54 protein-coding genes and 1 tRNA gene (2 of these 55 only partly in view) are annotated in these 55,505 nt (G+C 59.5%); 34 read left to right on the top strand and 21 right to left on the bottom strand.

Annotated elements, in window-relative coordinates; genetic code table 11:
* The 4 genes from HDF09_RS09915 to HDF09_RS09905 all read left to right on the top strand — a co-directional run.
* A protein-coding gene (locus tag HDF09_RS09915; RefSeq protein WP_183765352.1) for a TonB-dependent receptor crosses the window boundary here: on the top strand, positions 1-1,168 show its end. It extends 2,330 nt beyond the left edge of the window; 1,168 of the gene's 3,498 nt are visible here — the last part of the coding sequence; the start codon falls outside the window, past its left edge; the stop codon is at positions 1,166-1,168.
* A gap of 96 nt (positions 1,169-1,264) precedes the next feature.
* The gene (locus HDF09_RS09910) at positions 1,265-3,082 is read left to right on the top strand and encodes an alpha-amylase family glycosyl hydrolase (protein WP_183765349.1); all 1,818 of its coding nucleotides are present in this window, start codon (positions 1,265-1,267) and stop codon (positions 3,080-3,082) included.
* Positions 3,083-4,957: 1,875 nt separating this feature from the next.
* Complete coding sequence (locus HDF09_RS20505) at positions 4,958-5,116, top strand: hypothetical protein (protein ID WP_221270087.1); 159 nt, start codon at positions 4,958-4,960, stop codon at positions 5,114-5,116.
* A 764-nt stretch (positions 5,117-5,880) separates the two neighbouring features.
* On the top strand, positions 5,881-6,450 hold the full coding sequence (locus HDF09_RS09905) for a site-specific integrase (RefSeq protein WP_183765346.1): 570 nt from the start codon (positions 5,881-5,883) through the stop codon (positions 6,448-6,450).
* A 21-nt stretch (positions 6,451-6,471) separates the two neighbouring features.
* On the opposite strand, the gene HDF09_RS09900 is transcribed toward HDF09_RS09905, so the two are convergent.
* Positions 6,472-6,548: transfer RNA gene (locus HDF09_RS09900), tRNA-Val, on the bottom strand.
* An 81-nt stretch (positions 6,549-6,629) separates the two neighbouring features.
* On the opposite strand from HDF09_RS09900, the gene HDF09_RS09895 reads away from it, so the two are divergent.
* From HDF09_RS09895 to hscB, 6 genes are all read left to right on the top strand, one after another.
* Positions 6,630-7,205 carry a CDP-alcohol phosphatidyltransferase family protein gene (locus HDF09_RS09895; RefSeq protein ID WP_183765343.1) on the top strand — a complete coding sequence of 192 codons (576 nt, stop codon included), beginning with the start codon at positions 6,630-6,632 and terminating at the stop codon, positions 7,203-7,205.
* A 379-nt stretch (positions 7,206-7,584) separates the two neighbouring features.
* Positions 7,585-8,052: an RrF2 family transcriptional regulator gene (locus HDF09_RS09890; protein WP_179640027.1), complete on the top strand. Its 468-nt coding sequence runs from the start codon at positions 7,585-7,587 to the stop codon at positions 8,050-8,052.
* Positions 8,053-8,120: 68 nt separating this feature from the next.
* A complete protein-coding gene (locus HDF09_RS09885) occupies positions 8,121-9,401 on the top strand; it encodes an IscS subfamily cysteine desulfurase (protein WP_311719178.1) in 1,281 nt (426 codons plus the stop codon).
* 63 nt (positions 9,402-9,464) lie between these two features.
* The gene (gene iscU / locus HDF09_RS09880) at positions 9,465-9,881 is read left to right on the top strand and encodes a Fe-S cluster assembly scaffold IscU (RefSeq protein ID WP_183765340.1); all 417 of its coding nucleotides are present in this window, start codon (positions 9,465-9,467) and stop codon (positions 9,879-9,881) included.
* Positions 9,882-9,984: 103 nt separating this feature from the next.
* On the top strand, positions 9,985-10,485 hold the full coding sequence (locus HDF09_RS09875) for a HesB/IscA family protein (RefSeq protein ID WP_183765337.1): 501 nt from the start codon (positions 9,985-9,987) through the stop codon (positions 10,483-10,485).
* Positions 10,486-11,097, top strand: coding sequence for a Fe-S protein assembly co-chaperone HscB (hscB, locus tag HDF09_RS09870; protein ID WP_183765335.1), 612 nt, complete (start codon positions 10,486-10,488; stop codon positions 11,095-11,097). It abuts the gene before it with no gap.
* A 489-nt stretch (positions 11,098-11,586) separates the two neighbouring features.
* On the opposite strand, the gene HDF09_RS09865 is transcribed toward hscB, so the two are convergent.
* The 4 genes from HDF09_RS09865 to HDF09_RS09850 form a co-directional block, all read right to left on the bottom strand.
* Positions 11,587-12,174, bottom strand: coding sequence for a HEAT repeat domain-containing protein (locus tag HDF09_RS09865; protein WP_183765332.1), 588 nt, complete (start codon positions 12,172-12,174; stop codon positions 11,587-11,589).
* 64 nt (positions 12,175-12,238) lie between these two features.
* Positions 12,239-12,739 (bottom strand): DinB family protein, encoded by a 501-nt coding sequence (locus tag HDF09_RS09860; RefSeq protein WP_183765329.1) that lies wholly within the window; start codon positions 12,737-12,739, stop codon positions 12,239-12,241.
* Between the two features lie 261 nt (positions 12,740-13,000).
* On the bottom strand, positions 13,001-13,507 hold the full coding sequence (locus HDF09_RS09855) for a VOC family protein (protein ID WP_183765326.1): 507 nt from the start codon (positions 13,505-13,507) through the stop codon (positions 13,001-13,003).
* A 64-nt stretch (positions 13,508-13,571) separates the two neighbouring features.
* Entirely contained in the window at positions 13,572-14,393 is an 822-nt protein-coding gene (locus HDF09_RS09850) for a helix-turn-helix domain-containing protein (protein WP_183765323.1), read from the bottom strand.
* 107 nt (positions 14,394-14,500) lie between these two features.
* On the opposite strand from HDF09_RS09850, the gene hscA reads away from it, so the two are divergent.
* Positions 14,501-16,525, top strand: a complete 2,025-nt coding sequence (gene hscA / locus HDF09_RS09845; protein WP_260181054.1) for a Fe-S protein assembly chaperone HscA — start codon at positions 14,501-14,503, stop codon at positions 16,523-16,525.
* 3 nt (positions 16,526-16,528) lie between these two features.
* Positions 16,529-16,963, top strand: coding sequence for a 2Fe-2S iron-sulfur cluster-binding protein (locus HDF09_RS09840; protein ID WP_183765320.1), 435 nt, complete (start codon positions 16,529-16,531; stop codon positions 16,961-16,963).
* A gap of 81 nt (positions 16,964-17,044) precedes the next feature.
* Here HDF09_RS09840 and HDF09_RS09835 read toward each other — a convergent pair whose 3' ends face one another.
* Positions 17,045-18,130, bottom strand: a complete 1,086-nt coding sequence (locus HDF09_RS09835) for a PGN_0703 family putative restriction endonuclease (protein WP_183765318.1) — start codon at positions 18,128-18,130, stop codon at positions 17,045-17,047.
* A gap of 80 nt (positions 18,131-18,210) precedes the next feature.
* Between HDF09_RS09835 and iscX the strand changes: the two genes are divergently transcribed.
* Positions 18,211-18,426, top strand: a complete 216-nt coding sequence (iscX, locus tag HDF09_RS09830; protein WP_183765315.1) for a Fe-S cluster assembly protein IscX — start codon at positions 18,211-18,213, stop codon at positions 18,424-18,426.
* A 170-nt stretch (positions 18,427-18,596) separates the two neighbouring features.
* On the opposite strand, the gene murJ is transcribed toward iscX, so the two are convergent.
* Entirely contained in the window at positions 18,597-20,249 is a 1,653-nt protein-coding gene (murJ, locus tag HDF09_RS09825) for a murein biosynthesis integral membrane protein MurJ (RefSeq protein WP_311719172.1), read from the bottom strand.
* A gap of 71 nt (positions 20,250-20,320) precedes the next feature.
* Here murJ and HDF09_RS09820 point away from each other — a divergent pair, with 71 nt between their 5' ends.
* Together HDF09_RS09820 and HDF09_RS09815 are read left to right on the top strand one after the other, a co-directional pair.
* Positions 20,321-21,244 (top strand): LysR substrate-binding domain-containing protein, encoded by a 924-nt coding sequence (locus HDF09_RS09820; protein WP_183765312.1) that lies wholly within the window; start codon positions 20,321-20,323, stop codon positions 21,242-21,244.
* Between the two features lie 78 nt (positions 21,245-21,322).
* Positions 21,323-22,258: a YeiH family protein gene (locus HDF09_RS09815; protein WP_183765309.1), complete on the top strand. Its 936-nt coding sequence runs from the start codon at positions 21,323-21,325 to the stop codon at positions 22,256-22,258.
* Between the two features lie 128 nt (positions 22,259-22,386).
* Here the strand turns inward: HDF09_RS09815 and HDF09_RS09810 are convergent, their stop codons facing one another.
* The 3 genes from HDF09_RS09810 to HDF09_RS09800 form a co-directional block, all read right to left on the bottom strand.
* Positions 22,387-22,764, bottom strand: a complete 378-nt coding sequence (locus HDF09_RS09810) for a hypothetical protein (RefSeq protein WP_183765306.1) — start codon at positions 22,762-22,764, stop codon at positions 22,387-22,389.
* Positions 22,765-22,766: 2 nt separating this feature from the next.
* Positions 22,767-23,285 (bottom strand): MerR family transcriptional regulator, encoded by a 519-nt coding sequence (locus tag HDF09_RS09805; protein ID WP_183765303.1) that lies wholly within the window; start codon positions 23,283-23,285, stop codon positions 22,767-22,769.
* Positions 23,286-23,399: 114 nt separating this feature from the next.
* Positions 23,400-24,530, bottom strand: a complete 1,131-nt coding sequence (locus tag HDF09_RS09800) for an NADH:flavin oxidoreductase/NADH oxidase (RefSeq protein WP_183765300.1) — start codon at positions 24,528-24,530, stop codon at positions 23,400-23,402.
* Between the two features lie 337 nt (positions 24,531-24,867).
* Between HDF09_RS09800 and HDF09_RS09795 the strand changes: the two genes are divergently transcribed.
* The 6 genes from HDF09_RS09795 to HDF09_RS09770 all read left to right on the top strand — a co-directional run bounded on the left by HDF09_RS09795 (position 24,868) and on the right by HDF09_RS09770 (position 32,855).
* Complete coding sequence (locus HDF09_RS09795; RefSeq protein WP_183765297.1) at positions 24,868-25,494, top strand: hypothetical protein; 627 nt, start codon at positions 24,868-24,870, stop codon at positions 25,492-25,494.
* A gap of 78 nt (positions 25,495-25,572) precedes the next feature.
* Complete coding sequence (locus HDF09_RS09790) at positions 25,573-26,259, top strand: TFIIB-type zinc ribbon-containing protein (protein ID WP_183765294.1); 687 nt, start codon at positions 25,573-25,575, stop codon at positions 26,257-26,259.
* Positions 26,260-26,385: 126 nt separating this feature from the next.
* Positions 26,386-29,676 carry a DUF3857 domain-containing protein gene (locus HDF09_RS09785; RefSeq protein WP_183765291.1) on the top strand — a complete coding sequence of 1,097 codons (3,291 nt, stop codon included), beginning with the start codon at positions 26,386-26,388 and terminating at the stop codon, positions 29,674-29,676.
* Positions 29,677-29,753: 77 nt separating this feature from the next.
* Complete coding sequence (pyrR, locus tag HDF09_RS09780; RefSeq protein ID WP_260181053.1) at positions 29,754-30,329, top strand: bifunctional pyr operon transcriptional regulator/uracil phosphoribosyltransferase PyrR; 576 nt, start codon at positions 29,754-29,756, stop codon at positions 30,327-30,329.
* Between the two features lie 223 nt (positions 30,330-30,552).
* Positions 30,553-31,554: an aspartate carbamoyltransferase catalytic subunit gene (locus HDF09_RS09775; RefSeq protein ID WP_183765288.1), complete on the top strand. Its 1,002-nt coding sequence runs from the start codon at positions 30,553-30,555 to the stop codon at positions 31,552-31,554.
* A complete protein-coding gene (locus HDF09_RS09770) occupies positions 31,551-32,855 on the top strand; it encodes a dihydroorotase (RefSeq protein WP_183765285.1) in 1,305 nt (434 codons plus the stop codon). The genes HDF09_RS09775 and HDF09_RS09770 overlap by 4 nt, the downstream gene beginning before the upstream one ends.
* Before the next feature lie 21 nt (positions 32,856-32,876).
* On the opposite strand, the gene HDF09_RS09765 is transcribed toward HDF09_RS09770, so the two are convergent.
* The gene (locus tag HDF09_RS09765; RefSeq protein ID WP_183765282.1) at positions 32,877-33,218 is read right to left on the bottom strand and encodes a VOC family protein; all 342 of its coding nucleotides are present in this window, start codon (positions 33,216-33,218) and stop codon (positions 32,877-32,879) included.
* Between the two features lie 231 nt (positions 33,219-33,449).
* Between HDF09_RS09765 and HDF09_RS09760 the strand changes: the two genes are divergently transcribed.
* A complete protein-coding gene (locus HDF09_RS09760) occupies positions 33,450-34,553 on the top strand; it encodes an alpha/beta hydrolase family protein (protein ID WP_183765279.1) in 1,104 nt (367 codons plus the stop codon).
* Positions 34,554-34,688: 135 nt separating this feature from the next.
* On the opposite strand, the gene HDF09_RS09755 is transcribed toward HDF09_RS09760, so the two are convergent.
* On the bottom strand, positions 34,689-35,582 hold the full coding sequence (locus HDF09_RS09755; protein ID WP_260181052.1) for a hypothetical protein: 894 nt from the start codon (positions 35,580-35,582) through the stop codon (positions 34,689-34,691).
* A gap of 98 nt (positions 35,583-35,680) precedes the next feature.
* A complete protein-coding gene (locus HDF09_RS09750; RefSeq protein ID WP_183765276.1) occupies positions 35,681-36,901 on the bottom strand; it encodes a glycine C-acetyltransferase in 1,221 nt (406 codons plus the stop codon).
* Between the two features lie 132 nt (positions 36,902-37,033).
* Between HDF09_RS09750 and HDF09_RS09745 the strand changes: the two genes are divergently transcribed.
* Positions 37,034-37,948 carry a hypothetical protein gene (locus HDF09_RS09745; protein WP_183765273.1) on the top strand — a complete coding sequence of 305 codons (915 nt, stop codon included), beginning with the start codon at positions 37,034-37,036 and terminating at the stop codon, positions 37,946-37,948.
* A gap of 84 nt (positions 37,949-38,032) precedes the next feature.
* Here the strand turns inward: HDF09_RS09745 and miaA are convergent, their stop codons facing one another.
* Positions 38,033-39,007: a tRNA (adenosine(37)-N6)-dimethylallyltransferase MiaA gene (gene miaA / locus HDF09_RS09740; protein WP_406704428.1), complete on the bottom strand. Its 975-nt coding sequence runs from the start codon at positions 39,005-39,007 to the stop codon at positions 38,033-38,035.
* A gap of 258 nt (positions 39,008-39,265) precedes the next feature.
* Between miaA and HDF09_RS09735 the strand changes: the two genes are divergently transcribed.
* Entirely contained in the window at positions 39,266-39,727 is a 462-nt protein-coding gene (locus tag HDF09_RS09735) for a hypothetical protein (protein WP_260181051.1), read from the top strand.
* Between the two features lie 326 nt (positions 39,728-40,053).
* Here HDF09_RS09735 and HDF09_RS09730 read toward each other — a convergent pair whose 3' ends face one another.
* Positions 40,054-41,088, bottom strand: a complete 1,035-nt coding sequence (locus HDF09_RS09730; RefSeq protein ID WP_183765268.1) for a TonB C-terminal domain-containing protein — start codon at positions 41,086-41,088, stop codon at positions 40,054-40,056.
* A 181-nt stretch (positions 41,089-41,269) separates the two neighbouring features.
* Here HDF09_RS09730 and HDF09_RS09725 point away from each other — a divergent pair, with 181 nt between their 5' ends.
* Positions 41,270-41,809, top strand: a complete 540-nt coding sequence (locus tag HDF09_RS09725; RefSeq protein WP_183765266.1) for a MogA/MoaB family molybdenum cofactor biosynthesis protein — start codon at positions 41,270-41,272, stop codon at positions 41,807-41,809.
* Positions 41,810-41,828: 19 nt separating this feature from the next.
* On the top strand, positions 41,829-42,476 hold the full coding sequence (locus tag HDF09_RS09720; RefSeq protein ID WP_183765264.1) for a YqaA family protein: 648 nt from the start codon (positions 41,829-41,831) through the stop codon (positions 42,474-42,476).
* A gap of 16 nt (positions 42,477-42,492) precedes the next feature.
* On the opposite strand, the gene HDF09_RS09715 is transcribed toward HDF09_RS09720, so the two are convergent.
* Positions 42,493-43,590, bottom strand: coding sequence for a metal-dependent hydrolase (locus tag HDF09_RS09715; protein WP_183765262.1), 1,098 nt, complete (start codon positions 43,588-43,590; stop codon positions 42,493-42,495).
* A gap of 251 nt (positions 43,591-43,841) precedes the next feature.
* Here HDF09_RS09715 and gatB point away from each other — a divergent pair, with 251 nt between their 5' ends.
* The 5 genes from gatB to HDF09_RS09690 all read left to right on the top strand — a co-directional run bounded on the left by gatB (position 43,842) and on the right by HDF09_RS09690 (position 48,538).
* A complete protein-coding gene (gene gatB, locus HDF09_RS09710) occupies positions 43,842-45,362 on the top strand; it encodes an Asp-tRNA(Asn)/Glu-tRNA(Gln) amidotransferase subunit GatB (protein ID WP_183765260.1) in 1,521 nt (506 codons plus the stop codon).
* A 325-nt stretch (positions 45,363-45,687) separates the two neighbouring features.
* Complete coding sequence (locus HDF09_RS09705) at positions 45,688-47,118, top strand: hypothetical protein (protein ID WP_183765256.1); 1,431 nt, start codon at positions 45,688-45,690, stop codon at positions 47,116-47,118.
* 90 nt (positions 47,119-47,208) lie between these two features.
* Positions 47,209-47,502 (top strand): DUF6496 domain-containing protein, encoded by a 294-nt coding sequence (locus tag HDF09_RS09700; RefSeq protein WP_183765254.1) that lies wholly within the window; start codon positions 47,209-47,211, stop codon positions 47,500-47,502.
* Between the two features lie 2 nt (positions 47,503-47,504).
* Entirely contained in the window at positions 47,505-47,960 is a 456-nt protein-coding gene (locus tag HDF09_RS09695) for a nucleoside deaminase (RefSeq protein ID WP_183765252.1), read from the top strand.
* Between the two features lie 62 nt (positions 47,961-48,022).
* A complete protein-coding gene (locus HDF09_RS09690) occupies positions 48,023-48,538 on the top strand; it encodes a DUF2199 domain-containing protein (protein WP_183765250.1) in 516 nt (171 codons plus the stop codon).
* A 125-nt stretch (positions 48,539-48,663) separates the two neighbouring features.
* Here the strand turns inward: HDF09_RS09690 and HDF09_RS09685 are convergent, their stop codons facing one another.
* Positions 48,664-50,049 (bottom strand): APC family permease, encoded by a 1,386-nt coding sequence (locus tag HDF09_RS09685; RefSeq protein ID WP_183765248.1) that lies wholly within the window; start codon positions 50,047-50,049, stop codon positions 48,664-48,666.
* Positions 50,050-50,090: 41 nt separating this feature from the next.
* Here HDF09_RS09685 and HDF09_RS09680 point away from each other — a divergent pair, with 41 nt between their 5' ends.
* Both HDF09_RS09680 and HDF09_RS09675 read left to right on the top strand, forming a co-directional pair.
* Entirely contained in the window at positions 50,091-50,267 is a 177-nt protein-coding gene (locus HDF09_RS09680) for a hypothetical protein (RefSeq protein WP_183765246.1), read from the top strand.
* Positions 50,268-50,380: 113 nt separating this feature from the next.
* The gene (locus HDF09_RS09675; protein ID WP_183765244.1) at positions 50,381-50,824 is read left to right on the top strand and encodes a hypothetical protein; all 444 of its coding nucleotides are present in this window, start codon (positions 50,381-50,383) and stop codon (positions 50,822-50,824) included.
* A gap of 26 nt (positions 50,825-50,850) precedes the next feature.
* On the opposite strand, the gene HDF09_RS09670 is transcribed toward HDF09_RS09675, so the two are convergent.
* The 4 genes from HDF09_RS09670 to HDF09_RS09655 form a co-directional block, all read right to left on the bottom strand.
* Positions 50,851-51,243, bottom strand: coding sequence for an FmdB family zinc ribbon protein (locus HDF09_RS09670; protein WP_183765242.1), 393 nt, complete (start codon positions 51,241-51,243; stop codon positions 50,851-50,853).
* Between the two features lie 83 nt (positions 51,244-51,326).
* The gene (serA, locus tag HDF09_RS09665) at positions 51,327-52,949 is read right to left on the bottom strand and encodes a phosphoglycerate dehydrogenase (RefSeq protein ID WP_183765240.1); all 1,623 of its coding nucleotides are present in this window, start codon (positions 52,947-52,949) and stop codon (positions 51,327-51,329) included.
* A gap of 708 nt (positions 52,950-53,657) precedes the next feature.
* Entirely contained in the window at positions 53,658-54,824 is a 1,167-nt protein-coding gene (locus tag HDF09_RS09660; protein WP_183765239.1) for a glutathionylspermidine synthase family protein, read from the bottom strand.
* A 26-nt stretch (positions 54,825-54,850) separates the two neighbouring features.
* The gene (locus tag HDF09_RS09655; protein ID WP_183765238.1) at positions 54,851-55,255 is read right to left on the bottom strand and encodes a hypothetical protein; all 405 of its coding nucleotides are present in this window, start codon (positions 55,253-55,255) and stop codon (positions 54,851-54,853) included.
* A 149-nt stretch (positions 55,256-55,404) separates the two neighbouring features.
* Between HDF09_RS09655 and HDF09_RS09650 the strand changes: the two genes are divergently transcribed.
* On the top strand, positions 55,405-55,505 hold the 5' portion of the coding sequence (locus tag HDF09_RS09650; RefSeq protein ID WP_183765237.1) for a serine hydrolase domain-containing protein. The gene runs 1,108 nt beyond the window's last position; the window shows 101 of its 1,209 coding nt (coding positions 1-101); its start codon is at positions 55,405-55,407; the stop codon falls past the right edge of the window.

Here is a 55,505-nt window from a genome sequence, read left to right as displayed (position 1 = left end):
TCAAAGCCCAACCACTCCTAACGACGCATCCACCGCAACCGCGGCCCTTCCAATACCTGCCTTCGGACCAGGTGCGATCAACTCCATCAACCTGTCGAACGCTACTGTCATTGCCGTACCGAAGAACAATCAGAACGGTGCGGTGACTCAATACAACCTGCAAGTCCAGCAGCAGCTCGATCACGCGACCTCACTCAACATTGCGTACGTCGGCAATAAATCCGATCACCTCATGACTTGGTACAACGCCAACTCGCCTGTCCTCGACGGCACCTCAAAGGGACTCTTCCCCAACCGCGGCACAATCACCGAAGGCCTGGCCGGCGGTTCCTCAAAGTACGATGGCCTGCAAATCTACCTTGACCGCCACGTTGGCTCGAGCTTCCTTGCAACGGTCGCTTACACTTGGTCTCACACGCGCGACAACTCGAGTGGAGCCTTCAGTTCAGGCGCAGGCGCAAGTTCCAGCGGACGCATCTTCATCACCCAGCAGGGAGTCGATCTCCCTGCCAACTACGGCAACTCCGACCAGGATCAGCGTAACGTCTTCGTCGCCAGCGCCGTCTACTCGCTGCCCGTCGGCCGAGACAAGATGTTCGGTTCAAACATGAGCCATGCGCTCGACGAGGTCGTCGGCGGCTGGCAACTCAACACGATCGTCACCCTCGACAGCGGCACGCCGATTGACCTCAACACCACCGGCAGCCCAGGAACCATCGACAACCGGCCAGACCTCATCAGCTTCAGCAAGGTATCCCGCCAGTTAGTCGGTGGCTCGAACAACTCCAACAACCGCACCTTCTTCACTGGTGTCTTCGCGACTCCGCCCATCAACTCTTCCGGCATCTTCACTCGTCCGGGAACCCTCCAGCGCAACGCCTTCGCCGGCCCCGGCTACAAGACCGTGGACCTCGGTCTCTTCAAAGGTTTCCACATCACCGAACGAGTCAACGCAGAATTTCGCGCTCAGGCTTATAACCTCTTCAACACACCGCAGTTCGGCAATCCCGACACCAACATCCGCGACGGCGTCAACGTCCCAGGATCGACAACCATCTTCACCACCGGTGCAAACTCCACCGGCGCAAATAACGGCTTCGGCAGCATCAACAGCATTCGCCTCAACACCGAACGCCAGGTTGAGCTCGCCGCTCACATCAACTTCTAACCCCCAGCGCCTAAGGCGGCATCATTGAGCTAGTCTCATGATGCCGCTGTTCTTCGGCACAATCCGCCATCACTCTCGCCTCTTGGGACTCCGACCATGCGATGCCTTCTTGTAGCTCTTGTACTCACCGTGTCGGCGTTCGCCCAATCTCCTCGCATCGAGAAGATCGACCCCCCCAACTGGTGGGCCACAATGCCCGCGCCCATGCTCCTCATCAAAGGCGAAAATCTCACCGCCGCGCAGTTCACCCTGAGCGACGCAGCGCTGCACATCAACAAAGTAGTCATCTCAGCCAATGGTCACTACGCGCAACTCTGGCTCTCTGCCTCACCCGCGCACTCTCAAACAATTCAGATCAACGTCCGCACACCGAACGGTCGAACCTCCAGCCGCTACTCTTTCTCCCCTCGTCGCAACCCCTCCGACAGCTTTGCCGGTTTCTCCTCCAAAGACGTCATGTACCTCATCATGATCGACCGCTTTGCCGACGGAGATCCCACCAACGACGGACCCGATCACGCCGCCGAACTCGCCAAACCCCGCGGCTGGCATGGCGGAGATCTTCCCGGCATCACCCAGCATCTCGACTATCTTCAGCAACTCGGCATCACTACAGTCTGGATCACCCCTGTCTACCAGAATCAAGATAGCCAGAGCTATCACGGCTACGGCGCCACCGATATGTACGCCGTCGACGACCACTTCGGCACCCTCGCCGATCTCAAAGATCTCGCCTCCGCTCTCCATGCACGCCACATGAAGCTCGTCTTCGACACCGTTCCCAACCACATCGGCCCCAACCATCCCTGGGTTCGCGACAGCCCCGACCCCACTTGGCTTCACGGCACCCTCGAGCACCACACCATCGCCCAGGGCGACTTCGCTCCCCTCACCGACCCCCACGCTCCCTGGCGCGACCAGCACAACGTCACCGAAGGCTGGTTCGCCAACACGCTTCCCGATCTCAATCAGGAAGATCCCGCCGTTGCCCGCTACCTCACTCAGAACTCCATCTGGTGGATCGAGCAGGCCGGCCTCGACGGTCTGCGCATCGACACCTTCCCTTACGTCGCGCGTCCCTTCTGGCAGAGCTTCCACGCCCAGCTTCATTCACTCTACCCGCAGCTCACCACCGTCGGCGAAGTCTTCAACGGCGATCCCACAATCACCTCTTTCTTCGCCGGCGGAGTCACTCGCGCCGGCCTCGACACAGGCCTCGACACCCCCTTCGACTTCCCCTCATACTTCGCTCTACGCGATGTCTTTCTCAAAGACGCGTCCATGACGAAGCTGGCCGACGTCCTTCGTCTCGATAATCTCTATCCTCACCCCGAGCGCCTCGTTCCTTTCATCGGCAATCACGATACCGCTCGCTTCCTCAAAGACCCCGCGACAACCCCGCATACTCTCGAGCTCGCCTTCACCATCCTCACCACCATGCGCGGCATGCCCGAGATCTACTCCGGCGACGAGATCGCCATGCGCGGCGGTGAAGATCCCGATAACCGCCGCGACTTCCCCGGCGGCTTTGGCCCAACTCAGAACGATGCCTTCACCACATCCTCCCGCACTCCCGAGCAGCAACAATCCTTCGCCACACTTCAGACTCTCCTTGCTCTCCGCCGCTCTCATCCGGCCCTCCAGACCGGAGACGAGCAACTCCTTCACGCCGACCAGAACGTTCTCATCTACGTCCGCACCCTTCACACCCCAACCCAGCCCAACCAGCGCATTCTCGTCGCCGTAAACAAAGCCGCCCAACCCTCCGACACCATAGTCAACATCGACGACACCGCACTCGAAGGCGCTCAACAGGCCAACAACCTCTACGGATCCTCCGAAGCAACATTAACGACGAACACCCTCACCCTTCACCTCGCTCCCCAGACCGCTGCCATCTTCGACCTCAAGTAGCAACGCCCAGGAAGTGTAGGAGCTTTTATAGTCAGCAAGCGAGATATGGCAGGCCCAGTCGCTCGGTGATCCGCGGTGCTGTCCTCCTTTTAGACAGGGTTGGGGGGACTAAAACTGCGACGGCTGGCCTTTTCAGGGCATCCTTCCAATTACGCCAAGCGGTTTGGAATCAATGTATGTGGCTGATGGAATGAAGCTTAGATCGTGGTCAATCTCGGATGGATTAGGACCATTTGGGATGTGAGTTGCTGTCGTAGTAATCGACTTCGGTCTCGTAGCTGGAGCAACGTGTGATTGCCGTGAGACTGTGCTTTATCGTGTTCCCGAGTGGGTCAGTCGTTAACTCTGACGTAGCAGGCGCGGCATTGTTGTTTCCCCAAGTATAGGCATACGTCCAGGTTTTAGGACCACTCCCGTCAGCTGCGTCCAGGGATCTAGATAAAAGCCCACTGCGATAGCCTAGTGTAGGTCCTGCGCAGGTATTGAAACCTTCATTCCAGTTATAGCTGAGGGCACCCCTGTAGCTATTCCAATGCTTGTCAAATTGCCGTAGTTGACATTGGTGCCATTGACGGAAGCATAAGCGAAGTTCCACACCATGCCGTCCGGCATGACCACCGTGCTCAAGTAGTTCTTATTGTAGACAGCCTCGTACCTCCAATTGGGTTTGGTCGGGAGTGTCGGCACATCCGGCGCTCCCGCGCCATGGAAGAAGTCGGTCCGGATATGAATAGGCGAGTAACAAAAACTTCATCGCGGTAGAACTTCCAGGTGGAGTCCAGATGATTGCCGAGGTAGCAGTAGCTGCGCACTTGGTTAAATCTGTCGTGCTTTGACCGCCGACATCGTTTACGAAACTAATGGAAGACAAGCTGATAGGCGGAGCTGCGATGGTTTGGCCCATAGTGTCGGTATAAGAGCTCAACACGTCTGGTCCCGAATAGTTTATGGATCTTGTTGCCGTTCGTATCTTGCACATACGATAGATAGTTGATGCCAGGGATAGGGTATGGTCTGGCTTGGCGGCGTGCAGTTATAGCTATATTCGGATGCCTTCTTCGTTCGTTCAGAAGACAAGACGTCGCATCGAAAATCCATCCTGTGCCATCGATGCTTCGGTAGGTTTTGGTCGCTCCTATCTGAGTAAGCTTGTGGGTCTCGGAATCCGGCGTGATGACTTCCCAATACCAGCCTCCCAAAACTGGCCGGGTTTCCGACGACGTCTGTCACGATCTGCACCCAGACATCCTGATTCGAGGTCAAGTAGACCCCGTTTAGAGTTAATGTTGCGTCCCAAAGCTCCTGGCACTGAGTAATGCCAGGTAGACAATCTTGGCTCTCTTGATAGCTCGGGGGGCTATATCGCAGCGTGAAACTCAACGACAACTAGCCACGCTGTCGAATTTAATCGACCAGATCGGGATCGATACAAGTAGGCCGTCGTTTGCAACCGTAAACGAATCTATCGCCGATTCCTCTACAGTAGCGAAGGGCCGCAAGGCGGGTGCCATGGGAGACGGCTGAGCAATCGATTTTGATGCAAATAGTGAGAAGATGGCGAAAAAGGCCATGAAGGCGTTGAAGCGCTTGCAAGCGCTCAAAGAAAGCCAAGGCATCGTCTAGCTCCAGGTATGCAACGACGTACAAATCCGCAGCACAAACAAAGATTTTTCTGGAGAAAAATAGGATTGCCAGGCTTGTAACCACTAAGGTCACGAATCTAAATTGTTCGTTTGACTTTCGAAAATAGTATGAGAGGAGTTTGATTCGGTCAACAAAATAGTTTGCGAAATAAGTTTCGCGAGGAATCACTCGTAGAAAAATCCGGACAGGATGCCCGTTCGGTTCATTCGATAAATCCGATTAGTGGGAGAGTTGCCGGAACTGGTTAGCGCGGGCGGCGGGAGTTGGAACCTGTTTCCTCTGCTTGGGGTGCCCGCAGTCATCGGACGCACGTTTACCGAGAGCGAAGATCGCCCGGACGGAAACGCCGTCATGCTTACGTGGAAGTGGGGACCCGTCGATTGTCGGTAGGCAAATCCATCTCGATGGGAAGCCATACATGGTGGTGGGTGTGCTCCGAAGTGGTTCACCTATCCCGATGCGAAGATGCAGGTCTGGGTCACACGCATGCGTCGGGAATGCCACGGCGGTCCTGCAGCATCACGACTTTCACTTCAGCCGTGTGGTGGCCCGCTTGAGACCGGACGTCAACCTGCAAGCGCGGCCTTTTCAGGGCTGCCTAGCAATGCAGCTAAGTCATCCGGAATCAGAGAAAGTGATTGAAACTAAGCCTCTTCTAGCTTATTCCCTTTCGAATAAAATCGTTCCCCCGCACCTTGTTGGCGATTGATCATCGCGCACGTGCGGACAGTGATCAACCTATCAGCCAGTATGGTTGTGATGCGATAAAGTGTGTCTCTGGATTATTGCCTCAAATGGAATCGGTCCGAAAAAGTATCAATTGAACCCTGCTTTTTGACGCAGGTTGGCTTCATCCCGGTCGCAAGAGATGGTTTTTGTCTGACGTTGCCGGGTTGGAGGTCACATTGCTGAGCCTACCTGTAGTTCTTCAGGCCCTCTCGGCGCCTTATGTCGGTGCGGAGCGTGCAGCCACTCGATTACTGGGATGCAGACAGAGGTAACATCGCTTAGCGACAAGGGCTATCCGCTGGGGCTGGATCGGGCAACACGAGAATCCGATGACTCTGGTGCGGGCCAGCACTAACGAAAGCGCGTTCCAGAGGTACTCACGGCAGCGGTCCTACCTAACCGCGAGCGAGCGAGTGGAGCCATCTGTGTGTGAAGTGCTGGGCCTCAAGTGGGAGGACATCGATATTATCGAGAAAACAGCGAGTGTTCTTCGTTCGTATGTGGATGGCGGCTTCGGGCCATGCAAGACTGAGGTCTCGCAGCAACCCTTGCCGCTGGATGAGATTGCAATCGAAGGATTGATCGCATGGCGTGTCATCTGTCCTTTCGGCGCGGACACGGACTCGATCTTCGGGAGTGAGCGCGCATTCGGCAAGCTGCCAGTCTGGCCGGATAGTCTCCGCAGCACAACCCTGCAACCGGCAGCGAAGAAAGCTGGGATCAGGAAGCGCATCGGCTGGCATACCTTCGCACACCTACAGCTCGCTGCTGGCCGCAACAGGCAACGATGTGAAAGCAGTGCAGGAGCTGATGTGGCACGGAAAGGTGAGTACAATAATGGAGGTGTAACCCATGCAGGAATGGACAAGAAGCGCATCGCAGAGCAAGGCAGACGATGTGCTCTTCAATCGCGTAACCCAACAGCTAACGGTGCAGTGAACAGGAAGTGTTCCCATACCGTTCCCATTCACCCGCCATCTGTTCCCAAATTTTAATCGTATGTGATTGAAAGAATTTGGTAGGCACGAGCGGATTCGAACCGCTGACCTCTACCGTGTCAAGGTAGCGCTCTAACCAACTGAGCTACGCGCCTGTGCGTCCTCTCAGTCTAAACTGAGAGGACGCGTTGGGGCAACCTTGGCGGGGTTGGGTTAGGATGGATTGACCCCGCAACGTGCCCTTTCTCAGCCAATTTCGCGCCGCGCCAAACCTGCTTACGCTGATGCGGCTCTTTATTATCCCCTTCCTTTTGATTGAGATTCTGGATGGGCACTACGGCGTGTCCTTTGCGCTGTTCATGCTGGCGGGGATCAGCGATGCGCTGGATGGGCTGCTGGCTCGATGGCTGAGCCAGAAGACAACGCTGGGGCTGTATCTGGACCCAATTGCGGACAAGTTGCTGCTGAGTTCGCTGTTTGTGGTGCTGACGCATGTTGGGCTGATTCCCCTGTACGTTACGGTTCTGGTCTTCAGCCGCGATGTAGGGATTTTGTTGATCGCTACGCTGCTGTTTGCGACGGGAACGCTGCGGGACTTCCGGCCGAGCATGTTGGGAAAGCTGAACACGTTTGTGCAGATCGTCGCTTTGATTGTGGTGATCTGTCAAAAGCTGTTTCTGTCGCTGCCGCTTGCGACGCTGCGGGATATTCTGGTGCGCGCAATCGCTGTGCTGGCTCCGCTCTCTGCGGCCCAGTATGCATGGATTGTGCTTCGCAGGATGAGTTCGCCGCCGGAGCAGACGGTCGTCTAGTCGTCTGAGGGGATCTCGGCGAGGGCAGATTTTTCTTCGATGGCGATATCGCTGTACTCGGCCGAATCGAAGACTTCTCCGCACTTTTGACACTCAACAAATTCAGCGTCTTCCTCTCGGGCGACGATTTTGACAATGGGATGTTTGCAGATGACGGTCATTTTGGGGAGAAAAATGTGAATGGTATGGATTTTGCGCGTCCGTAGACCCCTTGTCAACCTGGATTCCAGGGTTTTGTTGGGTGAAAACTCTGGATGGAACGCTGTATCGGAGGGCCTCCTCCTCCCTGTTGCATACACAGAATTTTGGACGTACACTATCTAGGACTGGAATTGTCTGATTTACGTCAATTTCCAGTGAGCGGGAGCGCGAAGCCGACATGCTGCGTCTGACCAAAAAAGCCGATTACGGTCTGATGGCTCTGAAGTATCTGGCAGAGCAGACGGACGGCAGCGCGCACAGCGCCAAGGATATTGCAGAGGCTTATCACATTCCGCCGCAGTTGCTGGCGAAGATTCTACAGACTTTAGCAAAGGCTGGACTGCTCGTTTCGCATGCCGGGACCAATGGAGGCTATGCGCTCTCTCGCAGTGCGACCGAGATGACGGCGTTTGAGGTCATTCGAGCAATTGACGGGCCGCTTTTCATTACGAGTTGCATTACGATTCACGGAACTTGCGACCTTGCCGGGCATTGCACCATCAAAGAACCACTGCGCAAGGTCAATGACAGCATCAAGGATTTGTTGAATGGGATCCGTATTGCGGATTTGATCGAAGCCGGGGATACGGAGCAGGCTGGACCGGGAGCGCCGGTGGGCGGCGGTCTGGTAAGCATTGCGGTTTAGCCGCACGCTGCCGACGATAGACAGTTTGAGTGGAGTGACGAGTCAGAAGCTTTAGTTTGGGAGATACGATGAGCAACGAGATGAGCAATAGCGGCGTAGTGATCAGCGAGTCCTCTGCACCTCTACCGGCTGGCGTAACGCTGCCGATTTACATGGACAACCACGCGACGACACCGATGGACCCGCGGGTTCTGGATGCGATGCTGCCTTACTTCGGCAAGGTGTTTGGCAACGCGGCGAGCCGCAACCATGTGTTTGGCTGGGAGGCCGAGCAGGCGGTGGAGAAGGCGCGTGAGCAGATCGCCAAGTTGATTGGCGCGACCGCGAAGGAGATTATCTTCACCAGTGGCGCGACTGAGTCGAATAATCTTGCGATCAAGGGGATCGCCGAGATGTATCGCGAGCGCGGCAACCACATCATCACGCAGGTGACCGAACACAAGGCGGTTCTGGATACGTGCAAGAAGCTCGAGAAGCAGGGCTATCGCGTGACCTACCTGCCGGTGCAGGCTGATGGGCTGATTGATCTTGAAGATCTGAAGCGTGCGATCGACGACAAGACGATCCTGGTTTCGATCATGTATGCGAACAACGAGATTGGTGTGATTCAGCCTATCGCCGAGATCGGCAAGCTGTGCCACGAGAAGGGCGTGATCTTCCACACCGATGCAGTTCAGGCTGTGGGCAAGATTCCGGTGGATGTGCAGAAGGACAATATCGATGTGCTCTCGCTCTCCGGGCATAAGATCTATGGGCCGAAGGGTGTGGGCGCGCTGTATGTTCGTCGCCGCAATCCGCGGGTGCAGATCTCGGAGCAGATCAATGGCGGTGGTCATGAGCGCGGGATGCGGTCGGGCACGCTGAACGTTCCGGGTATTGTTGGCTTGGGTGCGGCTTGTGAGATCGCCGGACAGGAGATGGAAGCCGAGGCAAAGCGCGAGAAGGAACTGCGCGACTACATGAAGGCCAAGTTCGAGAAGGCATTGGACTATGTTCATGTAAACGGCAACATGGAGCACCATCTGCCGGGCAACTTGAATATGAGCTTTGTCTATGTCGAGGGCGAGAGCCTTTTGATGGGAATCAACGATATTGCGGTTTCTTCGGGCTCTGCTTGCACCTCGGCGACGCTTGAGCCATCTTATGTATTGAAGGCCCTGGGCCTGGGCGACGATGTGGCGCATAGCTCGATTCGGTTTGGTCTTGGACGCTTCAACACGAAGGCTGAGGTCGACTATGTTTCGGACAAGGTCATCGATGTGGTTTCGAAGCTGCGAGAGCTTTCGCCGTTGTATGAGATGGTGAAGGAAGGCATCGACCTCACCAAAATTGAATGGGCCGCTCATTAATTCGGCGGCATTTGCACTTTAGAGTTTTGGAATCTGGAATAAGTTAGAGACAGGAGAAACAAGATGGCATATAGCGATAAGGTCGTAGACCACTACAATCATCCTCGAAACGTTGGCACGTTGGACAAGAGCGCTGCCGAGGTTGGCACCGGCCTTGTAGGCGCGCCGGAGTGCGGCGACGTGATGCGGCTGCAGATCCGCGTGAATCCCGAGACGAACGTGATTGAAGATGCCAAGTTCAAGACGTTCGGCTGCGGTTCGGCGATTGCTTCTTCCTCGCTCGCGACGGAGTGGGTGAAGGGCAAGACAATCGACGAGGCGCTGGCGATCACGAACACAGATATCGTGAAGGAGCTTGCGCTTCCTCCGGTGAAGATTCACTGCTCGGTGCTCGCGGAAGATGCGATCCGCGCGGCGATCGGCGACTGGAAAAAGAAGAACAACGTTGCCGAGACGGCAGCGGTTGCTGTTGCTCACTAAGTTTCGAGCGGCAGTACAGGGTTGAGAACAACGGTAGCGGCGCATTGTTCAGTCGCGTCGCTACCGTGTTCTGTTGGTAGGGAGTAGCGGCAAGGACGGCGATATGGCGATGGTGACTCTACAAACCGCGGCGGAGATGGAGGCGGCCCAGCAGGCTGCTGCATCGGGCCAGGCGAAGAATCCGCTGGCGGGGATGAATGTGCTGACGGCGCAGGGGCAGGAGCCGGGCCAGAAGGGCATTCAGATTACCGAGAAGGCGTTGAAGCGGATTCGCGTTGCTATGGCCAAGGAAGGTGTCTCGCCGGAGCAGGGTGGACTGCGGGTGGGGATTCAAGGTGGAGGCTGCTCGGGACTGAGCTATAACATTCGCTTCGATACGCAGCCTCGGGAGCGGGATCGCGTCTATGCGTTTGGCGAGGGGCTGGCGACCGTCGGCGATCCTACCGATGGGAAGGCGATACGGCTCTTCGTTGATCCGAAGAGCTTTATTTATCTGCATGGCATGGTGCTCGACTTTGAAGAGACGCTGATGCGGCAGGGGTTCAACTTCATCAATCCGAATTCGACCAAGAGCTGTGGGTGTGGGTCGAGTTTTACGGCGTAGATGGATTATTTCTCCTTTTTCGATCTTCCCAGGAAGCTGACGCTGGATGTGGCCGCGTTGGAGAAGCAGTTTTATGTGCTGAGCCGTAAGCTGCATCCGGACCGGTTCGCTTCGAAGCCGGTGGCGGAGCAGGAGGCCGCGCTGGCGCAGAGTTCGCTGCTGAATGACGCTTACCGCACGCTGAAGGATCCGATTTTGCGGACGCAGTATCTGCTGACGCTTGAGGGGGTTGAGCTGGAGGAGCAGTCGAAGGCGGCCACGGATGCGGCGCGGGCGTCTGGCGAGCAGAAGAAGCAGATTGTTCCCCCGGAGCTGCTGGAGGAGGTCTTCGAGCTGAATATGCAGCTGCAGGAGATGCGCGCGGCGAACCAGGTGGGTGAGGATGAGCCGGAGTTGCGGCGCGATCTGATGACGGCGAAGGACAGCTTCGACGCAAAGATGGTGGAGACGCAGGCGGAGTTGGAGGGGCTGTGGTCGGCCTGGGACTCCGGCGTGGATGCCGGGGATGAGGGGGCGAAGCTCCGAGCGAGAGACGCAATGGTGGTACTGCTGAACAAGCGGAGCTACCTGCGGAACCTGGTGCGGGATGTGAACGAAGCCCTGGGGCCGTAGGGCGCTGGGGCTGTGATGGGTCCGCATTGTTGCTCCTCCTCTCCAGGGGGGTACCCCCCCCATATTACCCGCGTATAAACCTTTTATTATGAGCAGTTTGCTGCAAGTCTAGACTCGTAAATACGTCATTCTAAAAGGTTTACTTGCAGATTATTCATTTCAAAAGGTTTACGGCCAATTTTTCCAATTCTGGAACTTAGGGGTGCTGAAAATGAAAAAGCCCTGGCTCATTGGCCTGGGCTTTCTGCTCTTCAGTATTCATTATAGTGGAGTTCCCCTAACTAATACGCCACGCGAATGTGCTGGATTGACGCGGGGTTTTGCGTCTCAGGGGCTTGACAGGATTTTTTGCTTTGGAAGTTGTTATCCAGCAGGCAAAGATTCCGATTTGCCGTCGGACCTGGTTTTTGGGAACTTGCTCAAAAGCGGACTTTATGGGAACGATGCTTTGCGGGCACGTTCTCTCATTCATCGCTCAAGCGAAGCACGTCAGTGCCATGTTGATCTTCTACCGGTGGCCTCTTCCAGTAAATACGTCGCTATTTCCCTGATCTTGGGATCGACATCCAGTTTCATCCGTCGCAGTATTGGATCTGCAACATCCGGACTCTGATTACTTATTCCATAGAGAGCAGCCATCCGCGTCGGCATCCAAACCTTTGGTGCGAGCGCCCGCTCTAAAGGTGGAGCTGCGTCCGGACCTCCAATATTCGCAATAAGTCGTACGGCGATTAGCTGTGCCCAGCTGTCTCCAGTATCTGCAATGTTTGTAAGTGAACTGAGAGCCTGACCTCCCAAAGCGATCACACTAGCGCGATCCTTGTCAGAGATCGGAACGAATGTCCTCCCATGAACTCCCTCTGGCGTGACAAACTCACCTCTGCATACAGACCGCTCTATGATCGCTCTAATAAATTGATCGTTAGGTAGATTGGGCGTGTTTGAAGCTGTAATGCTGCATGACGAAACGCCTATTTGTTGTGAGCCGGCGCGGTCTGCGTCACCTATATTCCTTGTTTGAGTGGCAGCATCCGATTCAATGCAGAGGGAGAGGAGAAGCGCGGCGACGATCCTCATAAACACCACCAACTCTTATTATCAAAGTCTCAACAGAATATCCGAACTTTCCATAAAGCGGGGCTTAGTTACCGCTTGCGGTGAGGCGCTCTAGTTGCTGGATGTGGTTGATGTCGTGGCCGGCCATGGTCTCGACGATGGTCCAGAGGGTCATGGTGCCGCGTTCGGGGTGGGTGGCGGGGTGGTGCCGGTCGTCTTCCGAGACGGTGGCGAGAAAGAGAAGGTTCCAGTTGCGGATGGCGTCGAAGAGAGCGAGCGCGGGTTCGAGGCGGTAGACGGCGTAACGCTGGGCCCAGGCCTCCTGGTCGAAGGGCTGGATGATGTGATGCGGCTGGCCGGGGATGGCGGCGGCGAGGGTCTGGCGGAGGCGGAAGGCGAAGACCATCTCCGTGTCGGCGAGGTGGGTGATGATGTTGCAGATGCTCCACTTGCCGGGGGCGGGTGGAGTGTTGATCCGCGCGTCGGAGAGATGAGTCGTGAGGGTGTGGAGGCGCTCGGAGGTGCTGGTGAGGACGGGGATGGGGTCGTTGCCGTCGAGATACTTTGCGTAGGGGTTTAATTCCATCTGGAGACGGTATCACGAGGGGTGGGGGTGGAGGCTAGAGTTTGGTTTCGGACGCTGTCCTGCCGGACGGGCTCCCTACGCTCGGCCACCCCACAAACGAAGACCTGTTTGTGGGGACCCCGGTTCAGGCGGTCACTTCGTGACGTGTATACCGGTCTTGGCACGACGAGGTGCAGGGTCCTCCCGTTGGTCGGAAGAGGACCCTTCAGGAGAATGTGCCGGTTAATAGTTCGTACGCTTCTTTTTGGTGCTGTGCTTCGGTCATCTGCCTGCGCTTTCTTGAGCGTGCTCCATTGCTGCCTCGGGTTTTGGCTGCGATGGTACCGGTTGCCAGGGGTCGTAGGTGCCGACGCCCCACATGTGGCCTTCGAGGTCGCGACAGGAGAAGTGGCGGCCACCGTAGTCCATGTCACGGATGTCGATGACCATCTCGGCACCAGCGGCTTTTGCGGTGGCGTATACGGCATCAGCGTCAGGGACTACGAGGTAGGCACCCTGGGTTTCGCGGAAGCCGATCTCATCGGGTTGGACCATGAATTTTCCGGCTTCGCCGCCGTTGTCGACGGAGCCGAGCATGATCATGCCGTTGCCGTAGGTGAGCTGGGCGTGCTGGACGGTTTTGTTGTCGGGGGCGACGAAGACCGCTTGTTTTTTGAAGCCGAAGGCGGCGACGAGCCAGTCGATGGCGCCGAGCGCGTCGCGGTAGCGGAGGCTGGGGATGATGGTTGATCCGGGGATGTTGACGGGGGTGTTGATTAGAGTGTTCATGGTTGGAAGGATGCCATGTTGTTGCGGGGGTAGTCTTGGAAAAATCGGCGGGGTTGCGGAGATTTTAATCGAGGGGGATGTGGTTGGCCCAGATGCGGTTGGTGGTGGAGTAGTCGGTGGCGCTGAGGCCGGAGAAGGCGCGGAAGTCGTTGGCGAAATGGGATTGATCGTAGTAGCCGCAGTTGAGGGCTAGTTCGGCCCAGTGGACGTCGGCGCCGCGATGCATCTGTTGGAGAGCTTGCTGGAAGCGCTGGATGCGGCAGTAGAGCTTGGGGGAGACGCCGACCTGTTGGTTGAAGCGCTCGGAGAGACGACGGGGGCTGAGGCCGGTGGTGCGGGTGAGCTCGGCGATGGTCGTTGTACCGGGTGAGGTGTGGAGATGGGTGAGGGCGTAGTCGATGATGGGATCGCGATGCTGATGTTTGCTGAGGGAGAGGCGAGTGAGGAGAACGAATTCGAGGAGGGCGAATTTTTGTTCGGGAGTGGGGGCTTCGCGGAGTTCGTTGCGGAGGTTGAGGGAGGCGCGGCCCCAGAGGTCGGAGAGTGAGGTTTCGCAGTTGGTGAAGAGGTGGGCGTCTTCGGGGAAGAAGGGAGGGGTGCCGCCGGGGTGGAAGACGACGCCGATGAGCTCGGTGAAGTCGATGGCGTCGATCTGCTGGTAGCGGGAGTAGATGCCGAGGAAGATGCCGGCGGGGGAGTGCTCGAGGGGATTGAGGGGGTTGCTGGCGTCGGTGAGGTAGTCGCGAGCGAGCGAGAGGACGATTTGGGATCTGCCGGTGGGGAGGACGCGCTCGTGGCGGTGGGTGGCGTGAGGGTCGCGGGCGTACCAGAGGCTTTTGATGAAGGGAGAGAGGGCGGGCTGAGGGTTGTGCTCGAGATAGAGCATGCATCGGCCTCGGTTTGGAGCACATCTGAAGGAGATGCGCGTGGGTGGCGGTGTTCGTGGTGCGATTGTAGGACAATAGAAGATGGACTAATAGGGGATTTGACGCGATGGCGGATGAGCGGGTTGTAGGGATCGGGCGTGTTGTCGGGATAGACCTGGGTACGACGAACTCCCTGGTGGCGTATATGGAGGGCGATGCGCCGGTGGTGATTCCTGGCGAGGATGGTGAACGGCTGGTGCCGTCGGTGGTGGCTTGGACCGATAACGGGGTGGTGGTGGGGAATGCGGCTCGCGGGACGCTAATGGCGGATTCGGCGAGCGCGGTTTATTCGGCTAAGAGGCTGATGGGGCGCGACATTGAGGACGTGCAGGGGGAGTTGAAGCTGTTTCCTTTCAAGCTGGCGGAGGGGTTGAGGCCGGGTGAGGTGTTGAAGGTGAGCGTGGGCGGATTGATGCTGACGCCGCCGGAGATCTCGGCCTATGTGCTGCAGCAGTTGAAAAAGAACGCTGAGCGATTTTTTGGTGGGCCGGTGACGAAGGCGGTCATTACGGTTCCGGCTTACTTCAATGACGCTCAGCGACAGGCTACGAAGGATGCTGGACGGATTGCCGGGCTGGAGGTGTTGCGGCTGGTGAATGAGCCTACGGCGGCGGCACTGGCTTATGGGCTGGAGAAGAACAAAGACGGCCTGATCGCTGTGTATGACTTTGGTGGTGGGACGTTCGACGTCTCGATTTTGAAGCTGCATGAGGGGATCTTTGAGGTGGTCGCGACGGGTGGGGATACGCATCTGGGTGGAGACGATATCGACAACTTGATGATCGCGATTGCGCTGGATGATATTGCCGGAGACTTGGGGGAGGATGTTCGTGGGAACGGTGAGGCAGTGCAGGCGGTTCGCAAGGCGGTGATCGAGGCGAAGATTCTGCTTTCGAGTGCGGACAATGCGACGTTGGATGTTGAGCTGCCGAGTGGGAAGAGGTATCTGCGGCAGATCTCGCGGGAGCAGTTTGAGGGGCTGATTGCTGGCGTGATTGCGCGGACGGCTGGGCCTTGCAAGCAGGCGTTGAAGGACGCTGGACTGAGCGCGGCGCAGATCGATGAGGTTGTGCTGGTTGGTGGGTCGACGCGGATTCCCGCGGTGCGGGCGTTGGTGGATGATTTGTTTGAGATGAAGGCGCGTGGGAAGAGACCGCATACGGAGTTGAATCCGGACGAGGTGGTTGCGCTGGGGGCTGCGGTGCAGGCACAGATTCTCGCGGGCGGGTCGGCTGCGACGGAAGACCTGCTGCTGTTGGATGTGACTCCGCTTTCGCTGGGGATTGAGGCGCTGGGGGGTGTGGTGGCGAAGATTATTCAGCGGAACTCGACGATTCCTGCGAGCGCGACGGAGCACTTTACGACGGGCGTGGATGGGCAGACGAATGTTGCGATCCATGTGGTGCAGGGAGAGCGGGAGCTGGCGAAGGATTGCCGGTCGCTGGCGCGGTTTGATCTGAAGGGGATCCCGCCGATGGTGGCGGGGCTGCCGCGTATCGAGGTGAAGTTTCTGATCGATGCCAATGGAATTCTCCACGTGAGTGCGCGGGAGCAGAGGAGTGGGAAAGAGGCTGAGGTAGAGGTGAAGCCTACGTATGGGCTTACGGATGAGCAGGTTGAGACGATGATTCTGGACTCGTTCGATAACGCGGAGACCGATATTCAGGAGCGGCAGACGATCGAGGCGAAGAATGAAGCTGAGACGATTCTGACTGCGGTGAAGAAAGGTAAGGGTCATGCTGCATGGCAGATGTTGACCAGTGAAGAGATTGAAAAGATTGCGCAGGCTACGGCTTTTCTAGAGTCTGCGATTCCGACTGGCGGCTATCGAGACATTCGCGCGGGCATTGAACGACTGGATGCGGCGACGCGGCGGTTTGCTGAGTTGATGATGGATAGCGCTGTGTCGGGCGCCATGCAGGGCAAGACGATGGAGGCCGCAGGTGAGAGCATAGGGGAGGGACCTACGGCGCCGCATCCGTTTGCGAAGGCGCAGGTGAGCAGCTCGCATGCTGCTGCGGATGCTGAAACGAAGAGTATTGAAGAATCCATTTACGATGAGGCTACGGCCGGAGAGTCGACGGAAGATTGAACAATGAGTGAGACGAAGAAGGTTGTTGAAGCTGTGGATCTGTCGAAGCCTGCGGGCGAGGGGATGGTTCGCGTGACGTTTTTGCCCGAGGGCAGGACGGTGGAGTTCCCGTTCGATACGCTGCCGTATGAGGGGCATGGATTGCCGATGTCGTTTCTGGATGTGGCGGAGAACTATGACATCTTTCTGGATCATGCGTGCGGTGGAGTTTGTGCTTGTACGACGTGCCATCTTCATGTGAAGGAAGGCGCGCAGGGGATCAGTGAAGCGGAGGATCTGGAGCTGGACCGGATGGAGACGGCGGCGGATATTCAGCTGAACTCGCGGCTGGGATGCCAGGCGGTGATTGAAAAGCCGGGGACGTATGTGGTGGAGATTCCGAAGTGGAACAGGAATTATGTGCAGGAGGGTAAGCCTGCTCATGGGCCCGGCGCCTAGTCGCAGCGTTGACTCATTTGTCTTCAGAAATGTTTCAAGTGATGCCCTGAAAGTAGGCGAGGATACCAAAGCCAAAACAGCTTACATGGCGGGGAGGATTCCGTACTTTGTTTCGAGGAATTGTTGCAGGTCTTCAGGGATGACCGATGTCAGTTCTTGCCAGGTCAGGAGTTTGAGACGCCAGGCAAAGCTGGGGTAGTGGACGGCGGCAAGGACGGAGTACCAGATCTCTATGAGGTCCTGGCGGCGGGAGTCGCAGAGGACGCAGAAGGATGCGTTGGAGTGGAAGGCGGCGAGGACATTGCGGATGAGTTGGTAACCCTGAATGACGGTGCGTGATCGCACAGGAGTTGGGAGTTGTGACGCTGTGTTGGTCGAGGGCTCTTCGAGGTCGGAGAAGTCCTCTGCCGATGGGTGCGTTGGTCGCGTAATGATTTTGCTGGGCAGGCGTTCGACGGCGAAGACCGCTTCGAAATCGCGATAGCGCTCGACGAGGCGCGGGCTGACGGTCTGGAAGTTGGATTCGGTGAGCTTTGCTTCGACGAAGAGAGCGCCTAGCTGGAGGTCGATCTCGGTGCGGTCTTTGAGGTGAAGTGATTCTTCAGGTTGTGGGGAGTGTGGGATGCTGGTGTCGTTGAAGAGTGACTGAGGCGAATCTTTTTGCAGGATGGAGTGTAGTATTTTTTTTCTGCTGCTGGCGGGAGGTTTTTTCAGCGGAACTCCAGGATGAACGCCGAAGTTGGGTTGAGTGTCCGAGGGGGCGCCCAGGAGATTTGCGACGGCGGGGTTGAGGTGGCCGTTGGAAGAGACTCCTGGGTGGCAGAAGATGTTCATCAGGAGGGCGTCGGAGCTGTTGGCGCAGTCGAGTTCCATCCATTGCCAGTCGGCTCTTGCACGAACGCGGCGGCGGCCGGTATGAGCTTTGGTGAGGCGACGCGACCAGGCGGGGTTGGCGCAGATGGCAGCGTAGCTTGCGGGATGGAAGTTGCCGTGGCGGGACTGGTCGGCTTGCTCTTCATGGCCGAAGAGGATGCTGGGTTCGGTACCGGTGGTCTGCTCGTGCAGGAGGCCGCCGATGGTGGCGAGATGCTGGGCGCGGGCGTTGAGGTCGCGGCGCAGGAGGGAGGCGGACCAGGGGATGGGAGTGGTTTGATGGTGGTGCGTCATAAAAACTGTCGCGGGTTTCTTGTAGTCTTTTGAGTGGGGCGGCTCGTTGCTGCCAGAGATTAGTTTATTAGGGGGACGTTATGGCGCTTGAGTTTGATTGGATGGATTCGGAAGAGATTGGGATCCAGTTGCAGGAGAAATATCCCGAGATTGAGCCTTATTCGGTGCGGTTTACGGATCTGCACAAGTATGTGACGGGGCTTCCGGGATTTGTGGGAGATCCTGCGAAGTCGAATGAGGGGATTCTGGAGGCGATTCAGGCGGCTTGGAATGAAGAGTATGAGGATGCGAAGTAGAGGCTTTGGCAGGAAGGTGTGTCCTGTCGGACGGCCCCACTGCGCTTGCCACCCCACGAACGAAGACCTGTTCGTGGGGGCCCCGATTCGGGCGGTCACTTCGTGATTTGTGTGCCTTGTTGTGGCTAGCTGAATGGTGCGGTCCTCCCGTTGGTCGGGAGTGAGCTTGGCTAGACTAAGCGGGAGCGGATCTGGTTTAGGAGCCTGGAGCCGGTCAGGTGGAGGGTGATGACGGCTAGTGCGGCCCAGACTGCGGAGGCTGTGGCGATGATCAACAGGTCGCGGAGGTGGCTGTGATGGAGAGGGATGAGGTGAACGATGGAGGCCGCTCCGGCGAAGCTGATGATGGCGGCGAGGAGGGCTCCGCCTAGTTCGCGGAGTTCGAGGCCGGAGAGGCGGACCAGCTTGCGACGGTTGAGGAGGATGGCGAGAGTCAGGGTTTGAATGACGATGCCGATGTCGGAGGCGATGGTGAGGCCTTTGAGTCCGAGGGTGTGGAAGAGGAACGCGTAGATGGGGATGGAGACGAGGGTAACGATCCATCCGGCGGTGGCCGGGGTGACGGTGTTGCCGGCGGCGTAGAAGGAGCGGGCATAGATTCCCTGAGCGGACCAGAAGGCGATGGAGAGGGTGAATAGCGTGAAGTAGACCGCGGTGGCGCGGGCATCCTCGGGTGTGAAGGAGCCGCCGCGGAAGAGATCGACGATCGGTTTGGCGAGGGCGATCATCCATGCTCCGAGGAGGAAGGATGCGGCGAGGACTCGGGAGACGGAGCGGTTGACGGCGTTGGCGAAGTCGTCGAGGCGGTTCTGGCTGAAGAGAGCGGAGAAGAAGGGAAGGGAGGCTGCTCCTGCTGCCTGGCCGAGGATGCCCATGGGCGCGGTGAAGAGGGTTTTGGCGACGGTGAGGAGGCTGATGCCGCCTACGTCATTGGAGGCGAAGTAGCTGAGAATCCACTTGTCGGCGGTGACGAGGGAGACACCGATCATGAGGGGGAGCGTGAGACGCAGCCACTCGAGGAAGGCGGGGTGGCGGAGGTTGAGGATGGCGTGATAACGGAGGCCGCCGTGGAAGGCGCCGTAGAGGTTGAGAGCGGCGGGACCGAGGATGACTCCGACGAGTACTCCGATGGCGAGGGAGTAGATGCCGAAGCGTTGATGGAGGAAGATGGCTCCGAGGATGATGCCGGAGTTGTAGATGAGAGGGCTGATGGCCTGGTAGAGGAAGATCTTGCGGACGAGGAGGCGGGAGCCTAAGACTCCGCCGAGGAAGAAGAAGAACTGCGCGGGAAGTAAGAGGCGAGTGAGGGCGGTGCAGAGGGCGGCTCGATGGGGGTCAAAGCCGCGGAAGGCGATGTGGGTGTAGTAGGGGGCGAAGATTTCGGCTATGACGATGCCTAAGAGCAGCACGGCGGCCATGGCGTTGAGGATGATGGAGAGTGCGCGGTCTGCGCCTGCTTCGTCGTTTTGTGCTCGGTAACGGCTAAGGATGGTGACGAGTGAGATGGAGACGACGCCGCCGACGAGGAAGTAGGCGAGCATGTCGGGAAGCTGGAAGGCGGCGTTGTAGGCATCGGTCTCGGGGCTGGCTCCGAAGATGCGGTTGATGTAGTAAGTGCGGACGAGGCCGAGGACTCCGGAGAGAAGGGTGGAGAGCATGAGGAGGAGCGTGGCGGAGAAGGCGTTCTGCGACGAGGAGGGGTGGAGGATAGCGAAGAGGCTGCGGCGAGGCTTTGGTTCGGGGCTTGAGGCTGGAGTGGCGGGCTCGAGGGTAACGGATTCGAGGGGGTTGAGGGCCGGGATGGGATCTTCGTTGGCGGGCACGGGTTGAATTGATTTTATCGGGTGGGCTTATGCTGATGGGTGGCAGGGCTGGTTCGTGGCGAGGAGAGGGCTTGGAGAACTTTCGGTTGCGGGTGTTTCGGGCGGTGGCGGAGGAGTTGAGCTTTCGCAAGGCGGCGGAGGTGCTGCATCTGAGCCAGCCGGCGGTGAGTCAGCATGTGCGTGCGCTGGAGGAAGAGGCTGGGGTGCAGTTGTTTGACCGGGCACGCGGGGCGGGGCATGGGAGCCAGATTTCGTTGACCGAGGCTGGGCGAGTGCTGCTGAGGTACGCGAACGCTGCGGCGGAGACGATGGTTGAGGCGCGGCGCTCGCTTGCCGCTTTGCATGAGGAGGCTGATGGTCCGCTAAAGCTGGGTGCTTCGACGACGGTGGCGCAATACCTGCTGCCGCGGATTTTGGGGGCGTTTTTGAAGCAGTATCCGCAGGTGAAACTTTCGCTGGTGAGTGGGAATACGGAGCAGATTGTGGAGGCGGTGGCGGAGAAGAAGGTGGAGTTGGGCATCATTGAAGGGCCGGCGATGCGACGGGAGGTGAAGACGGAGCGGATGGTGCAGGATGAGATGGTGCTGATTGTGAGCCCGAATCATGTCTGGGCGCGAAAGGGAGGGGCGATTGAGAAGAAGGAGTTGGCGAAGGTGCCGCTGTTGTTGCGGGAGCGGGGCTCTGGTTCGAGACGCGTGGTGGAGCGAGCCTTGAAGAAGCTGGGGTTGCCGCTACGGTCGCTGCAGGTTGCGATGGAGCTGGACTCGACCGAGGCTATTATCTCTGGTGTTGAGGCGGAGCTGGGAGTGGGGTTTGTTTCGCTCTGGGCGCTGGGAAAGGCTTTGCGGCTTGGCACCGTGAAGGTGGTTGCGGTGAAAGGGCTCGAGATGCGGCGGGATTTCAGCTTTGTCCGGCTGGCTGGTGCAGAGATGACGGGTGCTGCGGCGGCGTTTCAGCGATTTGCGCTTGGGGCGGCCGGCGGGGGCAATAGCTGATATACGTGATAAGTATTACTTATCGGAGATTGGAAAGTACTTCTCGACCGCTAAAGTAGGCGCGCGCATGCTTTATGTATGTGGAAGAAGAATCTTTTTTATATCGGAATTATTGTTTCGGCGAGCGGGCTGATCGGGCCTCCGCTTGCGTTGGCCGCGGGACTCGCGTTCGGCCTGAGTACCCTGCATACCTTTCATGGGGAGGGGCGGAACCTTTCGAAGTTTCTGCTGCAGGCTGCTGTGGTTTGCCTGGGATTTGGAATGAACCTGAAGGAGGTAGTGCACGCGGGGGCATCGGGGTTCATGTACACGGCGATCAGCATTACGTTTGCACTGGGGTTGGGAGTTGCGTTGGGTAAGCTGCTGCAGGTGGGGAAGACGCAGTCGCTGCTGATCAGCTTTGGGACGGCGATCTGCGGGGGGAGTGCGATTGCGGCGATGGGGCCGGTACTCAATGCGAACGAAGAGGAGATGGCGGTTTCGCTGGGTACGGTGTTTGTGCTGAACTCGGTGGCGCTGCTGCTGTTCCCATTGATTGGGCATCTGATGAACTTCTCGCAGACGCAGTTTGGATTATGGTCGGCGCTGGCGATTCATGACACCAGTTCGGTGGTGGGCGCAGGCGCGAAGTATGGGCCGACGGCGCTGGCAGTGGGGACGACGGTGAAGCTGGCTCGGGCGTTGTGGATTGTGCCGCTGGCGATTGCTACGGCGATGCTGAAGAAGAGCAGAGCGAAGGTGCCGTGGCCGTGGTTCATTCTGTACTTCTGTTTTGCGGCGGTGACGGCGAGTTACCTGCCGCGATATATGCCGCAGTCTGTGCCACTGTTTTCTGCTCTCAATCGGTTGGGGCGCGCTGCTTTGACTGTGGTGCTGTTCCTGATTGGGACCGGCATTACGCGGGAGACGTTGAAAGAAGTTGGAGTAAGGCCGATGGTGCAGGGAGTCACGCTCTGGATTGTGGTGGCGAGCCTGTCGTTATGGGCGATTCATGTGGGATGGATTTCGCTGTGAGGAGCTTGCGTGGTTCTTGTTGAGGTAGAGTTCGGACGGTTCGCCGCAAAGCCTATTTTTCAGAAATCGAGGCAAGGGCACCCGCATCTTTGCCAAGACTCTGGTTCTATTTCATCAAGAACTTTGCTCTAGCGGTCGGGAGGCGTCGAGGCGGTGGCTCGCGGCTGGTCGCCGCTCCTGTCTTTGAAGGGATCTATCCATTGGGTGGGGAGGCTGTTTCGACTGCCTCTCTTTTTTATTTTGATGTTGGAAGAGATGGAGATGCCGGCTACGGTGAAGCTCACCATCTGCCGCTGGCTGCAGCGGAGGCAGCGGACGGGGTAGCGCATGAGGAGTAATTCAGTAAGGTCCTGCGATCGAAGGCTGGACCGGCGGAAGTTCTGACCGGAGCAATACTGACAGCGGATGGGAGCGCCGTTGCGAGACTCGGTGCCGAGGTAGGGGACGCGGGTGTGGGAGGAGTGCCTGCGGCGGGAGCTTTCCTTATAATCGTCGTTGAATCTCATCTTCAACTCTTGTCCTCTTCTGGGAGGAGTGGAAGGTTGAAGAGTCTCTCCGGAGTTTGGCGCGGGGTGTTTGAAGTGCGAGGAGCGCGAATCGGGTGCACGGTGGGGCGGGCTGGTGATTTGGAGAGCAGGGTGTGGAGATCGCGGAGATCTTTATGCAATTTGCGGAGCTGGCGGGAGTCGATGCTGGTGGGTGCGCCCTCGATGGTAAGGGCTAGCTGTGGCTCGCGTTGCCGGAGTTCGCCTTTGAAGACTTGGCGGGCGCCAGGGATGGTGTAGCCCTCGTTGTAGAGGAGGCTCTTGATGCGGAGTGCCATCTCGACGTCGCGCCGGCGATAGAGTCGCTGGCCTGTGCCGCCTTTGTGTGGCTTGAGCTGAGGGAACTCGCTCTCCCAGAAGCGAAGGACGTAGGCAGGGACGTCGCAGAGTTTGGCGACCTCACCGATGCGGAAGTAGAGCTTGTCCGGGATGTCAGACCCAGAGGGTGGGGTGGTTTTGCGGATTGGCTGGTGCTGCGCCATGCCAGAAGCTCCGGAACCGCCTGCCCGGCGGGAGTGGCCTATCGTTCGGCTGCTGCCAGTATAGGCCACTCTGTCGGCAAGGTCTGTAATTTTCCCGGGTCGGGGCTGTTGAATTCAGGCACCTGGGGTGGAGACGGGCTGGCGCGGTTCGGTCTTTCCTCGGGCGCTACGGACGTACTGGACGGGCCAGGTAGTGGACTGGTGTAGGACCGCCGCAGCGTGAAGGGGCCAGTAGGGGTTGCGGAGTAGCTCGCGAGCCAGCAGGATGAGGTCTGCCTGACCGGTGCGGATGATCTGGTCGGCCTGGGCTGGCTCGGTGATCATGCCGACGGCGGCGGTGGGGATTTCGGCCTGACGGCGGATGGAGTCGGAGTGATGGACCTGGTAGCCAGAGCCTACGGGAATCTGCTGTGCGGGGTGATTGCCGCCTGTGGAGACGTCTACGAGATCGATCTCTGCCTGCTTGAGGAGCTTAGAGAAGGCGACGGATTGGGGGAGATCCCAACTTGGGCCGAGTGACTCGGGGGCCCAGTCTGTAGCTGAGATGCGGACGAAGAGCGGCAGGTGCTGGGGCCATGCGGCGCGGACTGCCTTGATGATCTCGAGCGGGAAACGTACGCGGTTTTCGAAGCTTCCGCCGTACTCGTCGGTGCGCTGGTTGGAGAGCGGTGAGAGGAACTCGTGCAGGAGATAGCCGTGTGCGGCGTGGATCTCGACGAGATCGAAGCCGGCGGCCAGTGCGCGGTGGGTGGCTGCTACGAAGTCGGCGATGATCTTGTCCATGCTGGCGCGGTCGAGAGAGGTGGGGAGGGGGTAGACCTCGTCGAAGCGTATGGCGGAGGGGGCTACGGGCTGCCAGCCGCCTTCGGAGGCGGGTACGGTGCGGGCTGGTTTCCAGGGGACGGACATGCTGGCTTTGCGTCCGGCGTGGGCTAGCTGGGTACCGGCGTAGGCGCCGTGCTGATGGAGGAAGGTGGTGATGCGTTTGAGCTCGGGGATGTGCTCGTCTTTCCAGATGCCGAGGTCGCCGGGGGTGATGCGGGCTTCGGGGCTGACGGAGTTGGCCTCGGTGAGGACGAGGCCGGCGCCGCCAATGGCGCGGCTTCCGAGGTGGACGAGGTGCCAATCATTGGCAAAACCGTCGACTGAGGAGTATTCGCACATGGGCGAGACGGCGATTCGGTTGGGAAGAGTGAGGCTGCGGAGCTTGAGAGGAGCGAAGAGGTGGTCGGTTGGCTGAGTCACAATCGATTGGATGTGGCGGGAGGGATTTGGATGTGGGGGAGGGGGAGTCAGCTGTATGGATTAAATTTTCTTGTGGTGTTTTTGAGGGGGTTTTGGCGAAAGTCACAGATTTTTGGTGGTTTTTTTGTGGTGTAGATGTGGTGAAATGCGTGGTGAACGTGGAGAAAAAACAGCGTTGATTTGAACGCTGAAAGATACGCCATGGATTCCGGATTTTTTTGACCAAACCGAGGGACGGAATTTGACCAAAACGAAGGACGGAGTTCGGCCAGACCGGGAGACGGAACCTAAGGCGGCGAGAGAGCGTATTGTTTTTCTGACGGAATGGAGGCTTCAAATGCGGGTGAACCAGAGTGCAGCGGCGGCGATGCTGGCAGGGGCGATCGCGGTGTCGACGATGCTGATGAGCGGCTGCCGGATTGAGAATGACAAACACGGCGATGCCGATAATGTGAAGATCGCTACGCCGTTTGGCGGGATGTCGGTGAAGACGAACGAAGCGGCCGGGGTCGATGCGATTGGGCTGCCGGTGTATCCGGGGGCCGTGATGGTGAAGAAGAAGGATAAGAACGACGGGGCGGCGGATATTAATCTGAGCTTCGGCAGCTTTTCGCTGAAGGTGAAGGCGGCCAGTTACACGACGCCCGACAGTCCGGACCTGGTGGCGGCGTTCTATCGCAAGGCGCTGGGGCGATATGGCGATGTGATTCAGTGCCAGAACGACAAGCCGGTGAGCTCGCAGACGCGGACGGCGGAGGGGTTGACCTGCGCGGATGACCAGAAGAACCACATCAAGGTGGACAACGATCTTTCAGGCAAGTTGGAGTTGAAGGCTGGGTCGAAGCAGCATCAGCATATCGTCGGGATCGATCCGGATGGCAGCGGAACCAAGATCGGGATGGTGGCGCTGGATCTGCCGGGGCATATCTCGGTTGGCGATGACAACGACTCGAGCAAACAATAGCGCGGCTGGGCGTGGCTGGACGTGTGGCGGAGTCGCTGCGCTTGCCGCGCCCTTTGGGGTGGGGTAGCTTCATAAGATATGCATGAGTACTGTCACCGTTGCGGAGGCGAGCTTTCTGCCAGTGTTGGCGATTCGCCGTTCTGTCCCCATTGCGGGTCGCCGCAGATCTATTTGCAGGACTATGAAGAGCAGAGCAACGGCGCGGAGGGCGATACGACGGGTGCGACGCCGCCGCCGAGGCCGCAACAGGTGGAGTGGAAGACGGCGATTCGGTGTGCTCTGCTGGTGGCGATTGTGGCGGCGGTGCTGAGTGTGTTGTCGGCGCGGGTGCAGTTGGTGTCGCCGCTGACGTGGCTTTGGACGATCAGTGGATCGATGATTACGCTGGCGCTGTATCAGAAGAGGAAGCCGCTGGCGTGGATGGATGCCGGCATCGGGGCCAGGATTGGCGTGGTGGTGGGGCTGGCTCTGGTCTCGTGTCTTGCGGTCGCGATGGCGGGTGCGGGGTTGGTGGCGAGGTTTGGGCTGCATAACATGGCGGGGTTCGATGCGGAGTTGACGCAGGCGCTACATGCCCAGGTTGAGAAGGCTGCTGCAACGACGCCGGAGCCGCCGGATGTGGTGCGGTTTTTGTACTCGCCTGAGGTGAGGGCCGGGATTATGCTGGCGGGGTTCGCGATGGTGTCGGGGGTGTTGCTGGTGCTGTCGACGGTGGGTGGTGCGCTGGGCGGATTTATGCGGATGCGGCGGAAGGTTTCTGCGTAGGTCAATTCGCGCAGCTCTCTACGACCTTTGTGGCAATTCCTTGGTTTTCGAGGGGTTCTGCGCCCGTGACGCGAGGAATTCCGTGGTGGGTTGGATTGGGTTTCTGCTATACACAGCAGAGAGATTATGAAAGCCACTTTGTTTTGCTGTGCTCCTCTGCTGGTTCTCTCTGCGTTCGCGTTCGGTCAAAGCCCGACTTCGCCAGAACATATCCCTGCCAAGAATCTGCCGTTGTCCGCGCCCGCATCGGGTGCGAAGGGTGCGGTAAGCTCCCCTGACTACTCTGGAGAGCCGGGCATCATTCAACATCTGGACAGGGTGTATCAGGTGGAGGCGGATGGTACGGGCTGGCGATTGCTAACGACATCGGTTCAGGCGTTGACCGAAGGTGCGGTGAAGCAGTTTGGCGTGCTCAGCATTGCTTTTGCGAGTAGTTCAGAGAGCGTCGAGATTGTCTATGCCAGGGTGAAGCGCCCGGACGGCACGGTGGTGGAGACGCCGGTGAGCGGCGCGATGGAGCAACCCGATCCCGTGACGCAGGCGGCTCCGTTTTACAGCGATCTGAAGCAGAAGCAGCTTCCGATTCGGAGTTTGAGCGTTGGCGACACCCTGGAGTGGCAGGCGAAGGTGGTGCGGACCAAGGCGGAGGCTCCAGGTCACTTCTGGGGTCAGGAGACCTTCTATGAAGATGCGGTGATTCTGTCTCAATCGGTGGAGCTGCGGGTTCCGAAGGATGCGTTTGTGAATGTGTGGAGCCCTACGTTGAAGCCGACGGAGACGACTGCGGGCGGGTACAGGGTGCTGCGGTGGGAGAACTCGCAGCTGAAGCCGACCGTGGGCAAAGAGGCCGATGCGGAGAAGGAGGTCAAGAGCAAGGTGGTGTGGACGCCGGAGCAGGAGTTGGAGGCGACGCAGGGCAAGCTGCCTATGATTGCATGGACGAACTTCAAGAGCTGGGAGGATGTGGGTGCGTGGTATCGAGGTCTGGAGAAGGACCGGACCGTGCCGGACGAGGAGATCAAGGCGAAGGTTGCGGAGTTGACGGCGGGGAAGACGACGGAGGAAGAGAAGGTTCGCGCGGTGTATGGGTATGTGGCGACGCAGATACGTTACATCGGAGTTGCGTTTGGTGTGGGCCGGTATCAGCCGCATCGCGCGGAGGACGTGATGCAGAACCGGTATGGGGACTGCAAGGATAAGCACACTCTGCTGGCTTCGATGCTGGAGGCTTTGGGCTTGCACCCGGATGCGGTGTTGATTGGTGCGGGGGTTCGGTTCAACGAGGCGGTGCCTTCGCCTGCGGCGTTCAATCATCTGATCACGATGGTTCCTGTTGACGGGAAGGATGTGTGGCTGGATGCGACGGCGGAGGTCGCTCCGTACAAGATGCTGTCGTATTCGATTCGCGATAAGCAGGCGCTGGTGATTCCGAGTACTGGAGTGGCGCAGGTGGAGCGGACGCCTGCGAAGCTTCCCTTTGCTTCGTACCAGACGATGCATGCGGAGGGTTCGCTGGATAAGGAGGGGACTTCGAACTCGCGGCTGACGATGACGTTTCGCGGCGATGATGAGTTGGTGCTGCGCAGCGTTTTCCGGCAGCTCTCTGCGGCGCAGTATGACCAGGTGGTGCAGAAGATGTCGGAGGGTATTGGTTACCAGGGGACGACGAGCCACGCGGAGATAAGCCGGCCGGATGATACGGCAGAGCCGTTGAAGATGAGCTATGACTATAAGCGGGAGAAGGGTGGGGATTGGGATAACTTCAGGATCATTCCGCAGCTTGCGCCGGTTTCGCTCCCGAAGCCGGATGAGAAGGAACCGCCTGTTCGGGCGATTCAACTGGGTGCTCCGAGGACGGAGAGGTCTACCTCTGAGATGAAGCTGCCGGAGGGTTGGGGCGTTGAACTACCGGAGGCGGTGCATGCGAAGTGCGCGTATGCGACGTACGACGAGACGTATCGGTTCGAGAAGGAGACGCTGTACGCGGAGCGCAAGATCGAGGTTCTGCAGGACAAGGTTCCGGTGAGCGATTGGAAGAGTTACAAGAAGTGGGCGGATACGGTTGATCTGGGGAATGAACAGTATGTGCAGCTGACTTCGATGAGCAAGGCCTCGGAGGGTGCTGGTTCGTCGGGATCCCCCACGGCGACGGTTAACAATGCGGAGGCGCAGAAGCTGGTCTCGGATGCTTACAAAGATGTGCAACAACACGATCTGGATTCGGCGAAGGGAAAACTGGATAGAGCAAAGAGTCTGAATGGAAGGCAGATCTGGTTGTGGACAACCTACGGTTATCTGGCGTTTTCTCGCGGAGAGATGTCAGAGGCGATTGAGGACTATCAGGAGGAGTTGAGATTTCATCCAGACAATTATGGGACTTATGGGTCGCTGGCACAGGCCCAGATTAACTTTGGGCATAAGACGGAAGCGAGGGAAACGTTGAAAAAGTGGGCGGATGCTGAGGCCGACAGCCCAACGCCTACCCTCCGACTGATGGAGATGCTCTTAGAGGATAGGAATGGGGCTGGGGCCATTGCGATGGCGGAGGCTGCTGTGGCAAGGCTTCCGGACGCCAAGAAGAAAGATATAAGTCTCCAATATCAGTTAGGGAGGGCGTTATTGATGGCGGGGCGGAAGGACGAAGGTCGCGCAACGTTGCTGGTCGTGATGCAAAGCACTGAAGATCCGAGGGTGGTAAACGACAGCGCTTATCAACTGGCGGATGCCGGTCTAGAACTTACGGCTGCAGAGACGGCTACGCGGACTGCGCTGGGCAAGATGGAGGAGGAGAGCAAGACGTGGACGCTCGATGAGAATCCGCAGACACTAGCTGCAAAATCGCGACTGATTGGGTATACGTGGGACACGATGGGGTGGATTCTCTATCGCGAGGGGAGGTTGCCGGAGGCGGAGAGCTACATTGAGGCTGCGTGGAGGAATGGTCAAACCGCGGAGGAGGGCGAGCATCTGGCCGAGTTGATGGAGAAGAAGGGCGATAGAAGTGCGGCTCTGACGGCCTACGAGCTTGCGGGCGCCACGATTTCGGACTATGACGCGATGGGGGTGAAGAAGGCTCCCGGAGAGAAGAAGATTGAACTGGGGAAGCGGGCGGAGGCGCTGCGGAAGGCGGGAGTAAAACCAGCGCCGCATGACGCGCATACGCTGCAGGAACTTCGTACGATTCCGCTGGGGGCGGCGAAGGGGATGTCGGGAACGACGGAATATCGCTTGTTGCTAGGCCAGGGGAAGGTGGTGCGGGCTGAAGCGATGGGGTCGAAGGCGATGGAGGGCGGGGAGGAGCGGGTGAAGGCGCTGGCGGTTGCGGGGTTCTGGCCGGCGGGTTCGCAGGCGCAACTTGTTAAGACGGGGTTCCTGAACTGTCATGCGAATGTCTGTGAGGTGGTGCTGGAGCCGTAGGGTGTTCGTGGGGAAGGCTGGCTGGTGGTTGGCGGCGGTTCTTTTGGATGGATGCTGATATCATCAAGCGCAATTGTATGAGTGAAGATACTGAAGTTCGGAAGCCGAAGTTTCGCGAAAAGGGCAGGCTGATGTCGGCCTCAGAGATCGAGCGTACGCTGGTGAGACTGGCGCATGAGATCGTGGAAAAACATGACGGCAGCAAGAATGTCGGCTTGGTGGGGATCAAGCGGAGGGGCGTTCCGCTAGCGCAGAGGCTGGGCGTGCTGATCGAGAAGATCGAGAAGCATCCGGTGGATGTGGGGGTGCTGGATATCAGCTTTTATCGCGACGATCTGTCGACGGATGGGCCGCGGCCGAAGGTGACGCCGGGGGCGGTCGGGTTCGATGTGACGGGGCGCGACATTATTTTGATGGACGACGTGCTGTATACCGGGCGGACGATTCGGGCGGCGCTGGATGCGCTGTTTGACTATGGGCGGCCGAAGAGCGTGCGGCTGCTGGTGCTGATCGACCGTGGGCATCGCGAGCTGCCGATCGAGGCGACGTATGTGGGGCGGCTGATTCCTACTTCGAAGCGGGAGATTATTGAGGTGAAGCTGAACGAGGTGGATGGGCAGGAGCAGGTGCTGCTGGTTGAGCTGGTGGATTGAGTCCTGCCGGACGGGCCCGCTGGGCGCGGGGCGGGCGTTCGCACGCCTTTTAAAGCTTCGCGTGGTCCTCCCGTTGGTCGGAGGAAAGATAACGCCGACCAACGGGAGTACCTCTGCTGTTTGTCCTGCCGAGACCGGTATACGCGTCACGAAGTGACCGCCCTCCGTGCAGGAGGCCCGTCTGGCAGGACAGAGATTCGCTCCAGGCTCTAAGATAAATTCGATGACGATATTAGACACGGGCACGATTGCGGCGGGGTCGTTGCTGACGGTTGCGAGCCTAACGGTGGCGGAGGTTGCGGCGATTCTGGCGGCGACCGACCGGCTGGAGCGAATGGCTGCGGCGGAGAGAGCGAAGATACTGGAAGGGCGGCGGATTGCGCTGCTGTTTTATGAGTCGAGCACGCGGACCAGGACTTCGTTTGAGCTGGCGGCGAAGTCGCTGGGGGCGATGACGACGCTGGTGAGCGATAAGTCTTCGTCGATTGAGAAGGGTGAGAGCCTGAAGGACACGGGGCTGACGCTGCGGGCGCTGGGGGCAGAGTGCATTGTGCTGCGGCATGCGAACTCGGGGGCGCCGTATCTGCTGGCGAAGATGACTGGTTTGCCAGTGCTGAATGCGGGGGATGGGATGCATGAGCATCCGTCGCAGGCGCTGCTGGATCTGCGGACGATGCTGACGCGGTTGCCGGGGATGGGTGGGCGGCTGGTGAATGCGAAGACGCTTGAGGGTGTGACGGTGGTAATTACGGGGGACATTCTGCATAGCCGGGTGGCGCGGTCGAATGCGATGCTGCTGCCGCGGCTGGGGGCGAGGGTGGTGCTGTGTGGGCCGAAGGAGTTGCTGCCGGAGGATGCGTCGGGGCTGGGTGCGGGGGTTGAGATTGAGCGAGATTTCGATAAGGCTTTGAAGCAGGCCGGCTCGCGGGGGAAGGCGGTGGTGATGATGCTGCGGATTCAGCGGGAGCGGCTGGCGGGATTGGAGCTGGACTTGGGAGAGTATATCTCGCGGTATCAGCTGGATGAGGAGAGGCTGAGGTCGCGGGCGCCGGAGGCTTTGGTGATGCATCCGGGACCTATGATTCGCGGGCTGGAGATCGGGGGCGAGGTGGCGGATGGGCCGAACTCGGCGATTGAGGACCAGGTGCGGCATGGGCTGGGCGTGAGGACGGCGCTGCTGGTGAGGGCGCTGGGTGCGGGCGGATTTGAGAGTGTAACGGTATGAGTGACATATTGATTTTGAACGGGTGGCTGGTTGATCCGGCTGGCGGGGTGGATGGGGAGCGGGACTTGTTGCTGCGGCATGGGCGGGTGGCTGCGGTGGAGATGCCTGGGGTGTTGCGGGCGGCTAAGGCGAAGGAGACAATTGATGCGAAGGGGATGATCGTGGCGCCGGGGCTGGTGGATGTGCATGTGCATCTGCGGGAGCCGGGGCAGACTTATAAGGAGTCGATCAAGACGGGTACGGCGGCGGCGGCGGCGGGTGGATTTACCAGCGTAGTGGCGATGCCGAATACTTTGCCGGTGAATGATTCGGTGGAGAGGCTAGGGTGGATGCTGGATGCGGCGCGTGGGGCTTGCGTGAAGCTGTTTGCGATGCCGGCGGCTACGTTTGGAAGCAACGGTGAGGAGATCACGGACTATCACGAGCTGCAGAGGGCCGGGGCGGTGGGGTTTACGGATGATGGAAAGCCGGTGCTGCATGATCGCGTGATGCGTGCGGCGCTGGTGGCGGCTGCGGGGATTAGCGTGCCGGTGTCGCAGCATGCGGAGGATACGCGACTGACTGGTGGATGCAGCATGAATGCGGGGCCGGTGGCATTTCGGCTGGGGCTGCGCGGGATGACGGTGGAGGCGGAGTCGAAGATTGTGGAGCGGGATATCCGGCTGTTGAAGGATATTGAGCGGCAGGATGGACTGCGCCCGCATCTGCATGTACAGCATGTGTCGACGGCGAAGGCGATGTCCTTGATACGAGCGGCAAAGGCGGAGGGGCTGCATGTGACGTGCGAGGTTGCGCCGCATCACTTTACGCTGACCGATGAGGCGATTGGAGACTACGACACGAATGCGAAGATGAATCCTCCGCTGCGCAATGATGCGGACCGGTTGGCGATGATTGCGGGGTTGATGGATGGCACGGTGGACTGCATTGCGACCGATCATGCTCCGCATGCGCTGTTTGAGAAGGAGCAGGAGTTTGAGCGCGCTCCGAATGGGATTACGGGGCTGGAGACGGCGCTGGGATTGGCGTTGCGGGTGTTGCATAAGGGCAATGGGATGCCGATCTCGCGGGTGATTGAGTTGATGAGCGCGCAGCCGGCTGGGATTGTCTCGCTTGAAGGGCGCGGGACGCTGAAGGTGGATAGCTTTGCGGATGTGGTGGTGTTCGATCCGGCGACGGAGTGGAGTTTTGAGGCGGCGAAGAGTCGTTCGAAGTCGCGGAATACTCCTTTTGACGGCGCGTCGATGCTTGGTCGGGTTGCGGCTACGATCAGCGAAGGGCGCGTCGTCTTCAAGGGTTGATTCGGCGCAGGTTGGTTTCGGTTATTCGCGTTGCATGATGGCTAGTTCGTTGCCTGCGGGGTCGGTGAAGTGGAAGCGGCGGCCGCCGGGGAAGCTGAAGGTGGGGAGCGTGATTTTGCCACCTGCCTTCAGGATGCTCTGCTCGGTCTCTTCGATATTTTGTGATTCGATTACGGGTAGAGGAGCGCGGGTGCGTTCTGCTGGGTCGGCGTTGAGGCCGCCTTCGGTGCCACTTTGCGAGAAGGCGGCGTAGGTGGGGCCGTAGTCCTGGAAGGACCAGCCGAAGAGGTTGGCGTAGAAGTCCCGGCTTGCAGCCAGCTGTTGAGCTGGTAGCTCAAGGTAGACGATTTTTAGATTGGGCATGGTTGTCCTCACGAGAGCAATGTATCGCTGACTCCTCCATCCGCACCGCCGCGAGGTGGTTAGCGGGGCAGGTAGAGACCGGCGGATCCGGCCTCGCGAGGGACAGGTTCAACATAAAACGAGATGGCATCGACGTCAACGAAGCGCCGTGGACGACCTTAGTGCATGGCGGATGTCTATGAAAGTGCGAGGGCGGTGGAACCAAGGCGAGACGGTTTCGTATAGTGACGCATGAGAACTTTGCGATGGGCGGCGACGCTGGGTTTCGTGGTGATGGTGGGTGTGCAGGTTGGTTTCTGTGCGACTCCCTACGAGGTCGGAATAAGTTCGCGGGTGTTCAAGCCGGCGCATGCACGGAACTGGCGGGGCGCGAAGACTCAGGCGCTGGTGGCGACGATCTGGTATCCGGTGAATGCGGACGGGAAGGTGTATGAGGAGCCGCAGGTGATTGGACCGCCGGATGGGCCTCTGTTTCTTGCGGGTGGCGCGGCGGTGAATGCTCCGATTGCGACTTCGCCGGAGAAGTTTCCGGTGGTGATGCTGTCGCATGGGACGGGTGGGTCGGCGATGCAGTTGGCGTGGCTGGGCACGGTGCTGGCGCGGCACGGATATATCGCAGTGGGGATCAATCATCCGGGGAATAATGCGCTTGAGCCGTATACCGCTGAGGGGTTTGTGTTGTGGTGGGAGCGGGCGACCGATATCAGTGACGCGCTGGATGCGCTGCTGAGTGATGCGACGTTTGGGCCGCATGTTGATGAAGCCCGGATTGGCGCGGCGGGGTTCTCGATCGGCGGCTATACGGTGCTGGAGCTGGCGGGAGCGAGAACGGATCAGGAGAGATTTCTGAAGGCGTGCGAGACCGATCCGACGCTGCACAAGTGCGTGGTGCCGGAGATGAAAAACATGGGCGATCCGGAGCAGATGCTGGCGAAGGTGAGGGCGAGCAGTGCGGAGTCGATGGCGCGTGGAGGTGCGAGCTATCGCGATCCGCGGGTGAAGACGGTGTTTGCGATCGCTCCGGCGGTGGGGCAGGCGTTCGACGCGGATGGATTTCGTGAGGTGACGATTCCGGTGGCGATGGTGGTGGGAGCGGCGGATCCGATTGCTCCTGTTGCGACGAACGCGGGGAGATTTCTGGCGTTGATGCCGAATGCGCACCTGACGGTGCTGCCGGATGGCGTGGCGCACTACACGTTTTTAGATACGTGTACGGGTGTGGGAAAGGCGAAGCTTGGGGTGTTTTGCGGGGATGCTGCTGGAGTGGATCGCGAGAAGGTGCATGCGACCGTGTCGGCGATGGCGGTGAAGTTCTTCGATAAAAATCTGAAGTGAGGAAGTAGAGCGCCCTGCGCGGGCGGCGGTCACTTCGTGACTTGTATACCGGCTTCGCCATGGGCCTCCCGTTGGTCGGCGAAAGAAATCTCCTCGCGACCAACAGAAGCGCCCGGCTGTCCAATGCTCTTCAACCTAGTGGGTGTGGAAGACGGCTTTGTTGACGTCGGGCCAGAACTCTTTGTAGAAGAAGTTGAAGCCGTCGATGATGTCGCTGGTGAGCCACTTCTGACCGACCTTGGTCCAGGTGCGGTAGGTGGTGGGGTAGTAGAGGCTGGAGATGCCGGAGGCTGCGCCGGAGCCGATGACCTCGGCGAAGTTGAAGGTCGCGCCGCCGTCATCTTTGCGGGAGATGAGGACGCGCGAGACGGCGTAGAGAGAGCGTTTGCGGAAGCCGCCGTGGCCGAGGGTATAGAAGCGGTTGTCCTGCTTGAAGATGATGGGGCCGAGGCCGCCTACCCAGAAGTTCTCATCGATGGTGTCGGCGAGGGTGTGCCAGTAGTAGCGGCCGAAGCCGGCTACGCCTTGATGAAACTCGGGGTAGGACTTGCTGTTGAAGGAGATGCCGGCCTGGATGCCGGCGATGAAGAAGGAGGAGTAGTCGAAGGTGTCCTTGCCGGCGATGAGGAACTTGTCCTTTGCGCTCATGGGCGGGAGCTTGGTGTCGGCGGAGACGGAGCGGAAGTTGGGTACGAGGCCTAAGATGCGCTTGGTCTGTTGCGTGCCGTTGGGGCTGACAATGTCGGGATTGTCGGTCTTGACGGGCGGCGGCGGAGTGCTTTGCGGATCGAGCAGGGCGCTGGGGTCGTCGGGGAGATCTGGGGCGGTGATGGTTGCGGGAGCATTGGCGGGGGCGTCGTTGAGATTGGCAAGGCTGGACGACTCGGTGGCGGAGCTCGGCGGGATTGCGCTGGCGAGGAGCGTCTGTTGCGCGTGAAGAGTTACGGGTGCCCCGGAAAGTGAGATCGAGAGTACGGTGCCAAGCAGGAGGCCGGTTAGCCTCAGCTGGCGGAGGTTGTAAAGGGGCATACCATTAAGACGCATATTTTCAAGAATAGACTCTCCACAGGGCACTATTCGTGAAAATAGGCCCGTTTGTGGCGGAACGTCAGGGTCGATAACGTGGATCAGGATTGGAGGATGCCTATTTTTTTGGCGACCGAGGAGAAGGTTTCGAGAGCCTGGTCGATCTGCTCGCGGGTGTGTTCGCTGGTCATGATGGTGCGAATACGGGCTTTACCTTCGGGGACGGTGGGGAAGGCGATGCCGGTGGCCATGACTCCGGCGTCGAAGAGGGCGCGGGAGAAGTCCATGGTGCGTCGTCCATCGCCGATGATGATGGGGGTGATGGGGGTCTCGCTTTTGGGGGTGGTGTTGCCGCCTACGTCGAATCCGGCGCCGGTGAGCTGCTGCTTGAAGTAGCTAGTGTTGGCCCAGAGGCGGGCTATACGTTCCGGCTCATTCTCCAATATGTCAAAAGCGGCGATGCAGGTGGCGGCGACCGAGGGCGGGTGCGAGGTGGAGAAGAGGAAGGGGCGGGCGCGGTGGTAGAGGTAATCGATGAGGTCGCGGCTGCCGCAGACGTAGCCACCGAGGGCTCCGATGGCTTTTGACAGTGTGCCGACCTGGACGTCGACTTTGTCGGTGGCGTGGAAGTGATCGACGGAGCCGCGACCGTTGCGGCCGAGGACGCCTGAGGCGTGGGCGTCGTCGACCATCATGATGGCTCCGTACTTTTCGCAGAGGTCGGCGAGCTTGTCGACGGGGCCGATGTCTCCGTCCATGGAGAAGACGCCGTCCGTGATGAGGAGCTTGCGGCCGGGCTCATTCTGTACCTCTTGCAGGAGCTGCTCGGCGTGGGCGATATCTTTGTGGCGGAAGACTTTGATTTTGGCGCGGGAGAGGCGGGCTCCGTCGATGATGCTTGCGTGGTTGAGCTCGTCGGAGAGGATGAAGTCTTCTTTGCCGAGGATGCTGGAGACGGTTCCGGCGTTGGCGGCGAAGCCGGACTGGAAGACGACGCAGGCCTCGACACCTTTGAAGGCGGCGATCTTTTCTTCGAGCTCCATGTGGATGTGCATGGTGCCGGCGATGGTGCGGACGGCGCCGGAGCCTACGCCGTATTTTTTTGTGGCGGCGATGGCGGCTTCTTCGAGGCGGGGGTCGTTGCAGAGACCGAGGTAGTTGTTGGAGGCGAGGTTGATGACGCGCTTGCCGTCGTAGGTGCAGACGGGGGCCTGCTGGTCGTCGAGCACGCGCAGCTTGAAGAAGGTGCCGCGCTCGCGGAGGTCGTCGAGCTGGGCGGTGAGGTGGGCAAGCTGGGGGCGTCTGGAGGCTGCGGAGGTCATGAAATTATCTTAAACCTTTTGTGGCCGGGCGGTCTCTGGTGCGGAATGAGCATCTTAGGAGATGTGTTGGTTTGCAATCTGCGACTTTTCGTTGCTGAAGCTTATCTCCGAACTAAGAACGAGGATGGCACGATGAACTTTCAATATTCGAGCAAGACTATTGGGGCAATGATGCTGGCGTTGGTGATGCTGGCTGGATGCAAGTCGAAGCAGGATGCTGCGATTGATCAGGCTAAAAAACAGGCAGCGGCTACGGGGCAGGCACAGCAGGTGGTTTCGACCGATGGCAATGGCAATGTGACGACTACAACGGTGCAGCCGCCGGCACAGGGACAGACTGCGCAGGCTGTGACGACGACTACGACTCCTTCGTCTCCAACGGCGACTGTGGCGCCCAACACGCCCGCTACCGCTCCTGGAACTCCAGATCAGACTGCCACGGGACAAGGGGTGACGCCGGGGCAGGTAGATTCTTCAGGACAACCCGTGATGGCACCTGCTCCTGGGGCTGCGCCGATTATTCGGCCGGCAGATGTGAATATTGCTGCGGGGACGAATCTGACGATTCGGATCAATCAACACATCAGTGTGAAGACCAGCCATGCCGGAGACCGGTTTACCGGAGAGGTGGAAGAGCCGGTGGTTGGCCGGGGTGACCGCGTCGTGATTCCGAGGGGTACGCCGGTGAGCGGTGTGGTGGTTGCTTCCCATCGCCGGGGGCACTTCAAAGGGTCTTCGATCCTGGAGTTGAGGTTGACCTATCTCACTCTCAACGGGTCGCGATATGCGCTGGATACTTCCGATTTGACGCGGACGAAGAAGGGCAAGGGCAAGCGGTCGGCGGCGATTATTGGCGGCGGCGCGGGAGCGGGCATGCTCGTGGGCGGCCTCGCGACAGGCGGCGTTGGGCTTCTGGTCGGCGGCCTGGTTGGTGGTGGGGGCGGGACACTCATAAGCGGGTTGACGGGGAATCGGGATATCGAGATTCCGGCTGAATCGATTGTGCGATTCAAGCTGGCGGATAACCTGGTGATTCAGCCATCTTGATCTTTGCTCTAAGGCTGATTTTTACTCAAAGACTCAAGGTAAAAGCTCATCCGGTCTCATGATTGCGGGTGGGCTTTTTTTCTGTCAGTGAAGATGCTTTGCGACGAGGTGGTGGGCCTGGTCTGTGATGTCTGCGTCGCCGCCGCAGCCGGGAAGCCAGTGCATGTCGGGTTCGCGGCGGAACCAGGTGAGCTGGCGCTTGGCGTAGTTGCGATGGCCTTGCTGGGCCTGGGTGACGGCCTGCTCGGGGGTGAGTTCTTTGCGGAGGACGGCGGCGGCTTCCGCATAGCCGAGTGAGGTGAGGGGGCGGCAGGCTTCGCCGTAGCGGGCTATGAGACGACGGGTCTCCTCGATGATGCCGCCGTCGGGCCGTTCGCTGGAAAACATGGCGGCGGCGCGCTGGTTGATGCGTTCGTAGAGGAGGGAGCGGGCGGGGTTGAGGCCGAGGCGCAGGATGCGGTAGCCGGTGAGGGAGTCGCGGCCTTGCTGCCATTGTTCGGTCATGGGAGTGCGCTTGTTGGAGCTGAGGCTTTGACCGGTTGCGAGAGAGACCTCGATGGCGCGTACGACTTTGGGGACGTCGTTGGGGTGAATGGTTGCTGCTGCGGCCTGGTCGAGGCGGGTCAGGATGCGATGCAGATAGGCAGGGCCGCGGGTAGAGGCGATGTTGCGGAGGCGTTCGCGCTGGCCGGGTTTTTGTGGTGGCGCGGGGAAGAGGCCGTCGATGAGGGCTCGGAGATAGAGGCCGGTTCCTCCGGCGATGATTGGGAGGCGGCCTCGTTCGGTGATGCCGGAGAGAGCTTCGCGGGCCTGACGGCTGTAGTCGCCTGCGGTGCAGGACTCATTGGGCCAGGCTATGTCGATCATGAGGTGAGGGACGAGGGCCCGTTCTTCGTGGGTTGGCTTGGCGGTGCCGATCTCCATCTCGCGGTAGACGGCGACTGAGTCACAGCTGATGATCTCGCCGTTGAACTGCTGGGCGAGAGAGAGCGCGAGGGAGGTTTTGCCGCTGGCGGTGGGGCCGACGAGAACGATGAGGGGATGGTCTGGAGGACTCACCACAGACGCCACCAGCCTGCGTGAAAGAGGTTGTGGACGGCGGCGCGGAGAAGACTGAAGAGGAATACGACAAGGGCTAGCAGGAGTAGGCCGCGAATCTGGCGGCGGCGTTCTGTCTGAAGGGGCTCGGTTGGGTTCTGGTGTGCGATGGTGGTAGCCGGAGTTTGATCTGAAGCTCTTCTTGATGATAGATGACAAGGTGCAATCAAGGCTTCGGTACATTTGCTCAAAAGACAGATGGGATGGGATGCTTGAGAGATGATTCTGAAAAAGATGATCTGCGCGGTAGCAGGATTTTTGCTGGCCTGCGGTGTTCCTGTTGTCGCACAGGAGAAGGGTTTGTGGCGTGCGGAGAGTTCTACGGCACAGAATATTACGGGTGATGTGGCCTTCGGCGGGGAGAAGATGTCGATCAACTTTACGAGCTTCGTGGTTGCGCAGATACGTTCTCTCGAGCCAGGCGAGGTGAGCGCAGTCTTCGATGCAGACAGCAGTGCTGGCGGGAGTGGCAATCTCTTCAGGCTGAACATTCCGGCGGCAAAGAAGTTCCTGCACAAGAATACTTTGTGCGGCACTGAAGATGTGCAGTGGATGGCCACTTACGTTGTTGGGCGGTCGTTGAAGATTGCGTTTTTCTCAGGCTCAAAGATGCCGGTATTCGCGTTGAATGAGATCGCAAATTCGACGGATTTGTGCGGCACATTCTCTTATGCGCGGTGAATCAGCGGATTTATGAGCTGAGGCGTTCTACTCCGCTTTGTTCTTCCATGGCTTGGAGCGCGTGAGCCAGACCATCGTCGGAGAAGTAGTTTGAATAGCATCCCACGCACCGGCTGCAGCCTGTTCTGCGCGGGTCCACATGGTGGTATCGGTTTTTTGAACCGCTGCTCTCCAATCCTCAGCTTCCACTAGAGCGAGGGCTAGATTGGCAGCGGTGCAATCCTCTCACCGCTTCCACCGGACTGATGGATGAGTTGCAGAAGCTCCTCGGACCAACCGTTGAAGTGGGCGGTGAGGTAAGGTTCGGTTGCTCTGCGCGGCTCTGGTTATGGGAGGGGCTTGTTGGTGAGGAAGTCGATGCGGAGTTCCAGGTTGGGGCCGTGGAAGTTGGCGGGGAGCGGGGGGAACTGGCCTACGCCGGTGATACCGCCCCAGCAGGCGCGGTCGATGGCCTGATCCTGGCTGCTGCCGTCGAGGTTCATGGCGGCGATGCGGCCGTCTGGGAGGATGGTGAAGCGGATGAGGGTCTCGCCTTGTTTGTTGAGGGGCGGACGGGCCTCTTCGGGGATGAGTGGGATCCAGTTGCGCTTGATGTCGCCGAGGATGCGACGGATGTAGGGGCCGAAGTCAACGCCCTGCGTGTCGGAGAGGATCTCGGCTCCGGTGCCCATGCCGGCGCGTCCACTGGATTGGCCTCCGCTGTAGTCGCCGGCGCTGCCGTGGTCGCGGGCGGCGTTTTGCGCGGCCTGGCGGATGGCGTCGCCTGCGGTCTGGTTAGGGTTGCCAAAGTTGGGCCGGGTTGGAACGGGTTTTGGCGCTTCCACGAGGGCCTGCTGGGCGGGTTGCTGCGTAGGCTGAGGCTGCGGGGCGGGGGGCAGGGGCGTCGCCGGTTGAGGTGGCGCAGGCTGAGTGACGGGTGGCGCAGGAGTCGGTGCCGGGGGTGCTGCTGGAGTTGGTGGAGCGGCCTTGCGCATCGCCTGCAACTGCTTCAATATCTTCTCATCTACGACTGGTTGTGCTGGTCGTGCCTTGGGGGTTCTGGGTGCGATTTTGGAGAGGTTCGCCGGGTCTTCGAGGCGGGTCAGCTGCTGCTCGCGTTCTTTGAGCACCTGGGCGGGGCTGATGAGGCGGGGCTGGTGAAAGAGTACGCGGGGGCCATAGAAGAGGAACCAGACGATGGCCAGGTAGATGATGATGGAGATGTAGATGGACTCGCGGAAGCGCGCCTTGGAGCGCTCGTCGTCGAGAGAGTCCAGCAGGTGAATAAGCTCACGCTCGTCGAGTTCGCCGAAGCGGCCGGTGCGCACCTTTACGGGCTGGTTGGGCGGTGCGGAGTTGGGCGGAGTCTCGAGTAGGGGCATGGGCTATGTGGTCTGACGGCTACGGGGGGCGAAAGTTTCGTGTGGGATGGATTGTGACACTCCCGGCAGGATGCACCGGGTTGCATAGTCCTCTCTATTTTCTCATCTTTGATGCTTGTATTGGGAAAAGAAGCGTCTCTGGAAACTTTCGGACAGACAGGCGAAACCGTAGACTGGGAGGGTGACTCTAAGATTTGCGCCCGATGTTCGTGCCGTTGTGCTGACAATCAGCGACAGCTGTTCTCGCGGGGAACAGATGGACTTATCGGGGCCCGCTGTGTGCGAGCTGCTGGAAGATGCCGGGGTGGGACAGGTGTTGAGCGAGATGTTGCCGGATGAGGTCGATCAGATTGCCGAGGCGTTGAGGCGTAACGCGAAAGTTGTAGACCTGATTGTGACGACCGGAGGAACCGGACTGGCGAAACGCGATGTGACGCCGGAGGCTACGAGGATGGTCTGTGAGCGGCTGGTCGATGGGTTATCGGAGCGCATGAGAGCCGACGGGCTGCTGCAGACGCCGCTGGCAGCGTTGAGCCGTGCGGTTTGCGGGACGCTGGGGGATGCGCTGATCGTGAATCTGCCGGGGAGCCCGTCGGGCGCGAAGAGTTCGCTCGCGTCAATTCTGCCGGTGTTGCCGCATGCGCTGGATTTGCTGGCGGGGCGCACGGCTCATCATGCATTCACAGAAAGCGATCAGCATGGAAGGGCCGACGACAATTAGTTAGAATGAGAAGGACCCCGTGAAGATCTCTCCTGTTGCACTTCTGCATAAGTTGAATGTCGTGATGCTTGCGGCACTGAAGCCGCTCGGCGTGTGGGGTATCGGCGCGCTGGCGGTGATCGATTCGGCGGCGATTCCGGTGCCGATCGATGCGCTGCTGATCGATTACGTGGTGCACGATAAGTCGCGTTTTCTGCTTTATTGCTTTATGGCGGCAGTGGGTTCTGCGATCGGAAGCCTGTTGCCGTACTACCTGGGGCGCGCGGGTGGGGAGCTGTTTCTGCTGAAGCGGATCAACCGGCAGAGGTATGAGCAGATGCGGGACAGGTTCGCGAAGCAGGAGTTTCTCGCGATCATGATTCCTGCGATGATGCCGCCGCCAACGCCGGTGAAGCTGTTTGAGTTTGCTGCGGGCGTGTTCGAGATGAAGCTGCTGTGGTACTTCAGCGCGATCTGCATCGGGAAGTTTATTCGTTTTTTGATCTGGGCCATTATCGCGATCACGTATGGGCCTGCGATTCTGCGTACGATTACGCACGCGATTCATCAGCACCTCGCGTATGTGCTTGGGTTCAGCGGCATTCTGATTGTGTTGTTGCTGGTGTACGTGTTGCGGAAGGTGTTCGACCGGCGGCGGGGGACGACGCTTCCGGTGGAAGAGAATTAGGGCTGGGCCGCATCAGCTAATGCTGGATGCGGCCGTCCATCTCCATGCGGACGATGCGTCGGTCGTTGTTGAAGTAGACGGCGCCTGAGAGTGGGGGCTTTTCGCGGCCGGCCAGGAATGGCGTGTCGTAGAAGAAGCGCAGATCGCGGAAGGTGACGGTGGTGAGGCCTTCTTCGTTGGTTCCGATGTCGGTGACTACGGGAAATTGCGACCAGTCGAGGTAGGCTTCGCCGAGCCAGCTCTGTTTGGCTACGAGGGTGGCCAGGGTGGTGGGGGGCTTGTAGATGATGTCGGCCTGGGTGCTGGTGGTGACGGCACTATTGAGAGTGTCGATTGTGGCGAGCTGGTAGAACTGTGGAGTTTCGGCGATTGTCTGCCAACGAAAAGGATTGATGGGGTAGGGGCTGGCGAAGACGCGTGAGACCGGCGCTTCGCTGTAGTCGGTGGATAGGGCGAGTTGGAGCGCCTTGGCGTGTTCTACGAAGCGGAGGGTCCAGAGGGCGGCGATGGCGAGGAGGGCGAAGATGGCCCAGCCTCGTCCGCGGAACGCTTGTTTGCGTGCGCCTACTTCGCTGTTGATGAGCCCGAAGAGGGAGGGTGCGATGAGAGCGGCAAGCAGGAGGAGAAAGATGATGGGTTCGAAGATGAAGACGATGGAGCCGGCGTACCAGTGGGGGTTGAAGGGAAAGAAGGGTCGGATGCCGTAGTTGTTTGTCCAGTCGAGCAGGAGGTGGCTGAGCAGGGCAATGAGGGAGAAGCAGTAGAGCAGGCCCCAGCGGATGGGGGCGTGGTGATGGGGTAGTGGGGTGGTGGTGGGGTCGTACGGAAGGGTGGGTTCGGGTTGCTTACGGGTTTCGTTGCGGCGGCTTCGCCAGCGGTGGAAGAGCCAGACGCCGCCGACGATAACGGCGGCTTCGAGGGGGATGCCGAGGAGGGTGTGGGTCCAGCCGCGATGATGCTGGAAGGCTGCGAGTGGGCCGCGGATCGACCAGAGGGTGTCGAGGTCGGGAGCTTCGGCGGCGAGGGTCATCGCTACGGTGGCGTAGGCTGCTTTGCGATTGAAGCCGGCGCGGGAGAGGACGGCTCCGGTCATGAGGTGGGTGATGGGTTCCATGCTGATGCGATGTTAGCTTGTTTCGAGGCTATGTCCTGCCGGACGGGCCCACTGCGCGTGGGGCGGGCGTTCGCACGCCTCTTTAGAGCTTCGCGTGGTCCTCCCGTTGGTCGGGCTTATGCTCATGCCGACCAACGGGAGGGCCTATGCAACTCGGCCCTACCAAGATCGGTATACAAGTCACGAAGTGACCGCCCCACGCGCAGTGGGCCCGTCCGGCAGGACATGAGCTTGGTAGAATCAAGTTGTCTATGCCTACTTTGACCGCGCTCTCACCAGAGATTCTTGCCAAGTATCAGCCCGTGATTGGGCTGGAGGTTCACGTTCAGCTTTTGACCAAGTCGAAGGCGTTTTGCGGGTGCGTGAATAAATATGGGGGAGAGCCGAATACGCATTGCTGTCCGACCTGCCTCGGTTTGCCGGGAGCGCTGCCGGTGTTGAATCGCAGAGCGGTGGAGTTCGCGGTGCTGGCGGCGAAGGCGATCAACTGCGAGATTCGCGAGACGAGTATCTTTTCGCGGAAGAACTATTTTTATCCGGATTCGCCGAAGGGATACCAGATTTCGCAGTTTGACAAGCCGATTGCGGAGCATGGATGGATAGAGGTCCCGGCGGGCGTCGCTACAGCCGCAGGCGCTGCGAGCGGCGCGGCGGTGATAAAGCGGATCGGCGTGACGCGGCTGCATATGGAAGAAGATGCGGGGAAGAGCATTCACGATGGGTTTGCGGATTCGGTGTCGAAGACTTATATCGACTTGAACCGCTGCGGGACGCCGCTGGTGGAGATCGTGAGTGAGCCTGATCTGCGGACGGCGGATGAGGTGTTTGAGTACCTGACGAAGCTGAAGGAGATTCTGCTCTACACCGGCGTGAGCGATTGCAATATGGAGGAAGGCTCGTTGCGGTGCGATGCGAACGTGAGCGTGATGCTGAAGGGTGCGAAAGAGTTTGGAACGAAGGCTGAGGTGAAGAACGTCAACAGCTTCCGGTACATTCGCGCTGCGGTGGAGTACGAGATCGAGCGCCAGATTGGAGTGCTTGAAGACGGTGGGCGGGTGGTGCAGGAGTCGCGGCTGTGGAATAACGCGGAGGGGCGGACCTACTCAATGCGGAGTAAGGAGCAGGCGCACGACTACCGGTACTTTCCGGAGCCGGATCTGCCGCCGCTGGTGGTTGGGGCAGAGTGGCAGGCGGAGATTTTGAAGATGATGCCGGAGCTGCCGGAGGCTCGGCGGGCGCGAATGATTGCAGAGTATGAGATCTCGGCGCAGGACGCGGCTACACTGACGGCGACGCGTGAGTTTGCGGACAAGTTTGAAGATGCGGCGAAGAAGGCGAAGAGCCCTCGGCGTGTGGCGTCGCTGCTGACGAGCGAGTTGACGATGCGGCTGCGGGCGGCGGGGCTGGAGTTGGAGCAGTCGCCGGTGTCGATGACGGGTGTGGTGATGGCGGCTGACCTGGCGGAGTCGGGTGAGCTGTCGAGCAAGATGCTGAAGCAGTTGCTGGACAGTGCTTTTGAGAAGAACGAAGACTTTCCTGTTGTGTACGAGCGGGAGAAGCCGCAGCAGATCTCGGATACGGGCGCGATTGAGGCGATGATCGATGAGGTGATCGCAGCGAACGCTAAGCAGGTGGAGCAGTATCGTGGGGGGAAGAAGACGGTGGCTGCGTTCTTTGTCGGACAGGTGATGAGGCTGTCGAAGGGACAGGCAAATCCTGCGCTTCTGAATGAGTTGGTGGGGAAGAAGCTGGATGCGTTGGGACCGCTGTAAGGATAGTGTCCTGCCGGACGGGCCCACTGCGCGTGGGGCGGGCGTTCGCACGCCTTTTTAAAGCTTCGCGTGGTTCTCTCGTTGGTCGGGATCAGCATGTGCCGACCAATGGGAGGACCTGTGACTATCATCCTGCCGAGACCGGTATATGCGTCACGAAGTGACCGCCCCACGCGCAGTGGGCCCGTCCGGCAGGGACATGGTTTCTAATGAGCAGATGCCATTGTCTCTATCCAGAAGCTTCTACCGGGGGGTGTGTGTGAGTATTCTGCTTGCTCTCTTTGGGTGCCGGAGCGAGGCTCCGTATGTTGTGCCGGAGGAGCCTATGCCAGCGAACACTGTGATGCTGTCGCAGATGATGCGGGAGCTTGCGGCTACGCCTGGATTTACCGATGCGATGCTGGCGCAGCTGGATAAGAGTGGGAAGAAGGGCCCGGCGTTGATGACGCCAGCGCTGGTGAAGCGGCTTCGCGAGTTGATCCTCGGGCGAGACTGGCAGGGCCTCGACCGGTTTCCAGGATGGACGATGCAGGCGATCAATCCCACGGTGAGAGTTGCTGGCCGCGTGGTTGCCAAGGATCAGGGTGTAACGGATGTTGCGGCTCGGCATCCGGGCGCGCCTGCTGGTTTGGAGGCAGCGAAGAGCGCGGTGACCACGGGGCAGATTAAGGACTATGTCGATCTTGGCGACTATTCGCTGGAGAGGGCTGAGGTGGTGAATCTGGACACACCGTCGAAGCTGCCGGGGTTCACTACGGATGAATTGGTAGGCGAGCTTGGCGCTGGCGTGGTTCGGGGAGATGGGGCGAATGCGACGCTTGCGCCGATGCATGCTGAGAGTCAGAGGCTAGCAGATGTGCTGAACCGGCTCAGTCTGAATGGGCTGGATGGTTCTGCTCCTGTGGAGGTTACAGTTGAGGGGCAGGGTGCGAAGACGCCCCAGGATCTTGTGAAAGCGCTGATGGCTACCGGGCACACGGTGGTGGTGGCAGATGCGCGGTACTTTGCCAACTTCGGGCACTTTCATTACAAGGGGCAGGATGTGATGATGCCGTTTTGGGTGAACTCTCAGATTCGAGTTCCGGGGACGAGGCGTCCGCTGCTGGTTCCGGTGAGTCATGCTGAATATGAGTGGGAGGTTCGCGGGCCGAAGGTGAATGCGAATGTGAGTTGGTACTTCGGCATCGACGGCAAGGCGGAGTTTCGCACGATGGATACGCAGGATCAGCCTTGGGTGCTGGGGCGTCATGCGCATGAGTATCGTGATGCGGATGCGGTGGAGGTGACGCGGCTGGTGGGGAAGATGGCGGTTGCGTATGTGCATCAGCATCTTGCGCGGCCGGAGCTTCCGTTTGGCGGGTACTATCCGCTTGGCGTTTGCCAGGACGGTGTTGCGGCGATTGAGAGGAAGATGACGGGGAAAGACACTCTGTTTCCCAACACTGCGGATGGAGCACTGTTTGATGATCCACGCGATGCGGAGATCAATCAACTGATCAAGGCTATTCCGAAGGACCGGGAGGGAGGGGTGCCGGAGCCTGCGCGGATCTTCGGTTCGTTGCCGACTGCTGATTTCAACGCGATTACGATTCCGGGGTTGGCCGCCGATCTTGAGAGTGTGCATGCTGCCTGGCAGGATGGGTCACTGGAGCGGACTCCCTCTTGGATACGGAAGGTGACGTTGAGAGTTGTCGGCGTGGCAGCTTTGGGGACGCTGGCAGGAGTTGTGGTGTGGCGAAGAAGGCGAAATCGCTGAAGGCTGATTGGTATCGTTTGAAGTGTAGTGAGGGCTTGATGATGCAACGTTGCGGTGGTCTTGAAGCCTCTTAGTGTGAGGAGGAACTCTATGACTACGAAGAAAGCAACGGCTAAGAAGTCGGGGAGTAAGAAAGCAACTTCAAGGAAGACGGCTGTGAAGAAGGCTTCTGCAAAGAAGGCCATCAAGAAGAGTTCGACGCGAAAGTACAGTCCTTCGGCCAGCAAGAACGTCGAGACTGAGATGCGCGAGATGAAGAAGGGTACGCTGAAGAGTGGTCGCAGCGGGAAGAAGGTGACCAATCCGAAGCAGGCAATTGCGATAGGTTTGTCGGAGGCGCGGAAGGCCGGTAAGAAGGTTCCGCCGCCGCCGAAGAAAGGGTAAGGATGACTGAGGTCGAGAGGTATCGCGCGATGCTGGAGGTCGCGCTGGAAGAGGCCCGTACCGGGCGGAACGAGGGTGGTGTTCCGATCGGTGCGGCGTTGTTCGATGGGGAGGGCAAGCTACTGGCGTCGGGAAGAAATCGTCGGGTGCAACAGGATGACCCGTCGGTGCATGGAGAGACCGATGCCTTTCGACGCGCGGGCCGGCAGCGGTCTTATAAGGACAAGGTGATGGTGACGACACTTGCTCCTTGCTGGTACTGCAGCGGGCTGATTCGACAGTTTGGGATTCGCACTTTGGTGGTCGGGGAGAGCAGGAACTTTTCCGGCGGAGTGGAGTGGCTGAAGGAGCTTGGCGTGAAGGTGATCGATCTTGACTCGCAGGAGTGTTCGGACTTGCTGACCGGATTTATTGCGGAGAAGCCTGAGATCTGGAATGAGGACATCGGGGAAGAGTAAAGGCTTCCCTGGCAGAGATCGCTCTCGCGTGAAGATGCTCTTCGATGTGGAATGATAGAGAGATGGGAATTGAGTCAGAGAGCGGATTTGGCTGCAGCGTATGTGGCGAGCGTCATGTTTTGTCTTTGAGCTATAGCGTCAAGGCTCCGTTGGCCGTGGGTGCGATTCCGGCGGAGGAGCTGGATCAGCGAGTGGTGATCACTCCCGATCAGTGCGTGATCGACGGCAAAGATTTCTATCTGCGCGGACGCATTCTGGTGCCGGTGATTGGACTGGCGGAGCCGTTTGTCTGGGGGATTTGGGCTGAGGTGAGTCCGAAGAACTTTGTGCGGTCGAATGAACTCTGGACCGTTGAAGGACGAGAGAAGGAGCCTGCGTTTCCGGGCTGGCTGAATTCGCAACTGCCGGTGTTTGGCGATACCTGCAACCTTGAAGTGAGCGTGCAGACGCAACCCGTTGGGCAGCGGCCGCAGTTTATGATTGTGGATCCGGACCACCCGCTGGCAGCGGAGCAGAGGAATGGGATCACGATGGAGCGGGTGGAAGAGATTGCGGTGAGGATGCTGCATCCGGGCTGATTCAGTTAGCGTCCTGCCGGTCGGGCCCGCTGCGCTTGCCAACCCACGAACGTAGACCTGTTCGCGGAGCCCCGATTCGGGCGGTTACTTCGTGACTTGCGTACGTTTTGTTGGCCGGCGCGGCATTAGATTGCTGAGGGTTGGCGACGTGTGGTGAGGCCGAACCAGACCATGCCGCCAAGGATGTAAGCGAGATATACGTACAGCAGCCAGTTGTAAGGGCGCTCGGGTACTGGGTAGAGGGTTCCGGCGAGTGCGAGGACGATGGCGAGCGTGGTGGCGGTGGAGAGGATCAGCGAGGCGCTGGTGAGGTGGTGGTTGCGCTTGAGGTAGAGGGGGAGCGCGATCGCGGCGAGACCATAGGTGGTGAGGAAGCCGTAGACGGCGAGGGAGCCCATCCAGCCATAGATGTCGGTTCCGGCTACGCCGCGGAGGGCGAGGACTGTTACAGGGAGCGCGGTGAGGATGCCTGAGACGAGGACCGCTGAGCCTGGGGTGGCGTTCTTGCGGTGGGCCAAACCAAGTCGCTGGTGGACGAGGCCGTTGTGGCCCATGCGCATGAGGACGCGCGCGGCTGCGGTGATGCAGGCGAGGGTGCAGGCGAACATGCTGACGAGAGCGCCGAAGTCGATGAAGGGGCCGAGGGGGGTGACGCCGGCGAGTGTGGCGAGGACGCGCATGGGTGCGGTGGATTCGCCGAGGTTCTGGTGGGCGGTGTGCATGCCGAGGGTTTCGAGATAGGCGCAGAGGATGAAGAAGAGGCCGGTGAAGACGGCGCTCTGGATGACGGCGCGGGGGATGGTGCGGAGCGGGTTGGAGGCTTCCGCGCCGAGGGTGGTGGCGCTCTCGAAGCCGACGAAGCTGAAGAGGGCGAGGACGACGCCGAGACGGACTCCGGAGGCAGTGACGCCTTGCAGGTGGAACTGGACGTGGTCGATGTGGAGGCCGTTGTGCCAGAGCAGGAGCAAGAGGACGACGGCGATGAGCGCGACGGAGGTGGCTTCGATCCAGAGCATGAGGCGGGCGGAGACCTGCACGTCGCGATAGGCGATGAAGGAGGAGACGCCGACGCAGAGGATCGCGAGGAGGAAGGTGGGGGCCGACTTGCCGGTGATCGAGAGGAGGAAGACGTTGGCGTAGTTGATGAAGCCTCCGGCTACCGAGGCTCCTGTGGCGATGTAGGCGAGCAGGAGTGCCCAACCCGCGATGCCGCTGATGGCTGGTGGGAGGGACGAGGTGGCGTAGGTATAGAGCGAGCCTGAGCAGGAGGTGTAGCGGGCGAAGCGGCTGATGCAGAGGGCGATGAGCAGGATGGCGGCCGTGGCGAAGAGGTAGGCGAGCCAGGTTCCGTTGCCGGCGAGGACGAAGACCAGCGGAATGGTCATGGTCGGGGTGGTGGTGGGAGCGATGGTGGAGATGGATTGGGCGAGGGTCTCCATCGGCGAGAGGATGTTCGCGCGCAGACCGGCAGGAGGAGCGAGGGAGGCTTCGGATTCGGCGACTTGCTCCATTGTGCTTGACCCTTCTTGCGTCGATGGGAACGGAGATGCGGATGCTGAAGCGTTGCCGGATGTTCGAGGCAGAGCTGCTGGTGGATGGAACGATGATAGGAGTTAGATCGAGGATAGCTGAAGTTGGCAGGAGCGCGAAGGGGTATCTTGTGCGGGGTGTCGATGACGGTGAGTCTGCCGCAATTGAACGCAGAGGCTGGTTTGCCGGAAAGGGCTAGCTTGTTGCTGCGGTGGAACTCTTCAGAAGAGTGAAAAGGAGGTCTTCAAAGTCTCAAAATGGGTGTAAGCTTTCGGGCGGGTCCCCCACACACAAAATCTATGAGGTACGACCATGAAGGCGTTCGCACGTTGTTTTGTCGCTTTGGTACTTACAGCTATTCCGCTCAGCGGGCTGGCACAACAGTATTACAGTCATGTCGGAGTCGTTCGGGCTGTGAAGCTCCGGATATTGCCGGGTAAGACGAAGGAGTTTTACGAAGCGTTTGCTTATGCGCCTAAGGTCTTTGAGGCGGAAAAGGCAGCCGGGATCATCACGGGATACCAGATCTACAGCTCAGTGAACTACGAGGGGCCGGAGAAGTGGGATGTGATGTATGTGATCTTTTTCAAGAATATGGCGACACTGGATACGTCCGCGGATCTGGCCGAACCTGTTATTGCCAAGGTGTATGGCTCGCCCGAGAAGAGAGCCGAGGTGCTCAGGATGAGGGCGGAGAGCACGGAGGTGGTTTCGAGCGAGCTGGTTCGCGAGATTCAACTGAAGCCGCTGCCATAGACCGAAGCTCGGAGCGCCTGCCGCGGCTACTTCTTGTCTGACGACGAGGAGGCTGCTGCAGGCGCTGCTGCTGGGGCGGACGGAGCGGTGGCCGGAGAGCTGCTGCTGGAGTCGGTGCTGGACTTGGAGTCACCAGACTTGGAACCACCAGACTTCGAATCGCCCGCCTTGGAGTCGCCGGATTTCGAGTCACTGACGCTTGATCCTGAGCCATTGCCATTGCTCGAGGACTTTGGTTTGGCGTTGCCGTAGCCGTCGGCGTACCAGCCGCCGCCTTTGAAGCTAATCGCTGGGGCGGAGATGACACGCTCCAGGTGGCCGCTGCAGTGAGGGCAGACGGTGATCTCGGGGTCGGAGAACTTCTGGATCTTTTCCGTGTGCTTGTGGCAGGTGGTGCATTCGTATTCGTAGAGCGGCATGTGTTCTTTCTCTGTTTCTTACTTGATGGGATGCGGGACGAGGCTTGAAGATGCGATCTCAGGCCTCATCCGGTGATGGAGCGTTAGAGTTTGCCTAGTTCGATGAGGCGAACGCTGGCGATGGCTTCTACTTTGCGCAGGGCTTCGACGGCGGCGGTGGCCGAGGCGGCCTTGGAGACGTCGATCTGAACTACGGCGAGGGCTTGGCCCTGCGGGACGCGATGGCTTTGCGTGGAGTTGGCGCGGCCCAGGGCGAAGTTGGCGATGTTGACCGAGTGCTCGCCGAGGATGGTGCCGATGCGACCGACGACGCCAGGGACGTCGTGGTTGCGAATGGCGACGAGGGTGCCGTGGAGCGGGGCTTCGATGTCGATGCCGTCGTAGCTGAGCAGGCGGGGTGAGTTGCCGTGGAGGACGGTTGCGGAGGCGCTGGCGTCGCCTTGGGAGGAGTGAAGGACGATCTTGAGGACCGAGCCTGCGCCGCCGATGGTGAACTCCTTCTTATCCTCCTGAATGCGGATGCCGCGCTCGGCTGCGATGGCGGCGGCGTTGATGCGGTTGGCGGTGCTGCCTCCGTCTGCTCCCGAGAAGATGCCGGCGATGGCGGCGTTGCGGATGAGGTCGGTTTTGCCGGAGGCGATGCGGCCGGTGTAGGAGATCTTGATGTTTTCGAGATTGCCCGGGGTCGCGTGCGCGAGGAATTGACCGAGGCGTTCGGCCATCTCGATATAGGGGGCGATCTCCTTGTACTCCTCGTGCGAGAGGGAGGGGAGGTTGACGGCGTTCTGGACGACGCCGAGCTTGAGGTAGTCGCGGACCTGCATGGCGAGCTGGATGCCGATGGCCTCCTGGGCTTCGTCGGTGGCGCCGGCGATGTGGGGGGAGAGGAGGACGTTGTCCAGATTGTAGAAGGGCGATTCTTTGAGCGGCTCCTGGTGGAAGACGTCGAGGGCTGCGCCGCCGACGTGACCGGATTTGATGGCGTCGGCGAGGGCCTGCTCGACGATGAGCTCGCCGCGGGCGCAGTTGATGATGCGGATACCCTTCTTCATGATCTTGATCGAGGTCGCGTTGATGAGGCCTTCGGTCTGGGTGGTGAGGCCGACGTGGAGGGTGAGGTAGTCGGAGGCTTTGAAGATCTCGTCGATGGGGACGAGGGTGACGTTGTTCTCGCGGGCGATGACGGGGGCGACGAAGGGGTCGTAGCCGATGATCTCCATGCCAAAGCTGGCGGCGCGGCGGGCTACTTCGAGGCCGATGCGGCCCAGGCCGACGATGCCGAGGGTCTTGCCGCGGAGTTCCTGGCCTTGCAGGGTTTTCTTGTCCCACTTGGCTTGGTGCATGGTGGCGTTGGCGCGGGGGATGGAGCGGGCGAGGGAGATCATGAGGCCGAGGGTGAGTTCGGCGACGGCGACGGCGTTGGCGCCGGGGGTGTTCATGACGACGATGCCGCGATGGGTGGCGGCGTCGGTGTTGATGTTGTCGACGCCTACTCCGGCGCGGCCGATGACGCGGAGCCTGGGCGCGGACTCGAGGAGCTTGGCGTCGGCCTGAACGGCGGAGCGGACGACGAGGGCGTCGGCATCGGCTAGTTCGGCGGCGAGGCCGTTCTTAATCTGGTCGGGGGTTACGATCTGCCAGCCCGGTTCTTGTTGGAAGACGGCGAGGGTTGCAGGGGAGACTTTTTCGGCGAGAACGATCTTCATGGACCTTCTAATTCCTCTTCTTCTTGCTTATGGGCAAAGTGGCCGCTACGGCGGTTTGGGATGGGAAGACACGAACGACGCTGTAAGTCTCCAGTGTACTTGGGATTGGGCTATGGCCGAGGAACGACGCCTCGCGTGGGTTGCGGTGAATAGCCTCCGGGTACCTCCCCCTCCTGGGTCTTTTCTGCGCAAAGTATTTATTCTTCTATGGTTAAGTCTGGACTTCCTTTGGGCTTCAAGTGGACTTCAAGGGTAAAGTCTTGATTCTAGAGCGTGTGCTTTTGCAAGGTATTGGATCGACATGGGTTATGGTAATTTTTGGTCTCTCCCTTTCAGGTTAAAAGGCAAAGCCCCTCGCCTGTGGCTGGGGCTTTGTCTCTTCCTCTATTTTACCGGATGCGGTGAAACTCATGCGCCAAGGCGATCCGATTTGTTTCGTGAGGTTTAGCTTGTTTTTGGGCTTGACAGGGTTATGAGGGTGTCCTGCCGGATGGGCCTCCTGCGCGCAGGGCGGTCACTTCGTGACTTGTATACCCCTTCGGTTTGACGCTCCCGTTGGTCGCGAAGGGAGATGATTCCGACCAACGGGAGGACCACGCGAAGCTCTAAAGAGGCGTGCGAACGCCCGCCGAATCGGGGTCCCCACAAACAGGTCTTCGTTTGTGGGGTGACTAAGCGCAGGAGGCCCGTCCGGCAGGACATGATCTTCTAAAGAAAGAAGTGGGGGACGAAGGAGCTCAGGTTGTCGGTGATGGGGTTGAAGGATTCGCGGACGCCGAGGCCGCAGCAGTCCTGGTCGATCATCCACAGGCCTAGGACGGTGTGGCGATGGTCGAAGACCGCGTCAGGGGCGAGGGCCTGGATGATTTGTCTGCCGTTGTAGGGGCCAGGGGTGGTGGCGATGGCAGAGCCTTCGCGGACGAGAGTGATGTTGGCCCCTTCGCGGGACATCAGCGGCTTGCGGACGTAGTTGCGAAGCTGGGCTGCGTTGGGGTCGTCGGCGAAGTGGGATTCGAGGAGCAACTCGTGATTCGGATAGAGCTGCCAGAGGATGGGCAGGATGCCCTTGTTGGAGAGAAGCATCTTCCAGATGGGCTCGATCCATCGGGTGCTGGGGTAGGTGTCGATGGCGTGTGGGCCGAACTCCTCCTGAAGCATGGCCTCCCAGGGGTAGAGCTTGAAGATGGAGAACATGGGCTGCTCGTCGGGGTCGAGGAAGAGCTGCTGCTCGTCATTCCAGCCGATCTCGTTCATGAACATCTGCAGGGTTTCGAGGCCGGCTTGCTGGGCGGTGTCGCGGAGGTAGGTGATGGTGAGCTGGTCTTCGGGGTTGTCGAGCGCGGCGAAGTAGATGGGCTTGGAGAGGTAGGGGTCGACGTCCTTCCATTTGGCGATGAGTTTTTCGTGGAGGGAGTTGAACTGGTCCGGCTTGGCGGAGACGAGGGAGGATGGCATGTCTTTGAGCCAGTGCCACTGGACTACTGCGGCTTCGAGGAGGGAGGTGGGGGTGTCGGCGTTGTACTCGAGGAGCTTGGGTGCGTGGCCGCTTTGTGCGCCGGCCCAGCTCAGGTCGAAGCGGCCGTAGAGGGCGGGTGGCTCGTTGTTCCAGGCCCACTCGATGGCTTCGATGGCGAAGGCGGGGATGTCGAGTTCGGCGTAACGCTTCTGGTCGATGATGTGCTGCGCGGCTGCGAGGCACATCTCCTGGAGAGTGTTGCCGGCGGCTTCGAGGGTGTCGATTTCGGCGGAGGTGAAGCTGTAGGCGGTGGACTCGTCCCAGTAGGGCTGGCCGTTTTCGAGGGTGTGGAAGGTGAGGCCGACGGACTCGACTTTTTGCTGCCAGTTGTCGCGGGGGGTTAGAGTGATGCGCTGCATGAGTCTCCTGTTTCGTTTTTGCCAGGCTATTCGCCGGCTGAAGCGCCGCCGTGGGCGCCGCTGCCCTCTCCGCCTTCGCCATGGAAGGAGCTGCCGAAGCCTCCGCGGATTGTGACGCCTGAGCGGTTGGCGTAGCTGCGACCGGAGACAGGAGCGTATCCTCCGCCGCCGGCTACGCTCCCGAGGCCATAGTCTCCCCAGCCGCCGTAGTAGTAGCGGTAGGGGATGATGACGGGGAGGAAGCTGCCGTGGCCATCGGGGCGTTGCTGCGCGCCCTGTTGATTGGCGGGAAGATTGGCGCAGAGGCTGTCGTCTACGACGTGGTTGTTCTCGTCGACGCAGCGCTGCATCTCGGGCTTCTGGCAGCCGGTGAGCATGGAGAGGGCGGCTGCAGCAAGGAGTGGTGCGGCGACTTGGGTTGAGCGGCGCATAGCGAGTGGTGGCTTGTTGTTGAAAGAGTAGCAGGCGGCTACTTCGATTTCGGGACGATTTTTATATCAGGCCACTGTTTGCCGGTGAGGAAGATGTCGTCTTAGACTGGCTCGGCGGAACGGAGAAGACGCGGCTGGGAGGTTTTGGAATGAGAACAAATGCGCTCAACATGGGGCGACTTGCGGATCTGCATACGACGATGAATGGCTATGTCGAACGCGGGGATATTCCGGGCATCGTTACGCTGGT

Source organism: Edaphobacter lichenicola (assembly GCF_014201315.1).
Taxonomy (GTDB): domain Bacteria; phylum Acidobacteriota; class Terriglobia; order Terriglobales; family Acidobacteriaceae; genus Edaphobacter; species Edaphobacter lichenicola_B.
The sequence above is the reverse complement of the archived record's forward strand: the minus strand, read 5'-3'. Positions and strand labels throughout refer to the sequence as shown.

Excerpts from the sequence above, each read along its gene's own strand:
- HDF09_RS09910 (WP_183765349.1), top strand. The coding sequence starts at position 1,265 with ATGCGATGCCTTCTTGTAGCTCTTGTACTCACCGTGTCGGCGTTCGCC.
- HDF09_RS09890 (WP_179640027.1), top strand. The coding sequence starts at position 7,585 with ATGCTGCGTCTGACCAAAAAAGCCGATTACGGTCTGATGGCTCTGAAG.
- HDF09_RS09885 (WP_311719178.1), top strand. The coding sequence starts at position 8,121 with ATGAGCAACGAGATGAGCAATAGCGGCGTAGTGATCAGCGAGTCCTCT.
- iscU (WP_183765340.1), top strand. The coding sequence starts at position 9,465 with ATGGCATATAGCGATAAGGTCGTAGACCACTACAATCATCCTCGAAAC.
- HDF09_RS09875 (WP_183765337.1), top strand. The coding sequence starts at position 9,985 with ATGGCGATGGTGACTCTACAAACCGCGGCGGAGATGGAGGCGGCCCAG.
- hscB (WP_183765335.1), top strand. The coding sequence starts at position 10,486 with ATGGATTATTTCTCCTTTTTCGATCTTCCCAGGAAGCTGACGCTGGAT.
- HDF09_RS09865 (WP_183765332.1), bottom strand. The coding sequence starts at position 12,174 with ATGAGGATCGTCGCCGCGCTTCTCCTCTCCCTCTGCATTGAATCGGAT.
- HDF09_RS09860 (WP_183765329.1), bottom strand. The coding sequence starts at position 12,739 with ATGGAATTAAACCCCTACGCAAAGTATCTCGACGGCAACGACCCCATC.
- HDF09_RS09855 (WP_183765326.1), bottom strand. The coding sequence starts at position 13,507 with ATGAACACTCTAATCAACACCCCCGTCAACATCCCCGGATCAACCATC.
- HDF09_RS09850 (WP_183765323.1), bottom strand. The coding sequence starts at position 14,393 with ATGCTCTATCTCGAGCACAACCCTCAGCCCGCCCTCTCTCCCTTCATC.
- hscA (WP_260181054.1), top strand. The coding sequence starts at position 14,501 with ATGGCGGATGAGCGGGTTGTAGGGATCGGGCGTGTTGTCGGGATAGAC.
- HDF09_RS09840 (WP_183765320.1), top strand. The coding sequence starts at position 16,529 with ATGAGTGAGACGAAGAAGGTTGTTGAAGCTGTGGATCTGTCGAAGCCT.
- HDF09_RS09835 (WP_183765318.1), bottom strand. The coding sequence starts at position 18,130 with ATGACGCACCACCATCAAACCACTCCCATCCCCTGGTCCGCCTCCCTC.
- iscX (WP_183765315.1), top strand. The coding sequence starts at position 18,211 with ATGGCGCTTGAGTTTGATTGGATGGATTCGGAAGAGATTGGGATCCAG.
- HDF09_RS09815 (WP_183765309.1), top strand. The coding sequence starts at position 21,323 with ATGTGGAAGAAGAATCTTTTTTATATCGGAATTATTGTTTCGGCGAGC.
- HDF09_RS09810 (WP_183765306.1), bottom strand. The coding sequence starts at position 22,764 with ATGAGATTCAACGACGATTATAAGGAAAGCTCCCGCCGCAGGCACTCC.
- HDF09_RS09805 (WP_183765303.1), bottom strand. The coding sequence starts at position 23,285 with ATGGCGCAGCACCAGCCAATCCGCAAAACCACCCCACCCTCTGGGTCT.
- HDF09_RS09795 (WP_183765297.1), top strand. The coding sequence starts at position 24,868 with ATGCGGGTGAACCAGAGTGCAGCGGCGGCGATGCTGGCAGGGGCGATC.
- HDF09_RS09790 (WP_183765294.1), top strand. The coding sequence starts at position 25,573 with ATGCATGAGTACTGTCACCGTTGCGGAGGCGAGCTTTCTGCCAGTGTT.
- HDF09_RS09785 (WP_183765291.1), top strand. The coding sequence starts at position 26,386 with ATGAAAGCCACTTTGTTTTGCTGTGCTCCTCTGCTGGTTCTCTCTGCG.
- pyrR (WP_260181053.1), top strand. The coding sequence starts at position 29,754 with ATGAGTGAAGATACTGAAGTTCGGAAGCCGAAGTTTCGCGAAAAGGGC.
- HDF09_RS09775 (WP_183765288.1), top strand. The coding sequence starts at position 30,553 with ATGACGATATTAGACACGGGCACGATTGCGGCGGGGTCGTTGCTGACG.
- HDF09_RS09770 (WP_183765285.1), top strand. The coding sequence starts at position 31,551 with ATGAGTGACATATTGATTTTGAACGGGTGGCTGGTTGATCCGGCTGGC.
- HDF09_RS09765 (WP_183765282.1), bottom strand. The coding sequence starts at position 33,218 with ATGCCCAATCTAAAAATCGTCTACCTTGAGCTACCAGCTCAACAGCTG.
- HDF09_RS09760 (WP_183765279.1), top strand. The coding sequence starts at position 33,450 with ATGAGAACTTTGCGATGGGCGGCGACGCTGGGTTTCGTGGTGATGGTG.
- HDF09_RS09755 (WP_260181052.1), bottom strand. The coding sequence starts at position 35,582 with ATGCCCCTTTACAACCTCCGCCAGCTGAGGCTAACCGGCCTCCTGCTT.
- HDF09_RS09750 (WP_183765276.1), bottom strand. The coding sequence starts at position 36,901 with ATGACCTCCGCAGCCTCCAGACGCCCCCAGCTTGCCCACCTCACCGCC.
- HDF09_RS09745 (WP_183765273.1), top strand. The coding sequence starts at position 37,034 with ATGAACTTTCAATATTCGAGCAAGACTATTGGGGCAATGATGCTGGCG.
- HDF09_RS09735 (WP_260181051.1), top strand. The coding sequence starts at position 39,266 with ATGATTCTGAAAAAGATGATCTGCGCGGTAGCAGGATTTTTGCTGGCC.
- HDF09_RS09730 (WP_183765268.1), bottom strand. The coding sequence starts at position 41,088 with ATGCCCCTACTCGAGACTCCGCCCAACTCCGCACCGCCCAACCAGCCC.
- HDF09_RS09715 (WP_183765262.1), bottom strand. The coding sequence starts at position 43,590 with ATGGAACCCATCACCCACCTCATGACCGGAGCCGTCCTCTCCCGCGCC.
- gatB (WP_183765260.1), top strand. The coding sequence starts at position 43,842 with ATGCCTACTTTGACCGCGCTCTCACCAGAGATTCTTGCCAAGTATCAG.
- HDF09_RS09705 (WP_183765256.1), top strand. The coding sequence starts at position 45,688 with ATGCCAGCGAACACTGTGATGCTGTCGCAGATGATGCGGGAGCTTGCG.
- HDF09_RS09700 (WP_183765254.1), top strand. The coding sequence starts at position 47,209 with ATGACTACGAAGAAAGCAACGGCTAAGAAGTCGGGGAGTAAGAAAGCA.
- HDF09_RS09695 (WP_183765252.1), top strand. The coding sequence starts at position 47,505 with ATGACTGAGGTCGAGAGGTATCGCGCGATGCTGGAGGTCGCGCTGGAA.
- HDF09_RS09690 (WP_183765250.1), top strand. The coding sequence starts at position 48,023 with ATGGGAATTGAGTCAGAGAGCGGATTTGGCTGCAGCGTATGTGGCGAG.
- HDF09_RS09685 (WP_183765248.1), bottom strand. The coding sequence starts at position 50,049 with ATGGAGCAAGTCGCCGAATCCGAAGCCTCCCTCGCTCCTCCTGCCGGT.
- HDF09_RS09680 (WP_183765246.1), top strand. The coding sequence starts at position 50,091 with ATGCTGAAGCGTTGCCGGATGTTCGAGGCAGAGCTGCTGGTGGATGGA.
- HDF09_RS09675 (WP_183765244.1), top strand. The coding sequence starts at position 50,381 with ATGAAGGCGTTCGCACGTTGTTTTGTCGCTTTGGTACTTACAGCTATT.
- HDF09_RS09670 (WP_183765242.1), bottom strand. The coding sequence starts at position 51,243 with ATGCCGCTCTACGAATACGAATGCACCACCTGCCACAAGCACACGGAA.
- serA (WP_183765240.1), bottom strand. The coding sequence starts at position 52,949 with ATGAAGATCGTTCTCGCCGAAAAAGTCTCCCCTGCAACCCTCGCCGTC.
- HDF09_RS09660 (WP_183765239.1), bottom strand. The coding sequence starts at position 54,824 with ATGCAGCGCATCACTCTAACCCCCCGCGACAACTGGCAGCAAAAAGTC.
- HDF09_RS09655 (WP_183765238.1), bottom strand. The coding sequence starts at position 55,255 with ATGCGCCGCTCAACCCAAGTCGCCGCACCACTCCTTGCTGCAGCCGCC.